This is a genomic window from Kitasatospora sp. NPDC101176, assembly GCF_044768035.1.
Lineage (GTDB): Bacteria > Actinomycetota > Actinomycetes > Streptomycetales > Streptomycetaceae > Kitasatospora.
The window spans coordinates 1-55,705 of the sequence record NZ_JBIWPA010000032.1 but is presented as its reverse complement, the minus strand read 5'-3'; the positions used below and the strand labels follow the sequence as shown (position 1 = coordinate 55,705).

The following is a 55,705-nucleotide window of genomic DNA, read 5'->3' as shown; positions in this document are numbered from 1 at the left end:
GGGTCGAAGATACGGGTCGACTACAGCACCGAACGCCCCGTGCTGGCCGTCAAGTTGCAGGAACTGTTCGGCTGGAAGGCGGCCCCGGCTCTCGCCGGCGGCCGCGTACCGCTCACCGTGCAGCTGCTCTCCCCCGCCGGCCGCCCGGCAGCGGTCACCGGCGATCTGGAGGGCTTCTGGCGCAACGGCTACCAAGCCGTCAGAGCGGACCTCAGGGGCCGCTACCCCCGCCACCCCTGGCCCGAGGACCCGACCACCGCGGAACCCACCAAGCGCACCAACCCGAGGAAGTGACGGCAGAGGTCGGACGTTCTACGCCGGGAAGTCGCCCTCGCGGACGGCCTCGATGAAGGCTTCCCACGCCACGGCCGGGAAGACCAGTGCCGGCCCGTGGGGGTCCTTGGAGTCACGCACGGGGACGAGGCCGGGGAATCCGGGGGCCACCTCGATGCAGTCGCCTCCGTTGGGAGCGCTGTAGCTGCTCTTCCGCCAGACGGCTCTGGCGAGCTCGTTTCGCCTCATCCTCGTACCCTTCCAGCGCATCGCGGATCAGCGCAAGCGAGTTGCTCGCCGGGAGCACCTCGCTGCGAAGCCGATCATAGGCACGCCGGTGCGCAGCGACGACTTCTGGATCATTGCTCGGATGCCCTCGGTCCAAGCTCTCCGAGTAGACGTAGTTCTGCCCGTCGGGCATCTCCAGCAGAACCATCGACGTAGGGATGATGGTCCTGCGATCCGCGAACGGTGCGATCTCAATGATCACGTTCGTCAACTCCGCAATGGCCAGCAGGTGGACCATCTGCCGATGCATCACCTCAGGTCCGCCTAGAACCGTGCGAATCGTGCTTTCGTCGAGAACGGCGAGCAACAGAGGGCCGTCCTGCACAAGGAACCGCTGCTGCCGGGCCAACCGTGCAGTCGTTCGCTCCTCGACCAACGCTGCCGAGCCTCCGGCGGCGAACAGTGCCCGCGCGTACTCGCGGCACTGAAGCAAGCCATGCATGTATCCACACTGGTAGACGCGAGCGCTGAGCGCCTCGGAGTCCATGTCTGCGTGGGCCTGAAACCAATCCGGATGTTCAACCCCAGCATTCCAGTCCACCTTCCCCCAAAGCCGCTTCAGCGCACCCCCGGTGTCGAGCAGTTCATCTGCCTTCTCCACCAGATCCGGCGGCATACGGCGCTGGCCGGTCTCGTGCCGGGTGATGTTCGTCCGGCTGCAGTGCAGGAGCTTGCCCAGTTCCTCCTGCGTGAAGCCGGCCACCTCCCGGTAGAACCGCAGCTCCTCGCCGAACAACTCCGCCGAACTGGCCGTCAACTCCCGCTTGAACCGCCGATGCGCCACAGCCGGCCCCCTCACGCACCATGTGCCCCTGGCACCGGATTTCGGCCATCACCGTACCCCCGAAGCCTCGATGATTGGCACCAGAAAGCAATCATCTGCATGCACAGCGTGATTGCGCACTACTCCCGTGCGCCCCATCCGCCCCCGAGGTACACCACTGTGCTCGCCACCCGCCGCCTCAACCACCGCTTCGACGCCCTCCTCACCGACCCCCGCCCCGGCTCCGAGGCCGACACCGGCGAACTCCTCGAAGCCCGCGGCGTCTTCGACGTCCCCGCCACCCTCACCGAGACCGACCGCGCCGTCATCGACCTCTTCCTCATCGCGATCGACGCCGTGGGCGGCATCCGCCACGGCCACCGCCACGGCCTCGACCGCTGGTTCACCACCGGCGACCTCACCGCCGCCCACCTCTCCCTCGCGGCCACCCGCTCCCTCACCCGCACCGGCCACCCGGCCCGCTACTGGACCGGCCCCGGCGCGCACCGCCTCGGCGACGGAAGCGTCACCCTGGGCTCGCCGCGCAGGAAGTCGGTCCACCCGACTTCCTACGCGGTCCGGGTTTCGGCCCGCGGAGCGTCACCGCGGCAGAGCTGCAGAGCTTCAGCGGGCGGAGGTGGTGCCGGATCTCAGGCGGTCAGCACGGTGGTGCTGCTCCAGTCCGGGTTCAGAGCGCCTTCGGCCGGTTCGGCGACGATGCCCTCGGTGTCGAGCCGGCCCGTGGAGATCACACCGTCGCCCCCACGGTAGAACAGCAACTCCCGGCCCACCGGCGCGATGATCGTCCAAGGCCGCCCGGCGCCGCTACGCCCGCCCGCCCGCCCCGAGCAGCTCAGCAGCCGCCCGCGTTCGCCGAGCCCGATCCTCCGGAGATCCACGGCGAGGAGGACGCCGGCGAGGGCTTGGGCCGCACGCTGCGCTCGGTGATCAGTCCCACCTCGACGCCGGCGGGGCCGAGCAGCCCGGTCAGGGCCTCCTGCAGGCGCGCCGCGTCGGTGCCGGCGGGCGCCTTCCACTCCACCTGCCCACCGGTGAAGTCCAGCCGGCCGAGGAGCGTCTCCTCGGCCGGCGCGCGATCGCCCTCGTAGGGCTCGGTGATGCTGCGCTCCAGCCGAACGGCGGGCAGCTCGGTCAGCGGCCGCCAGTCGCCGGGGCGCCCGGCCCGAACCAGCCGGTAGCGCTCCGCCGCCTCGGGCGGGGCGAACTCGATCCGGTGGACGGCGCTCACCTCCATCCAGGCCAGCGCCGGGACGGCAAGCAGGTACTCGACCCCCGCGATCACTCCGACCACCGTGGCGACGGTGCCTCCGGCCGCGTCGAGGAGCCACAGGAAGAACGCCGCCAGGAAGGTCGGCACGATGAGGGCCACCGGCACCATCAGCGCGTTCCTGGCGGCCGTCAGGCAGTGCAGCAGCACAGTGCGCCGGGTGCCGCCGCCCTCGCGCAGGACGATGTCGGTCGAGGCGGGGCCGGTGCGCAGGACGCCATCCAGAGCCATACCAGAAGCGTAGGGCTGCCGACCAGGACCGACCAGAGCCCCGGCGCGGCCAATGCGCGCGACGATCAACACGTCTGACGTTTCATCAGCTCCAGGGGGCCGGCCCCGGCCGTGGTGGGGATGACCTCCGGCCCGTTCGAGACCGCCCGGGAGCGCGGCATCCCACCCGAGCGGTACATCGTCCGACCGATCAGGCTGCACGGGAAGTCGGCCCCGCCGACTTCCCGTGCAGCCCGGGTACCGCCAGGCCGGTGGGTCCGGCCGCTACGCGTCCGCCGCGGGAGAGGCCCACCAGGTCGAGGGCGACGCGACGGCGTAGCCCAGCGACTCGTACAGCGGGCGGCCCAGCTTCGACGCGGTGAGCGTGAGCGGCAGGTCCGCCAGGTGGGCGAGGGCGCCGAGCATGACGGCCCGCCCCACGCCGCGCGACCGGAACGCCGACGCGGTGGCGACCCAGTAGTGGCTGCCGACACCGTCGTCCACGACGCTGACGCAGGCTCCCGCGGCCTCGCCGTCGATCGAGGCGACGAACACGTCCACGCCCGGCTGCCCGATCAGGTCCATCGGGAACAGCTCGCCCGGGCGGTGGGGCTCGAACCCGGTCAGCTCGAAGCCCTCGATCACGACCCGCTCGGCCGCCTGGAGGTCCTCGGGCCGCCGCACCCGGAGGACGTCCAGCGCCGGTGCGCCGACGGGCCCGGGCAGGCGCAGCATGACCGGCATCTGCCAGTTGCGCATGCCCAGGTGGTTCAGGTCGGTCGCGCTGTACGGATCCTCGGCGTACACCTGGCCCGTGGCCCGGCGGGCCAGCTCGCTCAGCTCGGCCAGTTCGCCCGGGGCGAGGTCGGGCTCCTGGATCAGGATCCGCAGGCCGGCGCGCTCGTCGCCGTCGACCGCGAGGAATCCGCGGCGCCGGATCACCTCGTGCCCCCGGGCTCGGCCGGTCGCGGCCCAGAAGGCGGCGGAGTTGCGGGCCTGACGCATCGGCGCCTCGGCCAGGGAGACGGTCTGGTCGGTCGAAGGGGATCCCGTTGTCATTGCGCCTACGCTAGTACGAGATTGACCCGCCGCACGGTCCAATTCCCCACGGACCCGACGGGCCACCGGCACGGACGGCGACGGGCCCGGGCACCGGTGGTGCCCGGGCCCGTCTCCTTGCGCGGAGCGCGTCAGTACGCGGCCCGTCGCCATGCGCGGCGCGCGTCAGTGCGCGGCGGCCTCCCAGTTGGCGCCGACGCCGACCGAGACGTCCAGCGGGGCGCGCAGCGGGTAGGCGCCGGCCATCTGCTCGCGGACGATCGCCTCGACCTGCTCGCGCTCGCCCGGTGCGAGCTCCAGGACGATTTCGTCGTGCACCTGGAGCAGCATCCGGGAGGTGAGTCCGGCCGCGCGCAGGGCCTCGTCGACCCGGAGCATGGCGATCTTGACGATGTCGGCGGCCGAGCCCTGGATGGGGGCGTTGAGGGCCATCCGCTCGGCCATCTCGCGGCGCTGGCGGTTGTCGCTGTTGAGGTCCGGCAGGTAGCGGCGCCGGCCCAGGAGGGTCTCGGTGTAGCCGGTGGCGCGGGCCTCGTCGACGACCCGGCGCAGGTAGTCGCGGACGCCGCCGAAGCGCTCGAAGTAGGTGTCCATGAGGCCCTGGGCCTCGGCGGGCTTGATGCTGAGCTGCTGGGAGAGGCCGTAGGCGGAGAGGCCGTAGGCGAGGCCGTAGGACATCGCCTTGATCTTGCGGCGCATCTCGGCGTCCACCGCGTCGCCAGGGACCTCGAAGACCTGGGAGGCGACGGTGGTGTGCAGGTCCTCGCCGGTGGCGAAGGCCTCGATCAGGGCCTCGTCCTCGGAGAGGTGCGCCATGATCCGCAGCTCGATCTGCGAGTAGTCCGCGGTGAGCAGCGACTCGTAGCCCGCGCCGACCACGAAGGCGCGGCGGATGGCGCGGCCCTCCTCGGTGCGGACGGGGATGTTCTGCAGGTTCGGGTCCTGCGAGGAGAGCCTGCCGGTGGCGGCGACCATCTGGTTGAAGGTGGTGTGGATGCGGCCCTTGGGCGAGACGGTCTTGAGCAGGCCCTCGACGGTGGTGCGCAGCTTGGCCTGGTCGCGGTGGCGCAGCAGGATGACCGGGAGTTCGTTGTCGGTCTGGGTGGCGAGCCAGGTGAGCGCGTCGGCGTCGGTGGTGTAGCCGGTCTTGATCTTCTTGGTCTTGGGGAGGGCGAGCTCGCCGAAGAGGATCTCCTGGAGCTGCTTGGGCGAGCCGAGGTTGAACTCGTGCCCGGCGGCGGCGTGCGCCTCCTCGACCACGCGCTGGATCTCGGCGGCGAACTGGGCCTCCAGCCCGGTGAGCCACTCGCGGTCGGCCGCGATGCCGTAGCGCTCCATGCGGGCGAGCAGGGCGGCGATGGGCAGTTCCATGTCGCGCAGCAGGCCGGTGGCGCCGACCTCGCCGAGGCGGGTGTCGAAGAGCGCGGCGAGGTCGAGGACGGCGCGGGCCTGGAGCATCAGCGCCTGGGCGCCCGCGGTCGGGTCCTCCTCGGGGGCGTCGAAGGCGAGTTGACCGCTCTCGGTGGCGGGCGCCGGGGTGAGCGAGCGGGCCAGGTACTCCTCGGCGAGCACCTCCAGGGTGAAGGTGCGGCGGCCGGGCTTCTCCAGGTAGGCGGCGAGCGCGGTGTCGGCGACGACGCCCTCGATGGTCCAGCCGCGCTCGGCGAAGGCGCGCATGACCTGCTTGGCGATGTGCAGGGCCTTGGGGGCGGCCGGGTCGGCGAGCCAGCCGGCGAGGGCCCGCTCGTCCTCCTCGGCGAGCAGGGCCGGGTCGAACCAGGCGGCCGTCTCGCCCGCGGCGAGGGCGATCTCGGTGACCTCGCCGGTGCCGAGCGCCCACTGGTAGACGGCGGCCAGGGCGACCGGGGTCTTGCCGTCGGCGGCGTGCTCGCGCAGCCAGGCGGCCAGGGTGCCCGGGTCGGTGAGCAGTTCGCCGTCGACCTCGACGCCGGGGGCGAGCTCGGCCGCGGCCTCCTCGGCGCCGGTGGTCGGGTCGATGCCGAAGACGCGGTCGCGGAAGTTGGCGTTGCGGAACTCGAGGGACTCCATGAGGGTGCCGACGGCGTCCCGGTCGAACGCCGAGCGGGCCAGGTCGGCGACGCCGAGCGGGAGTTCGACGTCGCGGACCAGCTCGGTGAGGACGCGGTTGCGCTTGACCGAGTCGAGGTTGTCGCGCAGCTTCTCGCCGATCTTGCCCTTCACCTCGTCGGCGCGGGAGACCAGTTCGTCGAAGGACCCGAACTGGTTGACCCACTTGGCGGCGGTCTTCTCGCCGACGCCGGGGATGCCGGGCAGGTTGTCGGACGGGTCGCCGCGCAGGGCCGCGAGGTCGGGGTACTGGCGCGGGGTGACCCCGTACTTCTCGGCGACCTTCTCCGGGGTGTAGCGGGTGAGTTCGGAGACGCCCTTGGTCGGGTAGAGCACGGTGACGTGCTCGGTGACCAGCTGGAGGGAGTCGCGGTCCCCGGTGACGATGTCGACGTCGTAGCCGGCCGCCTCGGCGGCGGTGGCCAGGGTGGCGATGATGTCGTCGGCCTCGAAGCCCTCGGCGGTGATCCGGGGGACGTTCATGGCGTCGAGGAGTTCGCCGATCAGGCCGACCTGGCTGCGGAACTCGTCGGGGGTCTTGGCGCGGTTGGCCTTGTAGTCGGGGAACTCGACGGAGCGGAAGGTCTGCCGGGAGAGGTCGAAGGCGACGGCGAGGTGGGTGGGCTGCTCGTCGCGGACGGTGTTGGCGAGCATCGACGCGAAGCCGTAGACCGCGTTGGTGGGCTGGCCGGTGGAGGTGTTGAAGTTCTCCACGGGCAGGGCGTAGAAGGCCCGGTAGGCCATCGAGTGCCCGTCGAGCAGCATCAGCCGGGGCCGCGGGCCGGCCCCGCCGCCACCCGTCGCGCCCTTGTCCGTACTCTGCGTAGCCACGTCAACGTCCGTTCCTGCCGATTCCACTACCGGCCACCGATCCTATGGCCCGGCACCGACAAAAGGGGCGCCGCGCCGACCGGGCCGGGGCCACCGCGCCGACCGGGCCGGAGCAGCGGCACCGCACGGGCGCCGGAGCCGCCACGCCAGCCCGGCGTCGCCGCTACCCCCGAGTAGGACGGTCGTACGATCACAGGCAGCACGACGACGCGACCCCCCGAACGGCAGGAGCTCCCCCATGACCGAAGCGGCCCCCGACGCGGCACCCGTCCTGAAGGTCCCGCAGGACGTGCTGGACCACTTCGCCAAGCTCGGCGTCGATCCGGGCACCTTCTCCGGCGGCCACCTCGGCGAGAAGCTCGGCATCCGGATCGTGGAGGCCTCCGGCGACCGGGTCGTCGGCACCATGCCCGTGGAGGGCAACCAGCAGCCGTACGGCCTGCTGCACGGCGGGGCGTCCGCCGCCCTGGCCGAGACGCTGGGCTCGATCGGCGCGATGCTGCACGCCGGCCCCGGCCGGTACGCGGTCGGCGTGGACCTCAACGCCACCCACCACCGCTCGGCCACCTCCGGGCTGGTCACCGGGGTCGCGACGGCCGTGTTCAAGGGGCGCACCGCCGCCACCTACGAGATCGCGATCACCGACGACACCGGCAAGCGGATCACCAGCTGCCGGCTGACCTGCATGCTGCGCGACCTCTGACCCCGGATCGGCCCCGCCCCGTCGGGCCGACCGTCCGTCACATCCCTTGGCCGCCCCCTTGTTTGACCGTCCGCCCGGCTGGGCAGGCGTTGGTCCAGACAAGGGGGCGGCGGCATGCCCGGGGGCAGTCGGCGGGCTCCGCGCAGATATACCATTTTTGTAACGCTGCGTAATAAGTTTGAAATCCAAGCACCGGCCGGTTCCGCGGCTCGCGAATACCACGGAACCCCTTCACCGCGCCCCTGATGTCCGGATTCCGGACGTGCACGGTCGGAACACGCACATCGGACATCCATGTCCGATTATCGACGCAGCCAGCCGTGACCCCCATTTCTGGGCCTTACATGGCCCGATCAGCCCTTACCTCCCCGATATCACTGGGTCGGCCGGGCCGAAACGACCACATGCTGAGACAACTGCTACGTGTGCTCATAACAAGAGAATCACAGCCTCGCCGCACCACTGCCCGAGCCGCCCAACGGCATCTAGAGTCACGGCCAGTCACCGCGCCACCGGATTGGGCCAGGCCCTCCGCGCACCCCGGCTCCCGCCACTCAGGCGCGGCGCCTCCTGAACCGAAGGGGACCCCCGTGCGTCATCGTGCAGCAGTTGTCGTGAGCATTGCCGTCATCGGCGCCCTCAGCCTGAGCGCCTGCGGCTCCCGCGACGAGAAGAAGTCCGGCGACGGGGGCGCCACCGGCGGCGGCTCCACCACCGTCACCATCGGTGTCGACGCGCCGCTCACCGGCGACCTCTCCGCCCTCGGCCTCGGCATCCGCAACTCCGTGGACCTCGCCGTCAAGAAGGCCAACGAGTCCAACGAGGTCCCCGGGGTCAAATTCCAGATCAAGGCCCTCGACGACACCGCCAAGCCCGCCCCCGGCCAGCAGAACGCCACCCAGCTCGTCGCCGACAGCAGCGTGCTCGGCGTCGTCGGCCCGCTCAACTCCAGCGTCGCCCAGTCGATGCAGCAGATCTTCAACGACGCCAACCTCGCCGAGGTCTCCCCCGCCAACACCGGCGTCGCCCTCAGCCAGGGCGAGAAGTGGGCCACCGGCGACAAGAAGCGCCCCTTCAAGTCCTACTTCCGCACCTCCACCACCGACGCCGTCCAGGGCCCGTTCGCCGCCCAGTACCTCTTCCAGGACGCCAAGAAGACCAAGGTCTTCCTCATCGACGACCAGAAGACCTACGGCGCCGGCCTCGCCGCCACCTTCAAGGGCGAGTTCACCAAGCAGGGCGGCACCATCGTCGGCGAGGAGCACGTCAACCCCGACGACCGCGACTTCTCCGCCATCGTCACCAAGGTCAAGAGCTCCGGCGCCGAGGCCGTCTACTACGGCGGCGAGTACCCCGCGGCCGGCCCGCTCTCCCTCCAGCTCAAGGAGGCCGGCGTCAACATCCCCCTGATGGGTGGCGACGGCATCCAGAGCGGCGACTTCATCAAGCTCAACCCCAAGAGCCAGGGCGACTTCGCCACCGCCGTCGGCCTGCCCGTCGAGCAGCTCCCCACCGCCGCCAAGTTCATCTCTGACTACAAGGCCGGCGGCTACAAGGACGCCTACGAGACCTACGGCGGCTACTCCTACGACAGCGCCTGGGCCATCATCCAGGCCGTGAAGAACGTCGTCAGCGCCAACAACGGCAAGCTCCCCGCCAACCCGCGCGCCGCCGTCGTCGACGCCGTCCAGAAGGTCTCCTTCAACGGCGTCACCGGCACCGTCTCCTTCGACGAGTTCGGCGACACCACCAACAAGCAGCTCACCGTCTACACCGTCAAGGACGGCAAGTGGGCCGTGGAGAAGTCCGGCACCTTCAAGGGCTGACCCGCCCCGGGCCGGCCCCCCGAGGGCCGGCCCCCGGCCACCCGGACACACACCAGCACCACAGCGCGCGGGGGCGCCACGAGTGCCCCCGCGCGCCCCCACATCCACCACCCACGCGGACACCCCCGAACGCACAACGGAGGCCCAGCGGTGCACGACCTACCGCAGCAGCTGGCCAACGGCCTGATCCTCGGAGCCCTCTACGGGCTCGTCGCGATCGGCTACACGATGGTCTACGGCATCGTCCAGCTCATCAACTTCGCCCACGGCGAGATCGTCATGGTCGGCGGCTTCGGCGCCCTGACCGCCTACCTCGCCCTCCCCGGCGGCACCACCCTCTGGCTGGCCCTACCGCTGATGCTGATCGCCGGCATCCTGGTCTCCACCCTCACCGCCGTCGCCGCCGAGCGCTTCGCCTACCGGCCCCTGCGCAACGCCCCCCGACTCGCCCCCCTCATCACCGCCATCGGGCTCTCCATCTTCCTGCAGCAGCTCGTCTTCTCCTTCTACCCCGACGCCAAGAAGGCCCGGGTCTTCCCCAAGATCCCCGGCGACCCCTTCAGCCTCGGTTCCATCACCGTGCAGCGCAGCGACCTCTTCCTGATCATCGCCGCCCCGCTGTGCATGCTCGCCCTCGGCTGGTTCGTCACCCGCACCCGCTCCGGCCGCGCCATGCAGGCCACCAGCCAGGACCCCGACACCGCCAAGCTCATGGGCATCGACACCGACCGCATCATCGTCATGGCCTTCGCCATCGGCGCCGCGTTCGCCGCCGTCGCCGCCATCGCCTACGGCCTGCGCAGCGGCCAGGTCGACTTCCGCATGGGCTTCCTGCTCGGCCTCAAGGCCTTCACCGCCGCCGTCCTCGGCGGCATCGGCAACATCTACGGAGCCATGCTCGGCGGCGTCGCCCTCGGCCTCGCCGAGAGCCTCGCCACCGGCTACATCCAGCACCTCCCCGGCATGCACCTCTTCGGCGGCGGTGCCTGGAAGGACGTCTGGGCCTTCGTACTCCTCATCCTCGTGCTCCTCGTCCGGCCCCAGGGCCTGCTCGGCGAGCGCGTCGCGGACAGGGCGTGACCACCATGACCACCACCAGCACCGAAACCACCCCGGTCATCCCCCTCCCGGCCCGTGCCGCCACCGCGCTCACCGGCCTCGGCGCCCTCGCCACCGCGGCCTCCGCCGCCCTCTCCTGGACCTGGACCCCGGACTTCCCCGGCGACCTCACCTACACCGGCTCCCCCGCCGGCCTCCAGTGGCTCGCCCTCACCGCAGGACTGCTCACCCTCGCCCTGCTCCTCGCCACCCAGGGCGTCCCCGGCCTGCGCTGGGCCGCCCCCAGCGGCAGCAACAACGCCGTCCTCTACGCGGCCACCGGCGCCCTCGCCATCAGCGCCTTCTCCGTCACCGCGATCTCCGTCGAACTCGGTGGCCTCGCCAACCTCGAACCCGGCGGCTGGGTCCTCGCCGCCGGCGGCATCCTCTCCCTCGTCGGCGCCCTCGGCCTCCCCCTGGACCGCCGCACCCACGTGCCGCTGCGCGTCCTGGACAAGCGCCTCTTCCTGCTCGTCCCCGCCGCCCCCGTCGGCTGGTTCGCCGCCCACGCCATCCCCGGCGACAAGCCCGTCGCCCCGGTGATGACCGCCCTCGCCGGCGCCCTCGCCATCGCCACCGGCGCCGTCCTGCTCCTCCAGCTCGGACACCTCGCCAACAGCCGGCTGCGCCTGGGCACCGTCGAGCGCCCGCTCCCCGCGGCCCGCCAACTCCCCTCCTGGGTCGAGATCCTGGTCATCGTCGCCGCCTTCGGCATCGGGCTCTTCGCGATCACCTTCGGCATCGACACCGAGTACGGCGAGCTCTTCACCGGCTACCTGCTGCTCGCCGGCCTGGTCGTCGCCGCCCTCGCCAAGGCCGGCCTGATCGCCCGGCTGCGCGCCCTCACCGTGAAGTACCGGCCGGTCACCACCGGCGCCGCCTTCGCCGCCGCGGCCAGCTTCCCGTTCACCCAGACCAGCGACCAGTACACCTCGGTCGCCACCAACATCCTGATCTTCGCCACCGTCGCCCTCGGCCTCAACATCGTCGTCGGCCTCGCCGGTCTGCTCGACCTCGGGTACGTCGCCTTCCTCGGCGTCGGCGCCTACGCCGCCGCCCTGGTCTCCGGCTCCCCCGCCTCGCCCATCCACGTCCAGTTCCCGTTCTGGGCCGCGATGCTCACCGGCGCCGCCGTCTCCATGGTCTTCGGCGTCCTCATCGGCGCCCCGACCCTGCGGCTGCGCGGCGACTACCTCGCCATCGTCACCCTCGGGTTCGGCGAGATCTTCCGCATCACCATGCTCAACCTGAACGGCACCACCGGCCCCAAGATCACCAACGGCTCCAACGGCATCCCCCGCATCCCGGACCTGGAGATCTTCGGCTTCGACCTCGGCAAGCCCCACACCGTCGCCGGCATCGAACTCGGCCGCTTCTCCAACTACTACCTGCTGATGCTCCTCGTCACCGCCCTGGTCGTGCTCGTCTTCGCCCGGGTCGGCAACTCCCGCATCGGCCGCGCCTGGGTCGCCATCCGCGAGGACGAGACCGCCGCCGAGGCCATGGGCATCAACGGCTTCCGCCTCAAGCTCCTCGCCTTCGCCCTCGGCGCCTGCCTCGCCGGCCTCGCCGGCACCGTCCAGGCCCACGTCAGCTACACCGTCACCCCGGACCAGTACACCTTCGCCGAGGCGCTGCCGCCGAACTCCGCCTTCCTGCTCGCCGCCGTCATCCTCGGCGGCATGGGCACCATCAGCGGACCCCTCGCCGGCGCCACCCTCCTCTTCCTCATCCCCAAGAAGCTGGAGTTCCTCTCCGACTACCAGCTGCTCGCCTTCGGCGCCGCCCTCATCGTCCTCATGCGCGTCCGCCCCGAGGGCCTCATCCCCAACCGCCGCAGCCGACTGGAGTTCCACGAGGCCGCCATCCCCGCCCAGTCCACCGGCGACGACGTCGCACTCACCAAGGCAGGGGCGTGACCACCCAGATGACCACCACCGCCGCACCCCTGCTCGAAGTCACCGGCGTCACCATGCGCTTCGGCGGCCTCACCGCCGTCAACGACGTCAGCCTCACCGTCCGCGAGGGCGAGATCATCGGCCTCATCGGCCCCAACGGCGCCGGCAAGACCACCTTCTTCAACTGCCTCACCGGCCTCTACGTCCCCACCGAGGGCGCCGTCCGCTACCGCGACACCCTCCTGCCGCCCAAGCCCCACCTCGTCACCCAGGCCGGCATCGCCCGCACCTTCCAGAACATCCGGCTCTTCGCCAACATGACCGTCCTGGAGAACGTGCTCGTCGGCCGCCACAGCCGCACCAAGGAGGGCATCTTCTCGGCCATCCTGCGCGGCCCCGCCTACCACCGGGCCGAAGCCGAGAGCCGCGAGAAGGCCATGGAGCTCCTCGCCTTCACCGGCCTCGCGGACAAGGCCGACCACCTCGCCCGCAACCTCCCCTACGGCGAGCAGCGCAAGCTCGAGATCGCCCGCGCCCTCGCCTCCGACCCCGGCCTCCTGCTGCTCGACGAACCCACCGCCGGCATGAACCCCCAGGAGACCCGCGCCGCCGAGGAACTCGTCTTCGCCATCCGCGACCGCGGCATCTCCATCCTCGTCATCGAGCACGACATGCGCTTCATCTTCAACCTCTGCGACCGCACCGCCGTGCTCGTCCAGGGCCAGAAGATCGTCGAGGGTGACCGCGAGACCGTCCAGAACGACGAACGCGTCATCACCGCCTACCTCGGCGCCCCGCTCGAAGGCACCACCGCAGCACCGGAGGACACCCCGTGACCGCGCTCCTCGAGGTCGAAGACCTCCGCGTCTCCTACGGCAAGATCGAAGCCGTCAAGGGCATCAGCTTCACCGTGAACCAGGGCGAGGTCACCACCCTCATCGGCACCAACGGCGCCGGCAAGACCACCACCCTGCGCACCCTCTCCGGCCTCCTCAAGCCCACCGCCGGACGCATCACCTTCGACGGCCAGGACCTCTCCACCGTCCCCGCCCACAAGATCGTCTCCCTCGGGCTCGCCCACTCCCCCGAGGGGCGGCACATCTTCCCCCGCATGACCATCGAGGAGAACCTCCTCCTCGGGGCCTTCCTGCGGACCGACACCGCCGGCATCGCCGCCGACGTCGAACGGGCCTACACCCTCTTCCCCATCCTCGGCGAACGCCGCCGCCAGGCCGCCGGCACGCTCTCCGGCGGCGAGCAGCAGATGCTCGCCATGGGCCGCGCGCTGATGTCCCAGCCCAAGCTGCTCATGCTCGACGAGCCCTCCATGGGCCTGTCGCCGCTGATGATGCAGAAGATCATGGCCACCATCGTCGAGCTCAAGGGCGACGGGACGACCATCCTGCTCGTCGAGCAGAACGCCCAGGCCGCGCTCTCCCTCTCCGACCGCGGCTACGTCATGGAGACCGGCCGCATCGTCCTCTCCGGCACCGGGGCGGACCTCCTCCACGACGAGTCCGTCCGCAAGGCCTACCTCGGCGAGGACTGAACCCCGACACGACGGAAGGGCCCGGCGGATCACGATCCGCCGGGCCCTTCCCGTTGTCCGCGCCCACTCGGAGGCGTCCTACTCGGACGCGTCCTCCTCCGCCTTCTTGCGGTCCTGGGCCTCGCCCTCCTCGATGACCGCCTCGGCCACCGCGGCCATCGTCATCCGGCGGTCCATCGACGTCTTCTGGATCCAGCGGAACGCGGCCGGCTCGGTCAGCCCGAACTTCGTCTGCAGCACACCCTTCGCCCGGTCCACCAGCTTCCGGGTCTCCAGCCGCTGGGTGAGATCGCCGATCTCCTTCTCCAGCGCCCGCATCTCCGTGTACCGCGACACCGCCATCTCGATCGCCGGCACCAGGTCGGCCTTGGAGAACGGCTTCACGATGTACGCCATCGCACCCGCGTCCCGGGCCCGGTCCACCAGCTCCCGCTGCGAGAACGCCGTCAGCATCAGGACCGGTGCCAGGTGCTTCTCGTGGATCTGCTCGGCGGCGGAGAGCCCGTCCAGCACCGGCATCTTCACGTCGAAGATCGCGAGGTCCGGCTGCAGCTCCTCGACGAGCCGCACCGCCGTCGCCCCGTCCCCGGCCTCGCCGACGACGGTGTACCCCTCCTCCTCGAGCATCTCCTTGAGGTCGAGGCGGATCAGCGCCTCGTCCTCGGCGATCACGATCCGGGTGATCTGGGGCGTATCGGTCTCAAGCGGCTGTGCCTGCTCGTCGGCGGTGCTCACGGGGCTCCTAGTTCCGGCGGGGTACTGCATGCACGAGGGTACCTAGACACGGTATGTTTGAGGTCAGCAGGGTCGGGGGGCAACCTTCGAATCTGTGGATGCCCCGGTAGCCCAGCGGCCAGAGGCACGGCGCTCAAACCGCCGACAGCGTGGGTTCGAATCCCACCCGGGGTACTTTTCCTTCGATTTCAAAGCCATTTGGGGCAACCCAACAGTTGGCGATCTTCATTCGTTCGGGTGGAAACCATTCCATTCACCTCCGCGTTCGGCGCATGGTGTTGAAGATCACCCGTATGGCCGTTCGATCCACCCGCCAGGAAGCCGTCCTCCTGCTCCGCCAGGGCGTCCGCAATTCCGAGGTGTCCCGCCGCCTCGGAGTGCCCCAGGGCACGGTCGGCGCCTGGAAGCACCACGACCTCGCCGGACGCGGCAAGCTTCCCGGCCGCAAACGCTCCACCTGCCCGCACTGCTACGGCGACGAGTTGAACCGCTCCTCGTACGCCTACCTCCTGGGCCTCTATCTCGGCGACGGACACATCCTGCTGCCCAACGAGTACCGCAAGACCCAGAGCCTCCAGGTCACGTGCGACGAGAAGTGGCCGGGGATCATCGACTCCGTCGAGCAGGCCATGCGTCAGGTGCTCCCCCACAACACGCCCTGCCGCGTTCGCCGAACCGGCTGCCGCGACGTGAAGGTCTACTCGAACCACGTCGTCTGCCTGTTCCCCCAGCACGGCCCCGGCAGGAAGCACGAGCGCACCATAGCCCTGGAGCCGTGGCAGCAGGAGATCGTGGATGCGCACCCCTGGGAGTTCCTCCGCGGCCTCGTCCACTCCGACGGCTGCCGGATCACCAACTGGACCACCCGGACGGTGGCCGGGGTCCGGAAGCGCTACGAATACCCGCGGTACTTCTTCACCAACACCTCGACCGACATCATCGGCCTCTTCACCGCCACCCTCGACGCCGTCGGCGTCCAGTGGAAGCACGCCTCCCGCTCCAACGGCGCCGCCAACATCTCCGTCGCCCGCAAGGCCTCCGTGGCCCTCATGGACGCCCACATCGGCCCCAAGCACTGACGGCGGCACGGGGGTGCCGCGCCGCCGTCGGTGGCCGGTGCCGGTCAGTTGTCCAGGGCCCCGACGTGGTGGACGCGGACGAGGTTGGTGGAGCCGGCGAGGCCGGGTGGGGAGCCGGCGGTGATGACGACGATGTCGCCCTTCTGGCATCGCCCCAGCGAGAGCAGTGCGGCGTCGACCTGTTCGACCATCTGGTCGGTCGTCGGGGCGAAGGGGCCGAGGAAGGTCTCGACGCCCCAGGTGAGGGCGAGTTGGCTGCGGACGGCGGGTTCGTAGGTGAAGGCGAGGACGGGGATGGGCGAGCGGTAGCGGGTGAGGCGGCGGGCGGTGTCGCCGGACTGGGTGAACGCGATGAGGTACTTGGCGTGCAGGAAGTCGCCGATCTCGGCGGCGGCCCGGGCGACGGCGCCGCCCTGGGTGCGGGGCTTGTTGCCGGCGGTGAGCGGGGGGAGGCCCTCGGCGAGGACGTCGTTCTCGGCGGCCTCGATGATGCGGCCCATGGTCCGGACGGTCTCGACGGGGTACTTGCCGACGGAGGTCTCGCCGGAGAGCATCACCGCGTCGGTGCCGTCGAGGACGGCGTTGGCGACGTCGGAGGCCTCGGCGCGGGTGGGGCGGGAGGCGTTGATCATCGAGTCGAGCATCTGGGTGGCGACGATGACCGGCTTGGCGTTGCGCCTGGCGAGCTTGACGGCGCGCTTCTGGACGAGCGGGACCTGTTCGAGGGGCATCTCCACGCCCAGGTCGCCGCGGGCCACCATGATGCCGTCGAAGGCGTCGACGATGGATTCGAGGTTCTCCACGGCCTGCGGCTTCTCGATCTTGGCGATGACGGGGACGTGACGCCCCTCCTCGGCCATGATCCGGTGGACGTCCTCGATGTCGCGTCCGCTGCGGACGAAGGACAGCGCGACGAGGTCCGCGCCGGTGCGCAGCGCCCACCGCAGGTCGGCGACGTCCTTGTCGCTGAGCGCGGGGACGGAGACGGCGACGCCGGGGAGGTTGAGGCCCTTGTGGTCGGAGACGAGGCCGCCTTCGAGGACGAGGCAGCGGACGCGGGGTCCGTCGACCTCGGCGACTTCGAGGGTGACACGGCCGTCGTCGACGAGGATGAGTTCGCCGGGGGTGACGTCCTCGGCGAGGCCGGGGTAGGTGGTGCCGCAGATGTCCTTGTCCCCGACGACGCCGTTGTCGGTGGAGATCGTGAACTCGTCGCCGCGTTCGAGAAGTACGGGGCCGTGGGCGAAGGTGTCGAGCCGGATCTTCGGGCCTTGAAGGTCGACGAGGACGCCGACGCTGCGGCCGGTCTCGTCGGCGGCTTTGCGGACGCGGCGGTAGCGCTCCTCGTGTTCGACGTGGGAGCCGTGGCTGAGGTTGAGGCGGGCGATGTCCATTCCGGCGTCGACCAGGGTTTTGATCTGGTCGTACGAGTCGGTGGCCGGCCCGAGGGTGCAGACGATTTTTGCTCGGCGCATAGTGCTGAGACTAGGCATTACCGGCGCGTAACCACGAGGCGGGTCCGAACCGCGGGATGACCTTTGCGGTAAGGAGAGTTGAACAATCTGACACGCCCTCGGACCGGTGTGCGAGGAGCCGTCGGGGGCGCTCCGGCCGCGGGGCGTGCCGATGCGATTCCGTGAAGGGGTGTTCACTCCCGGTTCACCGTCGCTTCGGCCGCCGCTCCCCGCCCGGCGGGACGCTCGTCACCCCCGGGTGTCCACCCGGTCGGCGGGACGGACGAGGGGAGCGTTCGGTATGAGACGTGCGGTGGGGGTGCTGGCGGCGCTGGTCCTGCTGGGCGGGGTGACGTACGCGCTGGTTCCGGGGGACGATCCGGGCGGCGGGGATCCGGTCACCGTGTCCGGTCTGATCGGCTCGGAGAAGCGCGACTTCTTCCAGGACCAGCGGGTGGTCGACGAGTTGGCCAGGCAGGGTCTGAAGGTGAATGCCGAGAGCATCGGGTCCTGGTTGATGGACGGTGACGCGAAGGACTTCGCGTTCCCGGCGAGCCAGCCGCCGGCGGACAAGCTCCGCCAGGAGTGGGGGATCAAGGAGGTGCCGGTCCAGCCGTTCTACTCGCCGCTGGTGATCCTCGCGCACCGCCCGGTGGCGGACGTGCTGAAGCAGAACGACCTGGCGACGCTGGACCAGGCGACGGGACTGTGGACGTTCCGGATGGACGCCTACGTGGCCGCACTGAAGGCGGGCCGCACCTGGTCGGACCTGAAGGGCTCGGCGGAGCACGCCGAGCTGCGCGGTCCGGTGTTCCTGACCACGACGGACCCGGAGTCCTCCTCGTCGGGGGCGCTGCACATCGCCCTGTTGTCGTACCTGGCGAACAACCGCCAGGTGGTGTTCGACCAGTCGGGCATCGACGCGACGAAGGACCTGCTGCGGACGGCCACGGCCGTCCAGGGCGGGCAGAAGAGCAGCAGCGACGAGCCGTTCAAGGCCTTCCTGGCGGGGGTGGGGAGCCCGCTGGTGCTGGCCTACGAGTCCCAGGCGGCCGCGATGGTGCTCAAGGGCGAGCAGACCGGGGACATGGTGGTGCTGTACCCGGACACCACGATCTACACCGACCACACGATCGTCGGCCGCACCGCGGCGGGCCGGAAGCTGGCCGCGCAGTTGCACGACAACGCCGAGCTGCGCCGCCTGGAGGCGCAGTACGGGTTCCGTCCGCAGGACGATCCGGATGCCTTCGCGGCGCTGGTGAAGGGCAGGAGCCCGGCGCTGGCGCCGAACCTGGCGGCGGCGAAGGTGAATCAGCCGCCGGTGCCGGTGCCCGATGTCCTGACCAGGCTGATCAAGGCTGCCAAGGGGAAGGCCCAGTGAACTTCGGTATGCACAGGCGCAGTTGGTTGGCGGCCGCGGTGGCGGCCCTGTTGGCGGCCACCGCCTGCACGTCCTCGGGCGGGGAGCGTGCGCCTGCTCCGAAGCCGTCCGATCCGCCGGCGGCGACGGCGCAGCCGGGGGTGCTGCGGGTGCTGGCCGGCAGCGAGCTGCAGGATCTGGCGCCGGTGCTGGAGGAGGCGCGGAAGGCGACCGGGGTGACGGTCCAGTTCTCCTGGACGGGTTCGCTGGACGGTGCGGACGCGGTGTCCTCGGGCCGGGCGGACGGCAAGTACGACGCGGTGTGGTTCCCGTCGAACCAGTACCTGCGGCTGGACGACGCCGGGAAGTCGAAGGTGCTGTCGGAGACGCCGGTGATGGTGTCGCCGGTGGCGGTGGGGGTGCGGTCGTCGGTCCTGGACGAGCTCGGTTGGGGGGACGGCTCGAAGGTCTCCTGGGCGCAGGTGGGGGACGCGGCGGCGGCGGGCCGGCTGTCGTACGGGATGTCGGACCCGACCCGGTCGAACTCGGGTTTCTCGACGCTGGTGGCGGTGGCGGCGGCGTTCTCCGGCGCCGGGTCGGCGCTGAGCGAGGCGGACGTGCAGAAGGCCACGCCGCAGCTGAAGCGGTTCTTCGCCGGGCAGAAGCTGACGTCGGGGTCCTCGGGGTGGTTGGCGCAGGCCTACTCCCGGGCGGAGCCGGGGAAGGTGGGGGCGCTGGTGAACTACGAGTCGGTGCTGTTGTCGATGAACCGGTCGCTGCCGAAGGAGCAGCAGCTGACGGTGGTCCGGCCGGTGGACGGGGTGGTGTCGGCGGACTACCCGCTGTCGTTGCTGTCCTCGTCGGCGCAGCGGGAGCGCGACTCGTTCCAGCGGCTGACGGCGTACCTGCTGAAGGAGGACGTGCAGAAGCGGATCTCCGAGGTGACGCTGCGCCGTCCGGTGGCGCCGGGGGTGGCGCCGGCCGCGGGTCTGCCGACGGACCGGCGGCGGGAGCTGCCGTTCCCGGGGAGCCGGGCGGTGGCGGACGGGCTGTTGGCCTCGTACCAGAACGAGCTGCGGCGGCCGTCGCGGACGGTGTACGTGCTGGACACCTCGGGTTCGATGGAGGGTCCGCGGATCGCGTCGCTGAAGGCGGCGCTGAGCCGGTTGACGGGGGCGGACGACACGCGGGGGGTGCGCCGGTTCCGGGACCGCGAGGAGGTGACGCTGCTGTCGTTCGCGTCGACCGTGAAGTGGGCGCGGACGCACGCGGTGCCGGCGTCGGGGAGCCAGCCCGGTCCGCAGGCGGAGCTGGCGGCGATCGACGCCGACGTGCAGTCGTTGTCGGCGTCGGGGGGTACGGCGCTGTACGCCTCGTTGGAGGAGGCGTACCGGGTGATCGCGCGGCAGCAGGCGGCGGCGGGGGACGACCGGTTCACGTCGATCGTGCTGATGACGGACGGGGAGAGCAACGAGGGGGCGACGGCGGACGACTTCCAGCGCTTCCACGCGGGGCTGTCGCCGGCGCAGCGGGCGGTCCCGGTGTTCCCGATCAGGTTCGGGGAGGCGGCGGTGGGCCAGTTGCAGGGGATCGCGGACGTGAGCGGCGGGAAGCTGTTCGACGGGTCGGGTTCGCTGGACGGGGTGTTCGAGGAGATCCGTGGCTACCAGTGACGGGTTCCTCCGCCGGGCGCTGGCGTACCTGGAGTCGACCCGGAACCTGGTCGGCTGCGGGGCGGGCGCGGTGGGGCTGGGGCTGCACTTCGCGGGGCTGGGCGGGGTGTGGTGGCCGGGGGTGGTGGCGGGGCTGTACGGGGCGGGTGCGCTGTTGACGCCGGGGGCGCGGCGGGTGGTGGTGCCGCCGGTGCCTCCGGTGCCGAAGGTGCCGCCGATGCCGACGGGCTCGGCACCGCGGCCGCGGCCGGCACCCGCGGAGCCGGCGGAGGGTTCCGGGGCGGTGTCGGCCTCCGGCGCCGGATCGGCCCCGGCTCCGGTCTCGGCCCCGGTGCCGGATCCGGAGCTGGTGGCGTTGGCGGCGTACCTGGACACGGTGGCGCTGCCGGCCTCGGCGGGGGTGGACCGGCTGCTGGAGGCGCTGCGGTTGGCGGGGCCGGGGCCGGTGGCGGACGGGATCGTCCGGTTCCGGCTGCCGGTGGCGGTGGCGGGCTACCTGCGGGCGCTGGCCTGGCGGCCATGGGCGGGGGCGGACGGGCCGGATCCGGAGGCGGAGCTGGGCCGCGAGGTGCGGCGGCTCTCCGCCGAGCTGGGCTGACGAGCTGGGCTGAGGGGGCGTCGGGGGGGCGTCGGGGGACGCGGGGGCGTTCCGGTGACGGCCCTTACCACCTCACCCCTCGCCCACCGCCGTCACGAACGAGTCGCCAAGATCTCACCTGTTGGAAACGTCGGAGGGCTATCCATCGCCGGGGCCCGCACGGCACACTTCTACGCGCGTCCCTCTACGCGCGTCAATGCACTCGCGGACGCCATCCGCACATCCTCAGCACGCCAGTTGACGGTCCATCCGGCCGTCAGTTCCCACCCGGGAGAGTCGTCCATGCCCCTGAACCGCCGTGACTTCGTCACCCGGTCCGCCGCCACCGCCGCCGGCGCCGCCCTGGTCGGTGGAGCCTCCCTCGCCGCCGCCCCCGCCGCCGCGGCCGCCGAGCCGGACACGGCGGCCGCCAAGGGCAAGCGCAAGAGCCGCAAGCAGGCCTTCACCGTCATGGGCACCACCGACCTGCACGGCCGGGTGCTCAACTGGGACTACTTCACCGACGCCGTCTACGCCGACAAGGCGCACAACGAGGTCGGCCTCGCCAAGATCTCCACCCTGGCCAACCAGGTCCGCGAGGAGAAGGGCTGGGACCGCTGCCTGCTGATCGACTCCGGTGACATCATCCAGGGCACCCAGCTGACGTACTACTACGCCCGGATCGAGCCGATCGCCACCGACGGCGACAACGTGCCCGACCACCCGATGGCCGTCGCCATGAACCTCATGGGCTACGACGCCGCCGCGCTCGGCAACCACGAGTTCAACTACGGCATCCCCACCGTGAAGGCCTTCGAGGACCAGCTGGAGTTCCCGCTGCTGGGCGCCAACGCGCTGCACGCGAAGAACGAGAAGCCGGCCTTCAAGCCCTACGTCATCAAGGAGCTGCACCTGGGCGAGGGCCGGTCGCTGAAGGTCGGCATCCTCGGCCTCACCAACCCGGGCATCGCGATCTGGGACAAGGCCAACGTCTCCGGCCAGATGGTCTTCCCGGGCATCGTCGAGACCGCGGCCAAGTACGTGCCGCGGATGAAGGCGGCCGGCGCGGACGTGATCGTCGTCTCGGCGCACTCCGGCATCGACGAGGCGACCACCTACGGCGACCAGCTGCCCTGGCCCGAGGACGCCTCCGGCGAGATGGCGGAGACGGTCGCCGACATCGACGCGGTGCTGGTGGGCCACACCCACAAGGAGGTGGCGCAGCGGCTGATCGTCAACAAGAAGACCGGCAGGACCGTGGTCCTCTCCGAGCCGCTGTGCTGGGGCCAGCGGCTGAGCTGCTTCGACTTCGAGGTCGAGTTCGCGGACGGCGCGTGGAAGGTCCTCTCGGTCTCCTCGCGGGTGCTGAACTCCAACACCGTGCCGGAGGACCCGGAGATCGTCAACGCGCTCACCGAGCAGCACAAGAAGGTCGTGGCGTACGTCAACCAGCAGATCGGCACCTGCAGGACGGAGCTGTCGATCGCCGAGTCGCGGTTCCGGGCGACCCCGATCATCGACCTGATCGGCCGGGTGCAGGCGGACGCGGTGAAGGCGGCGCTGGCGGGCGGCCAGTACGCCGGCCTGCCGGTGCTGGCGCAGGCGGCGCCGTTCAACCGGACCGCGGTGATCCCGGCGGGCCAGGTCAAGCTGCGCGACGCGGCCGGCCTGTACATCTACGAGAACACCCTGGAGGCGCGCGTCCTGACGGGTGCGCAGCTGAAGGACTACCTGGAGTTCTCGGCGAAGTACTACAACCAGCTCGCCCCGGGCGCTCCGGTCGACAAGGACGCGCTGACCGGCGCGGAGGCCACGCCGGACTACAACTACGACTCGGTCTACGGGCTGAGCTACGACATCGACGTCGCGCAGCCGAAGGGCCAGCGGATCGTCAACCTGTCGTTCCAGGGCAAGCCGATCGACCCGGCCGCCGAGTTCGTCCTGGCGGTCAACAACTACCGCGCCAACGGCGGCGGCAACTTCCCGCACGTGGCGAAGGCGAAGCTGGTCTGGTCGAACTCCGACGAGATCCGCAACACGATGATCGCCTGGGTGAAGGCCAAGGGCGTCATCGACCCGGCGGACTTCTTCACGAACTCCTGGCGCCTGGTCCGCGCCGGCCAGCCGGTGTTCTAGTCGCACGTTCCACGAAGGCCGTCGTCGCGGGACTCGCTCGTCCCGCGCCGGCGGCCTTCGTGTCCGTTCACGGTGGAAGAATGGCGCCATGAGCGAGTCGCAGATCCCAGAGCGCCACGCCCGGTTGCTGGCGTACGCGCAGAGCCTGACGCCTCCGGCCGGGTGGAAGATCGAGATCTCCGGCGACGAGATCATCATGATGGCCGGCCCGTCGGTGATCCACCAGCGCAACCTCCTGCTCGTGCGCAAGCAGTTCGAGGCGCACGAACCGGCCGACATGATGCCGAGCGAGAACACCGACCTCGCGTCACCGAACGTCGGCAAGCTGCGCAACCCCGACCTGACCTACATCCCCCTCTCCGTCCTCGAATCGGGCGGGACGAAGGTGCCTGCCGAGCAGACCGCGATCGCGGTGGAGATCGTCTCGCCCTCGAACCCGGAGAACGACCTGGTCGGCAAGGTCCGCGACTACCCGTTGATGGACATCCCGCTGTACCTGGTGATCGACCCGCGCGTCGGCGAGATCATGCTCTACTCGGATCCCTCCGGTGGCGTCTACCACCAGCAGTGGACCGGGAAGTTCGGCGACCTGGTGCCGATCCCGGAGCCGTTCGGTTTCGAGCTGGCGACCGATGCCTTGCTCCGGTATCCCGACTGACCGCTGCCCCGATGGCGCCGGAGCGAACATCCGGCGAGACGATGGGACATCTTCCGGAGACTGGAGGATATTCATCGGCTCGTTCGATCTTCCTATCGTTGGGGACATCGAGAACGGCCCCACGGGGGGCCGGTGGTGACCGGTAGGGAGAGTTCGATGCGTGCGGTGGTGCAGAAGGCGTTCGGCGGTCCGGAGGTCCTGGAGGTCGCCGAGGTGGAGCGGCCGACGCCGCGGTCCGGCGAGGTGCTGGTGCGGGTGCGCGCCAGCGGGGTGAACCCGGTGGACGTGGCGGTGCGTTCGGGTCTGCTGCCGATGCTGGGCGAGCCGCCGTTCGGGGTGGGCTGGGACGTCTCCGGGGTGGTCGAGGAGGCCGGGGCCGGCGCCCGGTTCCGGGTCGGCGACGAGGTGTTCGGGATGCCGTTCTTCCCCCGGGCCGCGACCGGCTACGCCGAGTACGTGGCGGTGCCGTCGCGCCAGGTGGCCCGCAAGCCGGCGGGCCTGGACCACGTGTCGGCGGCGGCGCTGCCGCTGGCGGCGCTGACGGCCTGGCAGGGCCTGGTGGACGCGGCCGGGGTCGGCCCGGGCACGCGGGTGCTGATCCACCGGGCGGCCGGCGGTGTCGGCCACTTCGCCGTGCAGATCGCCAAGGCCCGCGGGGCGTACGTGATCGCGCTGGCGAGCGAGCCCAAGCACGGCTTCCTCCGGGAGCTGGGCGCGGACGAGGTGATCGACTACCGGACCGCCGACTACACCGCGCTGGTCTCGGACGTCGACGTGGTCTTCGACTCCTCCTCCGAGAACGTCCGCGCCCTTGAGGTGCTGAAGCCCGGCGGGGTGCTGGTGAGCATCATGGAGCACTGGAACACCGAGCTCGCCGCGGCGATCGAGGCCGCCGGGCGGCGCTTCGCGGGCGTCTCGGTGGAGCCGGACTACGCCTCGTTGGAGGCGATCGCCGCCCTCGTCGAGGGGGGCCGGATCCGCCCGCACGTGGCCGCGACCTTCCCGCTGGAGGAGGCCGGCCGGGCGCACGAGCTGGTGGCGTCGGGTACGGTCCAGGGCAAGGTCGTGCTGACCGTTGAGTGAGATCGCAGGGGGCGGGCGTTGGACATCCTGACCGAGGCACTGGGCTCGATGCGGACGGCGCACCCCGCCTCCGTCCGCACCGAGGGCCGCGCGCCGTGGGCCCTGCGACTGCCGCCGGTGGCCGGCGCCGGGTTCCACGTGGTGCTGTACGGGACGTGCTGGCTGCTCCCCCTGGGCCCGGACGGCGGCGCGCCGGTGGCGCTCAGCCCGGGCGACGTGGTATTCCTGCGGGACGGCCGCGGCCACGTCCTCGCCGACCACCCGGACACCCCGCCGATGCGCGCCGAGTCCGCCCCGGCGGACGACAGCGCGCCGATCGGCACGGTGACCCTGGGCGGCGACGGTGCCCGCACCAGCCTGCTGTGCGGCAACTACCACCTGGACCAGGGCCGCCCGCACCCCATGGTCCGCCAGCTGCCCGCGCTGATCCACCTGCCGACCCGGCACGGCCGGCACCCCGAACTCGCCGCCGCCGTCCAGCTGTTGGGTGCGGAACTGGAGAACCCGCGGATCGGCTCGGCGGGGATCGTCCCGGCCCTGATCGACTCGCTGCTGCTCTACATCCTGCGGGCCTGGTTCGAGGACCAGCCGGCGGCGTCGGCGGCGGGCTGGGCGGCCGCGCTCGGGGACTCCGGGGTGGCCCCGGCGCTGGCGGCGATCCACGAGGCGCCGGCCTCGCCGTGGACGGTGGAGTCGCTGGCGGACCGGTCGGGGCTGTCCCGGGCGGCGTTCGCCCGCCGGTTCACCTCGATGGTGGGCGAGCCGCCGATGGCCTACCTGACCCGCTGGCGGATGACCACGGCGGCCCGGCTGCTGCGCGAGTCGGAGGCGCCGCTGACGGCGGTGGCGGCGCAGACGGGGTACGGCTCGGAGTACGCCTTCGCGAAGGCGTTCAAGCGGGAGTTCGGCCAGGCGCCCGGCGGCTTCCGCCGGGAGGCCCGCGCCGCCTGACCCCCGCCCGCACCCCGGGCCGCTGCGGGCCCGGACCCGACCCACCCCGGGCCACTGCCGGACCGGACGCTCCGGACCCGGCCCCTCCGGACGCGACCGCCCCCGGCCCGCGCGCCGCGGCGAAGCCGTCAGAACGGGAACACGGCCCGCTCGCGCTGGACGGAGATCCACTTCACGGTCGTGAACGCGTCCACCGTCGACTCCCCGTTGAGCCGCCCGACCCCGGAGTTCTTCTCCCCGCCGAACGGCACCGCGGGCTCGTCGGCGATGGTGCCCCCGTTGACGTGGACCATGCCGGCCTCGATCCGGTGCGCGATCCGCACGCCGCGCTCGACGTCGGCGGTGTGCACGGCGCCGCTGAGCCCGAAGGGGGTGTCGTTGGCGATCCGGACGGCCTCGTCCTCGCCGTCGAAGGGCAGCACGAGGACGACGGGGCCGAAGAGTTCGCGCCGGAGGATCGGATCGTCCGCGGCGAGGCCGGTGAGCACCACGGGCTCCATCAGGCTTCCGGTGGTGGTGCCGCGCAGCAGGGCGGTGGCGCCCGCCGCGACGGACTGGTCGACCTGGGCGGTGAGGGCGTCGGCCTGGACGGGGTTGATCAGCGGGCCGATCTGGGTGGCCGGGTCCTTGGGGTCGCCGACGGTCAGCGCGGCGACCCTGGCGACGAACCTCTCGGTGAACTCGGCCTCGACGACGCGGTCGACCAGGATCCGGTTGGCGGCCATGCAGACCTGTCCCTGGTGGGCGAAGCGGCTGAACACGGCGGCGGACACGGCGAGGTCGAGGTCGGCGTCGTCGAGCACGATCAGCGCGCTGTTGCCGCCGAGTTCGAGCACGGTCCGCTTGAAGTGCGCGGCGGCGACGGTGGCGACGTGCCGGCCGATCCGGTCGGAGCCGGTGAAGGAGATGACCTTGGGCACCGGGTGCTCGAGGAACGCGTCGCCGATCTCGGCGATGTCGGTGACCACGACGTTGAGCAGGCCGGGCGGCAGACCGGCGTCCTCGAAGAGCTTGGCGATCAGGGTGCCGCCGACCACCGGGGTCTCCTGGTGCGGCTTGAGCACGACGCCGTTGCCGAGGGCCAGGGCGGGCGCCAGCGCCTTGATCGCCAGGAACAGCGGGAAGTTGAACGGGCTGATCACGCCGACCACGCCGACCGGCAGCCGGTGGAGGCGGTTCTCCCGGCCCGGCGCGGTCGAGGGCAGCAGACGCCCCTCCAGGCCGAGCGAGAGCTGCAGGCAGTCCCGGAGCACGTCCTTGACGAGGGAGAGCTCGAAGCCGGCCTTGAGGGCGGTGCCGCCGAGTTCGGTCATGATGGCGAGGGTGATCGCGTCCTCGCGCTCCTCCAGCAGCCGCAGCACCCGCTCGAAGACGAGCCGGCGGGTGTAGGGGTTGGTCGCGGCCCACTGCTGCTGGGCCCGGGCGGCGGCGCGGTAGGCCCGGTCGACCTCTCCGACGGTGGCGACGGTGATGGTGGCGAGCTTGTCACCGGTGTAGGGGTCGACGTCGACGATGTCCCAGGAGCCGGTACCGCTGCGCCACTCGCCGTCGATGTACTGCAGCGCCAACTCGGAGAAGTACGACATCTGATGCCCCTCGTGCCGGTCCGGGGTGTCCCGGGGGACGAGCCGTTCCGGCCCGACCTGATGAGGCATCATCGTACGTGCGCGTCAGAGCTCTTGGCGTACGGAGTGCAGGAGTTCGCGGGTCAGTTCCGGGCTGAGGCTGTCGGCGGCCAGGCCGTCCATGGCGTGCCGGTACTCGCTGACCTCGGCGGGTTTGTCCAGGTAGAGCGCGGTGGTGAACTGCTCCAGGTAGACGACGTCGGCGAGTTCGGGCTCGGCGAAGCCGAGCACGGTGAAGGCGCCGCCCTCGGCGCTCAGCCCGGCGCAGCCGAGCGGCAGCACCTGCAGCCGGACGTTGGGGAGTTCGCCGAGTTCCAGCAGCCGGTCGATCTGGTTGCGCATCAGATCGGGCCCGCCCCAGGGGCGGCGCAGCGCGGCCTCGTCGAGGACGGCGAGCAGGCGGGGCGCGTGGTCGCCGGTGAGCAGTTCCTGGCGCCTGAGCCGGACCTCGACCCGGCGTTCGATCTCGGCGGGCTCGGTGACGTGGCCGCCGGCGGCGATGACGGCCCGGGCGTAGTCGGGGGTCTGCAGCAGCCCGTGGACGAACTGGACCTCGTAGCTGCGGATCTCGGCGACGGCCTCCTCCAGGCCGACGTAGTTCTGGAACCAGGGCGGCAGGACGTCGCCGTACTCGTGCCACCAGGAGGTGGCGTTGGCGTCGCGGACCAGGCCGAGGACGGTGGCGCGCTCCTGTTCGGCGTCGACGCCGTAGAGGGTGAGCAGGTCGGCGACGTCGCGTTCCTTGAAGCCGACCCGGCCGAGCTCCATCCGGCTGATCTTGGACTCGGAGGCGCGGATCGAGTAGCCGGCCTCCTCGCGACTGACGCCCCTGGCCTCGCGGAGCTTCCGCAGCTGGGAGCCGAGCATCAGCCGCCGTACCGTGGCGCCTCCGCCTGCCTGAGTCGTGCTCATCGCCTCAACCTCCGCGCTCGCGCAGCCCCCCGGCCGTCGGCGGCAGTCTGCCACCTGGCACCGACGAGCAACAGCCCGTCCGGGGACGCCGTCCGGGGCGGCGTCGGGCTGCGCCAACGGTAGTCCTGGTGGCTGGGAAATGCCTGGAAACGCCGGTGCCGCTTGACACCGGCGGAGCCGCTCGCGACGCCTCGCGGGGGGCGCCCGCGGCGGGGCCCTGCGTCCGCTGCGCGCCGGGCGCGGAACGGTGGGAACCGGCACCCGGGAACGCTGCCGGGTACGGGGACGCCACCCACCGGAACGCGCAGACCCCGCCGGGCGCGCAGCGCCGCGCACCGGCGTGCGGGAACGCGACGGCGCCCGCCCTCCAACTGGTCGGGGAAGAGGGCGGGCGCCAGGAGACCGCGTTGGCCCGGCGACGCTGGCGGGGGCAGCGGGTTGAGCTCCCGGCGATGCGGCGCCGGGCGTTCGGGGGTCGGTCGGGACCGGGTGGGGACCGGTCGGGACCGGATGGCCGGTCGGGCCGTCAGACCACCAGGGGGCGGTCGGTGGGCCGGATCGGGGCTGGCAGCGGGGTCTTGCCTCCGAGGTGCTTGTCCACGGCGGCGGCGGCCGAGCGGCCTTCCGCGATGGCCCAGACGATCAGCGACTGGCCACGGCCGGCGTCTCCGCAGACGTACACGCCATCGACATTGGTGGCGAACCGGCCGTCGCGGCCAATGTTACCGCGCGCGTCGAGGTCCACTCCCAGCTGCTCGACCAGGCCGTTGCGCACGTCCGTCCCGGTGAAGCCCATGGCCAGGGTGACGAGCTGGGCCGGGATGGACCGCTCGGTGCCGGGGACGGGCTCGAACCTGCCGTCCTTGAACTCGACCTCGACGAGGTGGAGCTCCTGGACGTTGCCGTCCTCGTCGCCGGTGAAGCGGGTGGTGTTGACGGAGTAGATCCGCTCGCCGCCCTCCTCGTGCGCGGAGGTGACCTTGTAGGTCATCGGCATGGTCGGCCAGGGCTGGTGGCCGGGGCGCTCCTCGCCGGGGCGGGGCATGATCTCCAGCTGGGTGACGGAGGCCGCGCCCTGGCGGTGGGCGGTGCCGACGCAGTCGGCGCCGGTGTCGCCGCCGCCGATGACGACGACGTGCTTGCCCTTGGCGCTGATCGGCGACTCGACGAAGTCGCCCTCCTGCACCTTGTTGGCCAGCGGCAGGTACTCCATGGCCTGGTGGACGCCCTTGAGCTCGCGCCCGGGGACGGGCAGGTCGCGGGCGGTGGTGGCGCCGGCGGCGACGACGACGGCGTCGAAGCGCTCGCGCAGCTGCTGGCCGGTGATGTCCTCGCCGACGTGGACGCCGGTGCGGAAGCGGGTGCCCTCCGCGCGCATCTGCTCGATGCGGCGGTTGATGTGGCGCTTCTCCATCTTGAACTCGGGGATGCCGTAGCGCAGCAGTCCGCCGATGCGGTCGGCGCGCTCGTACACCACCACGGTGTGCCCGGCCCGGGTGAGCTGCTGGGCGGCGGCCAGGCCTGCCGGGCCGGAGCCGACGACGGCCACGGTCTTGCCGGAGAGGCGCTCGGGGACCTGCGGGGTGACGCCGCCCCGGTCCCAGGCCTTGTCGATGATGGTGACCTCGACGTTCTTGATGGTCACCGCGTCCTGGTTGATGCCGAGCACGCAGGCCGACTCGCAGGGCGCCGGGCAGAGGCGGCCGGTGAACTCCGGGAAGTTGTTCGTCGCGTGGAGGCGCTCGATCGCGCCGACGAAGTCGTCCCGGTAGGCGAGGTCGTTCCACTCGGGGATGAGGTTCCCGAGCGGGCAGCCGTTGTGGCAGAACGGGATGCCGCAGTCCATGCAGCGGCCGGCCTGCTTGGTGATGATCGGCAGGAGGCTGCGCTCGACGTAGACCTCGTTCCAGTCCCGCAGACGGACGTCCACGGGACGGCGCTCGGCCAGCTGCTTGGGCGTGGTCAGGAAGCCCTTGGGGTCAGCCATTAGCCGCCTCCATCATCTTGCGAGTGGTCTCGGCCTCGGAGAGGCCATCGCGCTCAGCGGCGTCCTTGGCGGCGAGCACTGCCTTGTAGTCGGTCGGCATGATCTTGGAGAAGCGGGACACCCCGCCGCCCCAGTCGGCCAGGAGTTCGGCGGCGACGGTGGAGCCGGTCTCCTCGTAGTGCTGCTGCACGGTCTCGCGCAGCCATTCGCGGTCGGCGGCGCCGGGGGCCTCGATGCCCACGAGCCCGTCGTTGACGTTCGCGGGGCGCAGGTCCAGCACGTAGGCGATGCCGCCGGACATGCCGGCCGCGAGGTTGCGCCCGGTCTCGCCGAGGATGACGACCCGGCCGCCGGTCATGTACTCCAGGCCGTGGTCGCCGACGCCCTCGACGACCAGGGTGGCGCCGGAGTTGCGGACGGCGAAGCGCTCGCCGGCCTTGCCGCGCAGGTGGATCCGCCCGGCGGTGGCGCCGTAGCCGATGGTGTTGCCGGCGATGACGTGGTTCTGGGCGTCGTTGCCGATGGCCGCGGCGTCGCGGGCGGGGCGGACGACCACGACGCCGCCGGAGAGGCCCTTGCCGACGTAGTCGTTGGCGTCGCCCTCCAGGCGCAGGGTCACGCCGCGCGGCACGAAGGCGCCGAAGGACTGGCCGGCGGAGCCGGTGAAGGTCACGTCGATGGTGCCCTCGGGCAGGCCCTCGCCGCGGTAGCGCTTGGTCACCTCGTGGCCGAGCATGGTGCCGACCGTGCGGTTGACGTTGCGGATCGGCAGCTGGATGCGGACGGCGTCGCCGCGCTCCAGGGCGTCCTCGGCCAGCGTGATCAGCTGGTTGTCCAGGGCCTTGTCCAGGGCGTGGTCCTGGGTGGTGGTGCAGTGGCGCGCCGCGCCGTCCGGGAGCGTGGGGACGTGGAAGAGCGGGGCCAGGTCGAGCCCGGCGGCCTTCCAGTGGTCGATCGCGCCCTGGGCGTTGATGTGCTCGGCGTGGCCGACGGCCTCCTCGATCGAGCGGAAGCCCAGCGAGGCCAGGATCTCCCGGACCTCCTCGGCGATGAACTCGAAGAAGTTGACCACGAACTCGGGCTTGCCGGAGAAGCGCTCGCGCAGCACCGGGTTCTGGGTGGCGACGCCGACCGGGCAGGTGTCCAGGTGGCAGACGCGCATCATGATGCAGCCCGAGACGACCAGCGGGGCGGTGGCGAAGCCGAACTCCTCCGCGCCGAGCAGCGCGGCGATGACGACGTCGCGGCCGGTCTTGAGCTGGCCGTCGGTCTGCACGACGATGCGGTCGCGCAGGCCGTTGAGCAGCAGGGTCTGCTGGGTCTCGGCGAGGCCGAGCTCCCAGGGGCCGCCGGCGTGCTTGAGCGAGGTGAGCGGGGAGGCGCCGGTTCCGCCGTCGTGGCCGGAGACGAGGACGACGTCCGCGTGCGCCTTGGAGACGCCCGCGGCGACCGTTCCGACGCCGACCTCGGAGACCAGCTTGACGTGGATGCGGGCCGCCGGGTTGGCGTTCTTGAGGTCGTGGATCAGCTGCGCCAGGTCCTCGATCGAGTAGATGTCGTGGTGCGGCGGCGGCGAGATCAGACCGACACCCGGGGTGGAGTGCCGGGTCTTGGCGACCCACGGGTAGACCTTGTGGCCGGGCAGCTGGCCGCCCTCGCCGGGCTTGGCGCCCTGGGCCATCTTGATCTGGATGTCGTCGGCGTTGACGAGGTACTCGGAGGTGACGCCGAAGCGGCCGGAGGCGACCTGCTTGATCGCCGAGCGGCGCTCGGGGTCGTACAGGCGGTCCGGGTCCTCGCCGCCCTCGCCGGTGTTGGACTTGCCGCCGAGGCGGTTCATCGCGATGGCGAGGGTCTCGTGGGCCTCGCGGGAGATGGAGCCGTAGGACATCGCGCCGGTGGAGAAGCGCTTGACGATCGCGGAGACCGGCTCGACCTCCTCCACGGGGACGGGGGTCCGGCCGAGGGCGTCCAGCTCGAACAGGCCGCGCAGCGTCATCAGGCGGGTGGACTGCTCGTTCACCCGGTCCGTGTACTGCTTGAAGATGTCGTAGCGGCGGTTGCGGGTGGAGTGCTGCAGCCGGAAGACGGTGTCCGGGTCGAACAGGTGCGGCTCGCCCTCGCGGCGCCACTGGTACTCGCCGCCGATCTCCAGCGCGCGGTGCGCGGCGGGGATGCCGGAGGCCGGGTAGGCCTTGGCGTGGCGGGCGGCGGTCTCCTTGGCGATCTCGTCCAGGCCGATGCCGCCGAGCTTGGTGGTGGTGCCGGCGAAGTAGCCGGCCACCAGGTCCTGGGAGAGGCCGATGGCCTCGAAGACCTGGGCGCCGCGGTAGGAGGCGACGGTGGAGATGCCCATCTTGGACATGACCTTGAGCACGCCCTTGCCGAGCGCCTTGATCAGGTTCTTGATGGCCTTCTCGGGCTCGACGCCCTGGATGAACACGCCCTGGGCGACGAGGTCCTCGACGGACTCCATGGCCAGGTACGGGTTGACCGCGCCGGCGCCGTAGCCGATCAGCAGCGCGACGTGGTGCACCTCGCGGACGTCACCGGCCTCGACCAGCAGCGACACCTGGGTGCGCTGCTTGGTGCGGATGAGGTGGTGGTGGATCGCGGAGGTGAGCAGCAGCGAGGGGATCGGGGCGTGCTCGGCGTCGGAGTGCCGGTCGGAGAGCACGATGATCCGGGCGCCGTCGGCGATCGCGGCGTCGGCCTCGGCGGCGATCGCGGTCAGCCGGGCGGCCAGGCCCGCGCCGCCGGCACCGACCTTGTACAGGCCGGAGAGCGTGACGGCCTTGAGGCCGGGCTGGTCGCCGTCGGCGTTGATGTGGACGAGCTTGGCCAGCTCGTCGTTGTCGATCACCGGGAAGGTGATGCCGACGGAGCGGCAGGAGGCGGCCTCGGCGGCCAGCAGGTTGCCCTCGGGGCCGAGGTTGCTGAGCAGCGAGGTGACGAGCTCCTCGCGGATGGCGTCCAGCGGCGGGTTGGTGACCTGTGCGAAGAGCTGGACGAAGTAGTCGAAGAGCAGACGGGGCTTCTCGCTGAGCGCGGCGATCGGCGAGTCGGTGCCCATCGATCCGAGCGCCTCGGCGCCGGTCTTGGCCATCGGCGCGAGGATGACGCGCAGCTCCTCCTCGGTGTACCCGAAGGTCTGCTGGCGGCGGGTGACCGAGGCGTGGGTGTGGGCGATGTGCTCGCGCTCGGGCAGCTTGGCGAGCTGGATCTGCCCGGCGGCGACCCAGTCCGCGTAGGGGTGCTCGGCGGCGAGGGCGGACTTGATCTCCTCGTCCTCGACGATGCGGCCCTCGGCGGTGTCGACGAGGAACATCCGGCCGGGCTGCAGGCGGCCCTTCTTGGCGACCTTCTCCTGCTCGATGTCGAGCACGCCGACCTCGGAGGAGAGGACGACCAGGCCGTCCTCGGTGATCCAGTAGCGGGCCGGGCGCAGGCCGTTGCGGTCGAGCACGGCGCCGACCTGGGTGCCGTCGGTGAAGGTGACGCAGGCCGGGCCGTCCCAGGGCTCCATCAGGTTGGAGTGGTACTGGTAGAACGCGCGGCGGGCCGGGTCCATGGTGGCGTGGTTCTCCCACGCCTCCGGGATCATCATCAGCACCGAGTGCGGGAGCGAGCGGCCGCCGAGGTGGAGCAGCTCCAGGACCTCGTCGAAGGAGGCCGAGTCGGAGTGGTCCGGGGTGCAGACCGGGAAGATCCGCTCCAGGCCCTGCCCCTTGTTGTTGGCGGGGATCAGGTCGGTGGCGAGCTGGGACTCGCGGGCGCTCATCCAGTTGCGGTTGCCCTTGACCGTGTTGATCTCGCCGTTGTGGGCGACGAAGCGGTACGGGTGGGCGAGCGGCCAGCTCGGGAAGGTGTTGGTGGAGAAGCGCGAGTGCACCAGGCCGATGGCGGAGGCGTAGGAGCGGTCCGACAGGTCGGGGAAGAAGGGCTCCAGCTGGCCGGTGGTCAGCATGCCCTTGTAGACGATGGTGCGCGCGGACAGCGACGGGAAGTAGACCCCGGCCTCGCGCTCGGCGCGCTTGCGGACGACGAAGGCGGTGCGGTCCAGCTCGATGCCGGCCTGGCCGTCCTTGCCGAGGAAGAGCTGCCGGAAGCGGGGCATGACCGAACGGGCGGTGGCGCCGAGCAGGTCGGGGGTGACCGGGACGTCGCGCCAGCCGAGGACGGTGAAGCCCTCCTCGGCGGCGATGCCCTCGATCTGCGCGACGGCGGCGGCGGCCTCGTCGTCCTGGTCGGGCAGGAAGGCGATGCCGACGGCGTAGGCGCCGGCGGCGGGGAGGTCGAAGTCGACCTTGCCGCGCAGGAAGGCGTCCGGGACCTGGGTGAGGATGCCCGCGCCGTCGCCGGAGTCGGGCTCGGCGCCGGTGGCGCCGCGGTGCTCCAGGTTGCGCAGGACGGTCAGCGCCTGCTCGACGATGGTGTGGTCGGCGATGCCGGTCAGCGTGGCGACGAAACCGACGCCGCAGGCGTCGTGCTCGTTTCGCGGGTCGTACAGGCCCTGAGCGGTAGGTCGCGCATCCGGAACGAGCGCGTACGGCCGGCGGGAGGCGCCGGCCTGGGGCTCGTTGGCGGAGTGCATGGATGCAGACAGCATCGGCTCTCCCGTCGTCGTCTTTCGGCGGTGTGGTGCAAGGAGGGACGACGCTGGCCCTGATGCGATTTCGTGCAAGTTACATGATGCCCAAGATCCCGGGAAGTGGAATATCCGGTCCACATGGCGGACGGATCCGCAGGTCAAGGGGGCAATGGGGGGACGTGCCACGGTGCACGTCCCGACGATTGTGCCCGGCGGTCGGCCGCCTGAAACAGGGGCGAAACCCGATCGCCACACAGGACGATCATGGCGTCCTGCGATTCCATCCCGAGGCTCTGCCCGCGGATGCGAATCCACGGTTCCTGAGCTCGGATGATGAGACTAGGCCAGGCGGTACCGGGGATCCATGTGTGGAACGTCACGCATTGACCAGCATAGTCATGCACTCCGCTGTGGCATCGCACAGCGCTCCCCCACCACCTCCGGCCCGCCCTCCGGCCCGCCCTCCGGCCCGGCTGTCCGGTCGGCGGGCCCGCCCGGTCAGCCGACGTGGCCGCCGATCAGCCACCCCAGCAGGTACGTCACCCCGGCCGCCGCCCCGCCCAGCACCAGCTGCCGCAGCCCGCTGAACCACCAGCTGCGCGCCGTCACCCGGGCCACCACCGCGCCGCACAGGAACAGCCCCGCCGCCGACAGCAGCAGCGCGGGCACCAGCGAGGTCGCCCCCAGCAGGTACGGCAGCAGCGGCAGCAGCGCACCCACCGCGAAGCAGACGAACGAGGACCCGGCGGCCACCCACGGCGACGGCAGGTCGTTGGGGTCGACGCCCAGCTCCTCCCGGGCGTGGACCTCCAGGGCCTGGTCCGGATTGGCCGACAGCTGCCGGGCGACCTCGTGGGCCAGCTCCGGCTCCACCCCGCGGGAGACGTACAGCTGCGCCAGCTCGGCCAGCTCGCCGTGCGGGTTGCGGCTCAGCTCCAGCCGCTCGACCTCGATCTCCGCCTGGACCAGCTCGGCCTGCGAGGCGACCGAGGTGTACTCCCCCGCCGCCATCGAGCAGGCACCGGCCGCCAGCCCGGCGAGCCCGGTCAGCACGACCGTGCCGTTGGACGCCGCGCCGCCGACCACACCGGTCATCAGGGCGAAGTTGGAGACCAGGCCGTCCATCGCGCCGAACACGGCGGGCCGCAGCCAGCCGCCGTTCACGTCCCGGTGGTGGTCCGCCGCGGGTATGCGGGGGTGCTGCCCGGCCTCGGGCTCCAGGGTGGTCGCGCTCACGGTCGTTCCCCTCCGTTCAATTCGTCTGCCTTGAACGTAGCCGCCCTGACCTGGGCACTTCCAGCAAAGTAAGGCTGTCCGAACACCGCGACGGCCGCCCACCGCGAGCATCGCGGGGGCGGCCGGTCCGGGGTGAAGTCCCAGGTCAGGTCAGGTTCTTGGCGTCCTTGCCGGTGGCGTCGGCGGCTCCGGCGGCCGGTTCCCCGGCCTCCTCGCCGTCCACGGACCGGGACGGTTTCCTCCCGGCGGCACCCTCCGGCGCCCGGTCGGCCGGCTCCTCGTCCGCCCCGGTGCGGGCCTTGCCGGCCACGGCCGCGGCCTCGGCGGCCTCCGGCTCCGACTCGTGCGCGGCGGGGTCGATGGTGGCCGGGTCCTCCCGGCCGGGCCGCTTCTTCCCGACGATCACCAGGTACGCCACGGCGCCCAGGAACACCAGGATCGAGGTCCAGTCGTTCAGCCGCAGGCCGAAGTAGACGTGCGCCTCGTCGATCCGCAGCCACTCCGTCCAGAACCGGCCCACCGTGTACGCGGCCACGTACAGCGCGAACGCCCGGCCGTGGCCCAGGGTGAAGCGGCGGTCCGCCCAGATCACCAGCAGCGCGACGGCGACGCACCAGATCGACTCGTAGAGGAAGGTCGGGTGGTAGACGCCCTTGACGACCTCACCGCCGGGCAGCGTCTTGTCGATCTCCAGGCCCCACGGCAGCGTGGTCGGGCGGCCGTACAGCTCCTGGTTGAAGTAGTTGCCCCAGCGGCCCAGCGCCTGCGCGAGCGCGATGCCCGGCGCGATGGCGTCGGCGTAGGCGGGCAGCGGCACGCCCCGGCGGCGGGCGCCGATCCAGGCGCCGACCGCGCCCAGCGCGATCGCGCCCCAGATCCCGAGGCCGCCCTCCCAGATCTTGAAGGCGTTCCAGGGGTTCCTGCCCTCGTCGAAGTACAGCTGGTGGTCGGTGATCACGTGGTAGAGCCGGCCGCCGACCAGGCCGAAGGGCACGGCCCAGACGGCGATGTCGCCGACCGTGTGCTTGGCACCGCCCCGGGCGACCCAGCGCTTGCTGCCGAGCCAGACGGCCACGACGACACCGAGGATGATGCAGAAGGCGTAGGCGCGCAGCGGGACGGGTCCGAGGTACAGGACGCCCCGCGACGGGCTGGGAATGTAGGCGATATCCATGGCGGTTCCGACGCTACAGGGTCCGCGGCCCCCGCCGGACACCCCCGGGGTCACAGAAACCGAACAACGGGCCGCGCGACGCCGCCGCCGCCCCCTCCGGACGGGGAGGGAGCGGCGGCGGCGCCCGGCGGGGTGGAGCCCGTCCGGTGGATCCGGTGCGCCCGGGCGGGAGCGGCCGGACCGGCTCCGGAACTCAGCCGGCGTTGGGGGACGGGTTGTTGGCCTCCGACGCGGTGCTGGTCGGCGCCGGCGTCTGCCCGTTGGAGCCGGGGGTGCCGAGCTGCTTGCCCTGGTTGGCGGCGTCGACCCACTTCATCAGGTTGGCCGGGGTGATCTCCTCGGAGCCGTTCTTGGGGTAGATCGGCTGGCCGTTGAGCAGCACGGTCGGGGTCGACTTGTAGCTGGACTTGTCGAAGTCCTGCTGCACCGAGGAGACCCACCCGCCGAACTTGTTGTCGTTGACGCAGGCCTGGAAGGCGGGGGTGTCGAGGCCGTTGACCTGCTTGGCGAGGTTGAGCAGGACGGCCTTGTCCCCGAAGGCGTCGCTGGTCTCGTCCGGCTGGTTGCGGTAGAGCACGTCGTGGTAGTCCCGGAAGTGCCCGGCGTCCTGGGCGCAGGCCAGCGCGTTGGCCGCGGTCTTGGAGCCCTTGCCGGGGACGGCCCGGTCGATGAACGACACGATGTGGTAGTTGGTGGAGATCTTGCCGGCGTCCTCGAGCTGGTCGACGGTCGGCGAGAACTCGCGCTCGAAGATGCCGCAGGCCGGGCAGCGCGGGTCCTCGTAGACGGTGAGGACGGACGGGGCGTTGGCCGAGCCGACCGGGATGACCAGGTTCTTGTCGCCGATGGTCCCGGCGGGGGCGGCCGTCGGGGTCTCCGGCTTGGAGCGCTGGTTCTGCACCACGACGCCGGTGACCACGGCGGCGGCGATCACCGCGAGCACCACGCCGCCCACGATCAGCTTCTTCTTCCGCCGGGACGCGGCCTCCTCGGCCGCCCGCTGCGCCTGCATCCGCTCGCGGGCGGTGCGCTTGCCTTCTCGGTTCTTCTCGCTCATTGCCTTGACATCCACAGTCGGAGGGCCTTCGTGGGGTGGGGTGGTCGGGGTGCGGCGGGCCGGCCGGTCAGCTCGCGAGCCAGCCGTCCGCCGAGAACTTGGTGCGGGGCCGCCACAGCAGCCACCCGGCGAGCAGCAGGAAGCCGGTGTCGCGCAGGATCTCCTGCAGGTACTCGGTCTGCGAGGCGTCGACGTGCCCGCCGCCGCCGAAGCAGCCGCAGTCGATCGAGATGCCGCGCGCCCAGGCGGAGGCGATCCCGGCGATGAAGGCGAGCAGCAGCACCGCGGAGACGCCGGCGACGATCCGCACGCCGAGGCCGATCACCAGCAGCAGGGCGAGCGCCAGCTCCAGGAAGGGCAGGGCGTAGCCGACCGGTTTGACCAGGCCTTCGGGCAGGATCTCGTAGGCGCGGACGGCCTGGGCGGCCTCCGCCGGGTCGGCGATCTTGGCGAGGCCCGCCCAGCCCCAGACCACCGCGAGGCCGAGCCTGGCGGCGGTGCCCAGCCACAGGCTCCAGGCCGGATCCGACGGCCGCACCGCCGGTGCGGGCGCCGAGTCGCCGGGCTGCGTTGCCGGGCCGGCCATCAGGGAACCCCCCTTGGGAAACTCGTTCACTTCCTGACGAACCGTAAGGGACGAGGGGTGGTTCCTCCATATTCAGGAATTAAGCCGGACGAGTGACGGCTGATGACGGTGTGTCCGTATTCGACGAACACCCGTTCCCCCTCCGGCGGCGCCCGGCGCGCCTCAGAGCCGGTGGCAGCCGGGCGGGCGGCCCGGGCCGGTCGGGTCGGCCCGGCCCGCGTGGTGCGGGCGGGCGGCCCGTTCGGCGGCGTCCCACCGGGCCGCCTCGGCGCAGGCGTGCGCGTCCCGCACGGCCCGTTCGGCGCCGCGCTTGGCCAGCGCCTGCCCCACCTCGGTGTGCGCCCCGACGGCGGCGCCGAGGGCCAGCGCGGCGGCCGCCGCGCGCAGCAGAACGGCCCGATGGAGACCCGGCACCGGCTCACCCCTTCGTTCGCTCGGCGACCTCGTGCACGTCGCCCGTGCACTCGTCCCTCCACTCAACGCCGGTCAACCCCGCCTGATGCGTGTCCCCGGCGCTGTTCACCCGTTCGGGGCCGCACCGCTGCGCCGCACGCCCGCCACCCGTCCCCCGGGCGGTCCGGGTGCGGGCCACGAAGGGCGACGGCCCGCCACCCCCCTGCGCGAGGGGGGTGGCGGGCCGTCGGGTGGTACGGGTGCGGGTCAGCGCCGGCGGACGCCCGCCGCCAGGTCGCCGGCGACGGCGCGCACCGCGTCCAGCGCGGCCGCCTCGTCGTCCCCGGCCTCCAGGATCCGCTTCACGAACGCGGAGCCCACGATCACGCCGTCCGCGAAGCCCGCCACCTCGGCGGCCTGCTCCGCGGTGGAGACCCCGAGGCCCACGCAGACCGGGAGGTCGGTGGTGGCCCGGGTGCGGGCGACCAGGTCCTCGGCGAGCGAGCCGACCTGGGTGCGGGTGCCGGTCACGCCCATCACGGCGGCGGCGTAGACGAAGCCGCTGCCGGCCGCGGTGACCTCGGCCAGGCGGTGGTCCTTGCTGCTCGGGGCGACCACGAACACGGTGTCCAGGCCGTGCTCCTCCGCCGCCTTGCGCCACTCCTCGGACTCCTCGACCGGCAGGTCGGGCAGGATGCAGCCGACGCCGCCCGCGGCGGCGAGGTCGGCGGCGAAGCGCGCGGTGCCGTAGCGCTCGACCGGGTTCCAGTACGTCATCACCAGCACCGCCGCCTCGGGGTGCGCGGTGGCGACCTCCTGGACGGTGCGCAGCACGTCCTTGATCCGCACGCCGCCGCGCAGCGCGATGTCGTCGGCGGTCTGGATGACGGCGCCGTCCAGGACCGGGTCGGAGTGCGGCAGGCCGACCTCGACGACGTCGCAGCCGCCCTCGATCAGGGCGTTGACCGCCCGGATGCCGCCGTCGACGGTCGGGAAGCCGGCCGGCAGGTAGCCGATCAGCGCGGCGCGGTTCTCCGCCTTGGCGGCGGCCAGGATGCCGCTGAGCTTCGATGCCATGGTCACTTACCCCCGTGGGCCGAGTCGTGGGCCGAGTCGTGGGCCGCGTCGCCGGCCGGCTCGTCGTACAGGCCGAAGTACTCGGCCGCGGTGTGCATGTCCTTGTCGCCGCGCCCGGAGAGCGAGACCAGGATGGTGGCCTCGGGCCCGAGTTCACGGCCCAGTTCGAGGGCCCCGGCGAGCGCGTGGGCGCTCTCGATGGCCGGGATGATGCCCTCGGTGCGGGACAGCAGCCGCAGCGCCTGCATGGCGGCGTCGTCGGTGACGGGGCGGTACTCGGCCCGGCCGGAGTCCTTCAGCCAGGCGTGCTCCGGGCCGACGCCCGGGTAGTCGAGGCCGGCCGAGATGGAGTGCGACTCGATGGTCTGGCCGTCCTCGTCCTGCAGGACGTAGGTGCGCGAGCCGTGCAGCACGCCGGGGTCGCCCTTGGTGAGGGTGGCGGCGTGCCGGGGGGTCTCGGCGCCCTCGCCGGCGGCCTCGCAGCCGATCAGGCGCACGCCGGCGTCGGGGATGAACTCGTGGAAGATGCCCATCGCGTTGGAGCCGCCGCCGACGCAGGCGACGACGGCGTCGGGCAGCCGCCCGGTGCGGTCGAGGACCTGCTGGCGCGCCTCGACGCCGATGACCCGGTGGAAGTCGCGGACCATCATCGGGAAGGGGTGCGGGCCGGCGACGGTGCCGAACAGGTAGTGGGTGGAGTCCACGTTGGCGACCCAGTCGCGGAACGCCTCGTTGATGGCGTCCTTGAGGGTGCGGCTGCCGGAGGTGACGGACACCACCTCGGCGCCCAGCATCCGCATCCGGGCGACGTTCAGCGCCTGGCGCTGGGTGTCGACCTCGCCCATGTAGATGGTGCAGTCGAAGCCGAACAGCGCGCAGGCGGTGGCGGTGGCCACGCCGTGCTGGCCGGCGCCGGTCTCGGCGATGATCCGGGTCTTGCCCATCCGCCGGGTGAGGAGGGCCTGGCCCAGCACGTTGTTGATCTTGTGCGAGCCGGTGTGGTTGAGGTCCTCGCGCTTGAGCAGGACGCGCGCGCCGCCCGCCTCGGCGGAGAAGCGGTGCACGTCGGTCAGCGGGCTCGGCCGGCCGGTGTAGTCCTTGAGCAGGGCGTCCAGCTCGGCGGTGAAGGCCGGGTCGGACTTGGCCTTCTCGTACTCCTCGGCGACCTGCTCGACGGCGGCGACCAGCGCCTCCGGGATGAAACGGCCGCCGTAGGCGCCGAAGTAGCCCCGGGCGTCCGGCACCTGGGCGCCGGGGAGGTAGTCCTTCGCGGACTTGTCGGACATGGTGGAAGTCCTTAGGGGGAGATGACGACAGTGACGTCTTCTGGCCGGGACCGGCCGAACGTCAGCCGCCATCGGCGGCCCGGCACCTGCCCGGGCTCGCAGCCGATCACGTACCGCACCCGCCGCCCCAGCACCCGGCGTGCGGGCGCGCGGCAGCCGCGCGGGCGGCAACCGGGGGCGAGGCGGGTGGCGATCTTCATGTCGGCCGGTCAGTCCTTGTGCCGGACGGCGGGGTGGGCCCCGGCGGCGACCAGGTCGGCGACCGCGGCGCGCGGGTCCTTGCCGGTCACCAGGGACTCGCCCACGAGCACCGCGTCGGCGCCCAGGTTGGCGTAGGAGATCACGTCCAGCGGGCCGCGCACGCCGGACTCGGCGACCTTGACGACGCTGTCCGGGATGGCGTGGACCACGTTGCCGAAGGTGTTGCGGTCCACCTCGAGGGTCTTGAGGTTGCGGGCGTTGACGCCGATGATCCGCGCCCCGGCGTCCACCGCGCGCTTGATCTCCTCCTCGTCGTGCACCTCGACCAGCGGGGTGAGGCCGATCGACTCGGCGCGCTCGATCAGCGACACCAGGGCCGGCTGCTCGAGGGCGGCGACGATCAGCAGCGCGAGGTCGGCGCCGTGCGCCCGGGCCTCCCACAGCTGGTACGCGGTGACGATGAAGTCCTTGCGCAGCAGCGGGGTGTCCACCGCGGCGCGGACGGCGTCCAGGTCGGCCAGCGACCCGCCGAAGCGGCGCTGCTCGGTCAGCACGCTGATCGCGGCGGCTCCGCCGGCCGCGTAGTCGCCCGCCAGTGCGGCCGGGTCGGCGATCGCGGCCAGCGCGCCCTTGGACGGGCTGGAGCGCTTCACCTCGCAGATCACCCGGACCCCGTCGCCCTTCAGGGCGGCGACGCCGTCCTTGGCCTCGGGGGCCTTGGCGGCGCGCTCCTTGAGCTCGTCCAGGGAGACCCGGGCCTGGCGTTCGGCGAGGTCCTCGCGGACCCCCTCGATGATCGTGTCGAGCACACTCATGCGCCCACCTCGCTTCGCTCGGCAGGCGCTGCGCGCAACACGCACCTGTCAATGGTTCGCTCTCCCCCAGCCTGCGGCTGGAGGTACCCCCATCGCTCGCTCACGCGAAGTGCCCCCATCATTTCTGCTAGTTCGCTAGCGACGAGCCGACCGGGACGGACCCGGTGGCTCTTCGATGGTATCGGCACCGGGGGGCGCGGGGCGCATCCGCCCGGGGCGCGTCTCGCGGACCGGACGCCCCCTGGAGCGGCTCTCAACTGCGGTTTCACCGGACGTCCACCGGTCCTCGAAGCCCCCGGTGGATCGAGTGGACCGATCACCGGCCCACCATGTGGACCGGTGCCCGCCCGCTCAGACCAGCGGCGGGGCCAGTCCCGCGCCGACCGGCAGGTTGCGCACCACGGTGAACACCAGGACCAGCAGCGCGATCAGCACCCAGCGCCGGCCGCCGACCACGAGCCGGGGGCGCGGGCCGCCGGTCAGCGCGGCCCAGCCCCAGCGCAGCCAGAGCAGCGCCAGCACGCCGAGGAGCAGCACGGCCACCGCGTTGTCGTGCAGGGCTCCGGTCAGGTCGCCGTGGGTCAGCGCGTGCACGCAGCGCAGCCCCCCGCAGCCGGGGCACCACCAGCCGGTGGCGGTCAGGAACGGGCAGTCGGGGTAGTGCCCGGGGGAGTTCGGGTCCACCACGGCGACGAAGGCGGTGGGGACGGCCACCGCCGCCAGCGCGGCCAGCGGCGGGCCCAGCCGGCGCAGGACGGGCGGCGGGGCGGAGGCGGTGGGGGCGGCGTTCACGCCCCGATTGTGCCCGTGTCGGGCCCGGACGGAACGGAACGGCGGGCGCGCCGCGCCCGCCGTTCCGTCGTCCGCGGAAGGTCCGTCGTCAGGCGGTGGCGGCGGCGAGGGCGGCGCGGGCCGCGTGGGCCTCGGCCTGCTCCTCGCGCGAGGCGTAGACGTTGGTGCTGGGCTGCTTGCCCATGCCCGCCATCGACATGGCCTTGCCGACCACGCCACCGGCCAGGACGACCGCCAGGCCGGCCCAGACCAGCAGCACCGACGGGAGGATCATCGCGACCCCCGCGATCCCGGAGCCGATGAAGGAGATGGTCACGCCGGTCCAGGCGGCGGGGGTGTGACCGTGTGCTGCTGCTGCCATCTGATGGTGCTCCTAGCCTCTCGGGGCCCGGCCGGGCCTGCGGGGCCGCCGGCGGGTTGACGACCTCCATTGTGCCGGGCCACACACCGGCTCCCCAAAGCGGGTGCCGGGTCTATCGCGTCACACGCGTGCCGGTCAGCCGGACGTCGGGTCCTCGCCGCGGTCCAGGGCCTTCCACAGGTCCGCCGGGGTCTCGCTCCGCGCCGGGGCCTTGCGGGTCGGCGCCTCGTACCGGCTGCCCATCGCCGGCCAGCCGCGGCCGTAGCGGAGGGTGAGCAGCCCGGCGACAGCCAGCAGCAGTCCGCCGACCAGGGCCACCCACGGCCAGCCGGTGTGGCCGACCCCGGTGGCCGCCGAGCCGGTCAGGGCCAGCTTGCGGGCCGCCTCGGCGTCCAGCGCGGCGGTGTCGCCGGCGCCCGCGGCGGAGGCGGCGGCCGCGCCGAGACCCGCCAGCAGGGTCAGCGCGCCCACCGCGAGCCGGCCTGCGCCGCGCACCGCGAACACCGCCACGGCCGCCGCGAGGCCCACCAGGGCCAGCCCGCCGGGCAGTTCGGAGATCGTGCCGCCGGTGACGGACACCGCCAGGGTGCCGGCCCGGCCCTCCGCCCAGACCCGGCCGACGGCGGTCAGCACCAGGACGGCGCTCAGCACGGTCAGCAGCAGCATCACGCCGAGCGTCCGGCGGGCCGCGGAGGGGGCCGGGGCGGCGGGGGCGGGGGTCTGGTCAGGAGCGGTCACCCGTCCACTATCCCCCGCCCGACGCGTCACACCGAACCCGGGGTGGGCGGCCCGGTCGGGAACTCGTCGGTGCGCAGCACGACCGTGCGCCCGCCGAGCGGCAGGAACAGGTCGTTGCCGAACGGCACCCGCTCGGCCTCCCGGTAGGCGCCGTCGGCGGACGGCGCGGTGTGCACGGTGCAGACCGCGGCCGCCGTGTCGACCACCACGTACAGCGGGATCCCGCCGAGCGCGTACGCCCGTGCCGTCCCGGCCGGGTGCGGCCCGGCCGCCTCCAGCACCGCCTCGACACCGGCGCCCGGGTGGCGGCCGCGGTCGTCGGGCCGGGCGTCCGGGGCGACGACGGCCAGGTCGGCGGTGAGGCCGCCACCGGGCGCCCCCGGGGCGTCGACCACCACCCCGCGCAGCACCCGGCCGCGGCCCGCCAGCTGTTCGCCGATCTGGGCGGCGGCACTGTGCAGGGCCGCGCGCCCCGGCCCGCCCTGCGGCTCCTCGGTCATCCCGGCCGCCTCTCTCGACGCCCCTCGACGGTTGCGGCGTCCTACGACATCTCCGGCGTCCGCAGCGTATTGGCGGTGGCGACGGCCCGCAGCACGGCGGCCGCCTTGTTGCGGCACTCGGTGTCCTCCCCGTGCGGGTCGGAGTCGGCGACGACACCCGCCCCGGCCTGCACGTAGGCGGTGCCGTCGCGCAGCACGGCGGTGCGGATGGCGATCGCGGTGTCGGAGTCCCCGGCGAAGTCCAGGTAGCCGACGCAGCCGCCGTAGAGGCCGCGGCGGGTGGGCTCCAGCTCCTCGATGATCCGCATCGCCCGCGGCTTGGGCGCACCGGAGAGGGTGCCGGCGGGGAAGCAGGCGGTCAGCACGTCGAAGGCGGTCCGCCCGGGTGCGACCGTGCCGGTGACGGTGGAGACGATGTGCATCACGTGGCTGTAGCGCTCGATCTGCATGAAGTCGACCACCTCCACGCTGCCCGGCTCGCAGACCCGCCCCAGGTCGTTGCGGCCGAGGTCGACCAGCATCAGGTGCTCGGCCCGCTCCTTGGGGTCGGCGAGCAGCTCGGCGGCCAGCGCCGCGTCCTCGTGCGGGGTGGCGCCGCGGTGCCGGGTGCCGGCGATCGGGTGCAGCATCGCCTCGCCCTCGGTGACCTTGACCAGCGCCTCCGGGCTGGAGCCGACCACGTCGAAGCCGCCCTCGGCACCGCCGTCCGGCCCGGGGAAGCGGAACAGGTACATGTACGGGCTGGGGTTGGTGGTGCGCAGGACGCGGTAGACGTCCAGCGCGGAGGCCGGGCAGGGGGCCTCGAAGCGCTGCGAGGGGACGACCTGGAAGGCCTCGCCGGCCCGGATCCGCTCCTTGACCTCCTCGACGGCCGCCCGGTACGGCGCGCCGCCGAACGGGGAGCGGGCCTCGCCGGGGCCGGAGGGGGTGAAGGTGGCCAGGCCCGGGTCGACCGGCTTGAGCAGGTCGGCCTCCATGGCGTCGAGCCGGGCCACCGCGTCCGCGTGGGCCTCGTCCACGCCGCTGGCCAGGTCGTTGTGGTTGACGGCGTTGGCGATCAGCAGCACCGTGCCGTCGGCGTGGTCGAGCACGGCGAGGTCGGTGGCGAGCAGCATGGTCAGCTCGGGCAGCTTCAGGTCGTCCGGGTTGAGGTCGGGCAGCTTCTCCAGCCGGCGGACCACGTCGTAGCCGAGGTAGCCGACCAGGCCGCCGGTGAGCGGCGGCAGGCCGTCGTCGGTGTGCCGCGGGGTGTGCAGCGCCTCCAGGGCGGCGCGCAGCACCTGCAGCGGGTCCCCCGTGGTGGGGATGCCGACCGGCGGGGTGCCCAGCCAGCGGGCGTCGCCGTCCGGGCCGGCGGTGAGCACGGCGGCGCTGCGCACGCCGACGAAGGAGTAGCGCGACCAGCTGCGCCCCTGCTCGGCGGACTCCAGCAGGAAGGTGCCGGGTCGCTCGGCGGCGAGGCTGCGGTACAGGCCGATCGGGGTGAGACCGTCCGCGAGGAGCCTGCGGGTGACCGGGATGACCCGGGTGTCGACGGCGAGCTTGCGGAAGGCTTCGAGTTCCATGGCGGGCGGCACCTTCTGGAGTTCCGGTCGGGGTCGGGGGGAGGCGGGGTTCGGTCGGGGAACGCGGGGTTCAGTCGGGGGACGCGGGGCTCAGGAGAGCGGGAGCACGTCGGCGTCGAAGCAGGTGCGGTCCCCGGTGTGGCAGGCCGCGCCGGTCTGGTCGACCCTGACCAGCAGCGTGTCGCCGTCGCAGTCCAGCGCCACCGACTTGACCGCCTGGACGTGGCCGGAGGTGTCGCCCTTCACCCAGTACTCGCTGCGGCTGCGGCTCCAGTAGGTGCAGCGGCCGGTGGTGAGCGTGCGGTGCAGCGCCTCGTCGTCCATCCAGCCGAGCATCAGCACCTCGCCGGTGTCGTACTGCTGCGCGATGGCCGGGAGCAGGCCGTCCTCGGTCCGCTTGAGGCGGGCGGCGATCTCGGGGGCCAGGGCGGTGGTGCCGGGGGCGGCGGGTGTGGTGGACATGGGGCCATTGTTGCAGTCCGGGCCCGGCCCCCGGCACGTACCTGACCGGCCCCGACACCCGCCGGACACGCTCTACGACGCCTCGCGTTCGCAGCCGGACGGCCAGATCCGGTGGACGAACAGCCCGGCGGCCTCGGCCAGTCCGGCGATCCGGGCGGGTTCGCTGCCGGGTTCGCCGTCCCAGACCGCGATCAGCTCGTCGATCATGCCGACCAGGGCGCGCCCGGTGTCGTCGCCGAGTCCGCCGCGCTCCACGGCGGCCAGCCGGTGGACGGCGTTGGCCTCGTTCAACAGGCGCAGCCGGGTGGCCCGGTGCCCGTCGTCGGCACGGCCGACCGCGGGGGCGCTCGTGGGGACGATCACCTCCAGTTTGCCGCCGTGCTCCAGGACGGAGCGGGCGAACCAGCTCTCCGGCCCCTCCTCGACGCAACTGACGCCGACCAGTTCGTACGGGCCGAAGGTGGTGACCAGCTGCCAGAGGTCGCCGCGGACCAGCATCTCCGTGATGCCGCCCGACAGACCCTGGTGACCGGTGATTCCGACGCGCATTCCCAGCTCCCGGGACTCGTGTCGTGCCGCCGGGAGCCTATCCGACGGCGCGCGGACGCTCGGTACCGGGACGATTTCGGCCAACCTCCTGCCGGGCGGGCCCCCGGTGGGCCATCCTCGTGGCCATGACCTCCGAGCAGCAGCCGCCCGCAGCCGCCGAATCCCGCCCGTCCCGGGGCCTGGTCCTCACCGTCGCGGCGGTCCTGGCCGTGCTGCTCGCGGTGGTGGCCACCGTCCTGCTCTGGCCGGAGGAGCGGAAGCCCGCCGCCGCACCGCCCCCGCCCGCCCCCACGGCCACCCCGACCCCCACGCCGACGCCCACCCCGACACCGACCCCCGCCCCGACGAAGACCCCGCCCTACGCCTTCTTCCCGGTCGGCGCCTGCTTCGACCACCCGCAGCTGAGCCCGGTGATCACCAAGGCCGAGGAACGCCCCTGCACCGGCGAGCACGACGGCCAGGTCATCGCCGACCTCAAACTGGCCGACGGACTGGCCGGCGAGATCCCGATCGCGCTCGCCATGCGGGAGGGCTGCAAGGAGGCCGAGGCCGCCGCCAAGGCCCGCCAGAACGACGGAAAGACGTACTACGGGCGCCAGTTCGGCCCCGCCGGCACCAACTACCAGCAGGGCTGGCGGGACTACACCTGCACCCTGACCCTCAGCAACAAGCAGGGCGGGCCCAAGCTCACCGGCGCCCTGCGCTGACCTGTCCACGCCGTAGGCTGGCGGCATGTCGAACCACGCCCTCGCCGAGCGCCACCGTCTCGCCGAACTCCTGGCCGCCGCCGGGCCTGACGCCCCCACCCTCTGCGCCGGGTGGACCACCCGGGACCTCGCCGCCCACCTGGTGATCCGCGAGCGCCGGGCCGACGCGGCGGCCGGCATCCGGATCGGCGCGCTCGCCGACTGGACCCGGCGGGTGCAGGACGACTACGCCGGGCGCCCGTACGAGGAGTTGGTGCGCACGTTCCGCGCCGGCCCGCCGCTGCTCTCCCTGTTCGCCCTGCCCGGCGCGGACGAGGCCGCCAACACCGTCGAGTACTTCGTGCACGCCGAGGACGTCGCGCGCGCGGGCGAGGAGTGGACCGCCCGCCCGGTGCCGCCCGGCCGCGCCGACGCGCTCTGGCGCCGCCTGCCGATGATCGCCCGCTTCGAGGCCGGCCGCCGCTCCCCCGTCCGCCTCGTCCTGGAGCGCCCCGACGGCCGCTCCCTCACCGTCGGCCCCGCCGGCGCCCCCACCGTCCGCCTCACCGGCGAACCGGGCGAGCTGGTCCTCTTCGTCTACGGCCGCGGCGCCCGCACCACCCTCACCGCCGACGGCGCCCCCGACGCCGTCGAAGCCCTCCGCCACATCCTCCCGCTCCCGTAGCCCGGCAGGAGCCGAGAGCCCAGGGAGAAGTCACAGGATTGGGTGATTGCGTCGGCCCCCTCCCCAGAGGAGGCCGACGCCCCGAGCCCCGACCAAGCGGCGCCCGACCGCGAATGTGCCGACTCAACAGGCGGTTACCGCCGGGTGGCAACCGCCTGCTTGCACGGCTCTGGCCGCCAGGAGGGCACGCCGCGCCCGCGTCGCGCCCCCGGCCGTCACGGAAGCTCCGCACCCGATGCCCGGAGCCCCCTTCCCCGGCCCCGCGCAGGACCGGCAGATGCCTGATTTCGGCACCGGGTCACGGCACTCGACACACTCCGCGTACCGGGCCGCTGAAGGACGTCCTGGGGCGCAGGGGGACGGCATCTTGTGCTGCAGCCGGTAGCGGAGCACCGCCGCGGCGGAGTACACGGGAGCAGGCAGACCCGGCAACAAGGCCTGGGCCAGGTCGGTCGGCGAACTGCCTCGATCCAGCCATTGGAGGACCAAGGGCGCCAACTCCCGCGCCTCGGCCTCTCCAAGCCGAAGCCGGGGTTCGGGCCTGATCACCCGCAACAAGGTGGCCGTTGCCTCAAGGACCGCCTCATCAGGCACGGCCGTCGACTCCCGGGATCTCCCCGGAACACCCCCTCCCGGTTCAGGGTCGCTTCCATCGGCCGGCCCCGCGGGGAGGGAGGTTTCTTGCTCCCGGTCTTTTGGAGAGCCGCCAGCAGGACCGGGGCCCGATCGACCGGGCGCCGGAGGGGCGACACCCGGCGAGAAGCACTGCGGGGTGTCGTAGACGTGGGCCTCGCTACGGATCGTCCCGTCGAGCCGGCGGATCTTCTCGACCCGGTAGAACCCGGCCTCGGTCAGTTCCCTCAGGGCCCGGCGGACGGCGCCACGCCCCTGCAGACTGGAGTCCGCCATGTGTCGGCCGTCCTCCCGCCAGCCGTCAGGACGCGAGAGGAGATCCGCGAGGAGACCGCGGGCGGTGTAGCTCAACTGCCGGTACTGCAGCACGGCGTTGGGAAGAACGGTGAAGTGCCCTACGTGTTCTGTACGATGGATACGCATCGGGAGGTTGTGCTCCTGGTGCCGGACCCCGGGGTGTTGGTAGCACCGCCGGGGTCGCCTTTTCTCTTGCGGTTCGGAACGTAACACGCCGACCACCGGAACGACTTCCCTTTGCAATAAGGGTGCTTATCTCATAACTCATCGAGGCTATAAGCGCTGCCCGTCGGCCTCGCGGCGCCCGCGCCGCGAGGCCGACCGACGACAGGTCAGACGACCCGCTCGATCTCCTCGAAGATGTCGGCGTCCGTCTCCTTCTGCCATTCCGGCAGGGCGGCCCAGTCGGCGACATAGCTCGGCTTCGGGTCCGGGATGTGCTTGTGGATCTGGGCGATCCAGCACAGGGCGACGAAGCGGCCCTTCTGCTCCCTGCTGAGCCTCGCGGTCATGCCGCCGCTCACCGTGACGAAGTCGCGGACCTGACCGAACACCGCGGCAGCCGACTCGCGCTCCCAGTCCGGAGTCTCGTCCCAGGGCGTGATGTATCCCGGCTTCGGCTCACCCGGAAAGTTCCTCCTGACCCCGGCGATCCATGCCTCACGGAAGATCCGGCCGTCCTCGTTCTCCATGCTCAGTCCTCTCGTCGTCTGTTCAGGATGGAATCGCGGGCAGACTCGCAATCTGGCTGCTCAGCATAGAGATGCGCTGGTCAGCCTTTAGTGGTTCGAGGTGGCCTCGAAGCTCACGCAACTTGCTGCTGACGTACCCTGATCCGCTCCTCCTGGCGAGCGCCAAGGCTTCACCGGCATAGCACAGTAGGTGATCACGGTCGCTTCGCTGAACTCCGAGTATGGCGAGGTCGGTGAGAACGCTCCCCCGTCGCCGCGGGGACAGCGTCGGCTTCAACGCCTCCGTGAGGGCCTTCTCCGCGAGATCCGGCCTGCATAGCCGGATGTAGCAGGTACCTCGCTCCTCAGCAAGCCGGGAACCGTCGAAGCGTAGCCAGCCACCGTTGTGGATCTGCCCCGAGAGTGCGTGGACCTGCCCCGCGACGTCCAAAGCCCGGTTACATGAGTCGAGGTCACCCAGGCCGGCATACGCCTCGGCTAGGACGGCCGCCACCCAATAGCGTGTCGAGAGTTCTCGGTCTCCTCTTTTGGCCAGCTCAAAAGCAGCGTTGAGCATGGTGACTGCCTTTGCGAACTTCCGCTCGTAAAGGCAGATGAAGGCATGCCGAGTCAGAGCACAGGCCCAAAGATCATGAGCCCTCGCCTCGCGCGCAGCGCTGGCGGCCAGGGCGTAGCAGTGAGCAGCATCGGTGTGGCGATTCCCGTCGAAGAAGATCTCACCGGCAAGCTGGAAGAGGTCTGCAGAGAGGATGCAGAGCTGCTGGCGCTCAGCTTCGGTCTTGGCCCGCTCGAAAGCCTCGATGAGCACTGCAAGTTGTTCTCGAACCATCGGATAGACCGCTGACTTGGCACCAGCGAACGAGAAGCTCCGCCACAGGTGCGCGGTCACCTGTCCGTGGAGACCCAGATCAGTGGCGGACGAAGCCGCTACCCGTTCCACAGCGTGGCCCCGATCAAGGGGCGGCAACGCAACCAGTGTCCCGGTGACGCTCAGCGCCTGGAGGAACTCACGGCGGTTCATTTCGTCAACGTCACCCGCATCCAGATAGGTCCAGGAGGCCGCAGCGGTGGCTGAGGTGACGGCCCCTGCCTGCGGAAGGGCCGCTAAGGGATCGCTGCGGCTCGGCCGCGGCCCGAATACGGCTCCGAGCTCCGAGGTGGTGACCTCCAGGAGCCGGGCGAGCCTGGGCCGGATGTGCGGCTGCGGCTCGGTCTCGCCGCGCTCCCAACGGGCGACCGTCGAACGGTCGACACCGAGTGCCTCGGCAAGCCTCTCCTGACTGTAGCCCAGGGCCTTTCGCCGTTGTGCCAGCCGTGGCCTCGTGGCTGCCATGCGGTTGCCCTTCGCTCTGCTGATGCATCGGTCCAGGTCAGAGCTCCTGGTGCATCGAGTATGCACCAGAGGCGCACCCGGATTGCTCTGGTTCGCGCCAACTGCTTCTTTTTTCCTGGGTGGTGCGGCAAACAGGCCGCGACGAAGACGCGTGAAGGCGCATAGGCGCCGATACGTCGACTTGGAGTACAACGGCTATGAGTCCGCTAAACACCCCAATGGTGCCGATGTCGGGTGAGTGGGACGCCGAGGCAGATCTCGCGTCGGTTCCCGCGACGCGCCGGAATGTCGCCCGCCTCGTTCGCTCATGGGAAGTCCCCATAGCGGACGACGCCGTGCGCGACGTGGAACTGTGCGCGGCCGAACTGCTCGCCAACGCTCTTGAACATGCAGCCGGGCCCTGCCGAGTGACGGTCCGGTGGACCGGTGTGCGTCTGCGGGTCGAGGTGATGGATGCGGGCCCGGGCCTGCCACAGAGGAGCGCGCCCGACGACATGGCCACCGCCGGCCGTGGCCTCCTCCTGGTGGAATCGCTGGCTCACTCCTGGGGCTGGTACCCGGTGGAGACGGGCAAGGTCGTGTGGTTCGAGGTGGCACCCGACCGGATCGTGACGGGAGACGCGCGGCTCGCCGTACTCGTCTCCGCGGTTCAGGTCCGGGCGCAGCAGCAGGCCCGGGCCGGCGAGAGCCGGCTGAGGACGGAGACCGTTCGGTGACCGAGCCTTCCACGCCCACTCGGTACGTAGTCCGCTTGATCGACTCCCGGAGTCCGCACTTCGTCCTGCTGTACTGCTGGGGGATCTATGACCGGGCCCGACACGAGTACGTGCGCGTTCCAGGCACCTCGGACCGGATCAGGCGCTTCTACACCGTGTCGGCCGCCGAGGCTCACCTGCGAGTCCTACGTGCCGCTGCGGAGTCTCAGATGGTCTGAGGGTGTCGACCGTTCAACCGGACCGGCTGATCTCCCTGCCGAAGCAGCCCCAGGAACCCATTGGCGAAGGAGCCGTACCATGCACGACCTGATCGCGAGCCCGTTTCTGAACAGCTTCGTCGTGTTGCGACCAGGCCGCCTGGAGGGCATCGCGCTGCCCGAACGGCGCTTCCGGGAACTGGCGCAGTCCCACGGATCCGGGCTCGCCGTTCCACTCTGGCTCACGGACGCCGCCCGCAGCCGGTGGGGGATCGACGTCGCCCCTCGGCCGGTCAGTCATGCCGTGCACATCCGCGACGCCCCGGTGTACGGCCATAGCCGGGCGAGCTGGGAGATCAATCTCGGCTGTGACCTGGACTGCGAACACTGCTACCTCGGGGAGAAGCGGTTTGCCGGCCTGGACGCCGAAGGCAAGCAGCGGCTGCTCCTGATCCTGCGGGACGCAGGGGTGTTGTGGCTGCAGATCACGGGAGGCGAGGCGCTGATCAACCCCCACTTCGCGGCCTCCTGCCGGCTCGCGCACGACCTCGGAATGATGGTCGAGGTTTTGACGAACGGCACGCGGCTGACGAGCCCCACCATCCTGGAATCGCTCACCACCAGCAGGCCGTACCGGGTCACGGTGTCGCTCTACGGAGCGACCGCGGAGACGTACGACTCGTTCACCCGCCGCCGGGGCGCCTTCAGAAGGGTCACCCGCGGGCTGGCCGCTGGGGTCGAGGCCGGCCTTCCCCTACGGCTGGCGTTGATCGTCACCGCGCAGAACGCACACGAGAACGACCGAATGCGCGGTATGGCCGACGAACTGGGCATTCCATACAAGGAGTACACCCACATGTCGCCGACGATCTACGGCGGCGCGGAGTCGCTTGCGTCCCAGTCACCCGCCCACCTGAAGGCCCTCGAACGCTTCACGGGCTGCAACGCGGGACACACCTTCCTGCACGTCGATCCGCACGGACGGGCATCGATGTGCAAGGTCGGCCGGGACGAGCAGATCGACCTCATGGCCGAAGGCGTCGAAGGTCTCGTCCGGCTCGGCGCAATCGCCGACCGCCTCATGCTTCGCACCGGTGGCTGTTCCGGCTGTCGTCTCTCCGGACTCTGTTCGGTCTGCCGACCGCTGGCCAAGCGCTATCAGGAGGCGAAGGCACCACTGAACACCTACTGCCAACACGAACAGAAGGGAGACTCGGGATGACCGCTGTCATGGTCGAGCTGACCGCCACCCGACGTGAGGACGACGAGGCGCTGGCATTCATCGACGACATGGAGGACTTCGGTGCTGACGTCCTCCCCGGGTGCAGCGACGACAACCCGTACCGGTAGGGCGCGAGCTCCGGAGGCCGACGGCTGTGGTGCCGTCGGCCTCCGGGCCGACTCTGGGAGCCTGGGTACCGTGACCACCATCCGCATGCACTGGGCAGATCTACCCGAAGCCGTACACCGGGCCGTCGCCGCCCGCCTCGGAACGCCCATCCTTGCTTCGGAGACGGTCTCGGCAGGTTTCAACTCCGAGATCGCCGCCACGCTCACCACCGCCGACAGCACCGTCTTCGTCAAGGGGATGCGGCTGAGTCACCCACGCATGTGGACCCAACGGCGTGAGACGGAGATCAACCCGTACGTGGTGGGCCTCGCCCCCTCGCTGCTGTGGCACCTGGACGTCGACGGCTGGAGCCTCGTCGCGTTCGAGCACGTCGAGGCCCGCCACGCCGACTACCGCCAGGCCGGGGAGCTGGAGTTGCTGGTCGGGGCTCTCAGCCGGCTCGGCCGCACCCCGTGCCCGCCGATCGAGCTGCGCCGCGCCGAGCAGCGGTGGGCCGCCTACGTGGACGACCCCGGGATGCCGGCCCGGTTCGCCGGGGGTTCCCTGCTGCACACCGACCTGAACAACGAGAACGTCCTGGTTCGAGGCGGCCGCGCTCTCCTGGTCGACTGGGCGTGGGCCACACGGGGGGCGCCCTGGATCGACCCAGCCCTCTGGGTGATCTGGTTGATCGCCGCAGGCGGCCACAGCCCAGCCGCGGCAGAGACCTGGGCGGCAAGGGTTCCGACGTGGAAGAACGGCGATCCGACCGTGGTGGACGCCTTCGCACGGGCTCAGGCGCGCATGTGGACCGACATCGCCGGAGATGACCCGGACCCGTGGACCGCTGGGCTGAACCGGGCCGCCCAGCGGTGGGCACGGTTCCGGAGTGCTCGGTGACGGTTCGGACCTGAGCACCCACACGATCAAGCTCCCGGTCTGGCATCGTGAGCAGGATCTGAAGGTGGCCGAGCAATACGTCCGCGCGGCCGTCGAGATCAGCGACCATCACGAGGAGCTGCAGTGACCGTCACCTCCCCCGCGTTCGTGGCCGGCCTGGCGGCCGACGCCGAAGCCGCCGGGATCACCGGCTTCGTCGCCGCCGCCGTGATCGACCGCGACGGTCGCATCCTGCTCGTCCGTCGCAACCCGGACGACTACATGGGCGGCCTGTGGGAGATCCCGTCCGGCACGATCGAGACCGGGGAAACCATCCTGGACGCCCTCCGCCGGGAGACCGCCGAGGAGACCGGCCTGACCGTCGACCAGGTCACCGGCTACATCGGTCACTTCGACTACGCCGAAGCCCCGGCGGCATGACACGCCAATTCACCTTCACCGTCACGGTGGAGAAGTACGAACCCGTCGTCCTCACCGAACACGACGCACACCAGTGGGCCCTTCCGGGTGAGCTGCCCGCGGCGAGTGACGCGGTTCGCAAGCTGATCGCACCCTGAGCTACGGAACGAGCCAATCGGGCCGGAACGCGTGCACGAGGTCCTGGCAACCGCCGAAGTGGCGCCCCCCCGCCGGCCGGGGGGGGGCCCCCCCGGGGGGGGCCCCCCAACCCCCAGTGGGGGGGCGCACCACCCGCGACCACCACCCCCCCCCCCCTAAACTGGGGGGGCGACAGACCCACCGCGGGCCCC

Annotated in this window: 54 protein-coding genes and 1 tRNA gene (1 of these 55 cut by a window edge); 26 read left to right on the top strand and 29 right to left on the bottom strand. The window is 71.7% G+C overall.

Features of this window, described 5'->3' with window-relative positions:
• On the top strand, positions 1–294 hold the 3' end of the coding sequence (gene hrpB, locus ACIRS1_RS31500) for an ATP-dependent helicase HrpB (protein WP_402845573.1). It extends 2,235 nt beyond the left edge of the window; 294 of the gene's 2,529 nt are visible here — the last part of the coding sequence; its start codon lies off the left edge, out of view; the stop codon is at positions 292–294.
• 18 nt (positions 295–312) lie between these two features.
• On the opposite strand, the gene ACIRS1_RS31495 is transcribed toward hrpB, so the two are convergent.
• Positions 313–444 carry a DUF397 domain-containing protein gene (locus ACIRS1_RS31495; protein ID WP_402845571.1) on the bottom strand — a complete coding sequence of 44 codons (132 nt, stop codon included), beginning with the start codon at positions 442–444 and terminating at the stop codon, positions 313–315.
• Entirely contained in the window at positions 407–1,345 is a 939-nt protein-coding gene (locus ACIRS1_RS31490) for a helix-turn-helix domain-containing protein (RefSeq protein WP_402845569.1), read from the bottom strand. Before ACIRS1_RS31490 ends, ACIRS1_RS31495 begins: the two co-directional genes overlap by 38 nt.
• 159 nt (positions 1,346–1,504) lie before the next feature.
• On the opposite strand from ACIRS1_RS31490, the gene ACIRS1_RS31485 reads away from it, so the two are divergent.
• Positions 1,505–2,095, top strand: a complete 591-nt coding sequence (locus ACIRS1_RS31485) for a hypothetical protein (protein ID WP_402845568.1) — start codon at positions 1,505–1,507, stop codon at positions 2,093–2,095.
• A gap of 82 nt (positions 2,096–2,177) precedes the next feature.
• On the opposite strand, the gene ACIRS1_RS31480 is transcribed toward ACIRS1_RS31485, so the two are convergent.
• The 3 genes from ACIRS1_RS31480 to polA all read right to left on the bottom strand — a co-directional run bounded on the left by ACIRS1_RS31480 (position 2,178) and on the right by polA (position 6,734).
• A complete protein-coding gene (locus tag ACIRS1_RS31480; RefSeq protein WP_402845566.1) occupies positions 2,178–2,843 on the bottom strand; it encodes a hypothetical protein in 666 nt (221 codons plus the stop codon).
• Positions 2,844–3,107: 264 nt separating this feature from the next.
• Positions 3,108–3,881, bottom strand: a complete 774-nt coding sequence (locus tag ACIRS1_RS31475) for a GNAT family N-acetyltransferase (protein ID WP_402845564.1) — start codon at positions 3,879–3,881, stop codon at positions 3,108–3,110.
• A gap of 165 nt (positions 3,882–4,046) precedes the next feature.
• Positions 4,047–6,734, bottom strand: a complete 2,688-nt coding sequence (gene polA, locus ACIRS1_RS31470; RefSeq protein ID WP_402845620.1) for a DNA polymerase I — start codon at positions 6,732–6,734, stop codon at positions 4,047–4,049.
• A gap of 304 nt (positions 6,735–7,038) precedes the next feature.
• Here polA and ACIRS1_RS31465 point away from each other — a divergent pair, with 304 nt between their 5' ends.
• The 6 genes from ACIRS1_RS31465 to ACIRS1_RS31440 all read left to right on the top strand — a co-directional run bounded on the left by ACIRS1_RS31465 (position 7,039) and on the right by ACIRS1_RS31440 (position 13,874).
• Positions 7,039–7,503: a hotdog fold thioesterase gene (locus ACIRS1_RS31465; protein ID WP_360212424.1), complete on the top strand. Its 465-nt coding sequence runs from the start codon at positions 7,039–7,041 to the stop codon at positions 7,501–7,503.
• Between the two features lie 590 nt (positions 7,504–8,093).
• A complete protein-coding gene (locus tag ACIRS1_RS31460) occupies positions 8,094–9,329 on the top strand; it encodes a branched-chain amino acid ABC transporter substrate-binding protein (protein WP_360212426.1) in 1,236 nt (411 codons plus the stop codon).
• A 150-nt stretch (positions 9,330–9,479) separates the two neighbouring features.
• Positions 9,480–10,409, top strand: a complete 930-nt coding sequence (locus tag ACIRS1_RS31455; RefSeq protein ID WP_360212427.1) for a branched-chain amino acid ABC transporter permease — start codon at positions 9,480–9,482, stop codon at positions 10,407–10,409.
• Positions 10,410–10,414: 5 nt separating this feature from the next.
• Positions 10,415–12,346, top strand: coding sequence for a branched-chain amino acid ABC transporter permease (locus ACIRS1_RS31450; RefSeq protein WP_402845619.1), 1,932 nt, complete (start codon positions 10,415–10,417; stop codon positions 12,344–12,346).
• An 8-nt stretch (positions 12,347–12,354) separates the two neighbouring features.
• Positions 12,355–13,161 carry an ABC transporter ATP-binding protein gene (locus ACIRS1_RS31445; RefSeq protein ID WP_360212496.1) on the top strand — a complete coding sequence of 269 codons (807 nt, stop codon included), beginning with the start codon at positions 12,355–12,357 and terminating at the stop codon, positions 13,159–13,161.
• On the top strand, positions 13,158–13,874 hold the full coding sequence (locus ACIRS1_RS31440) for an ABC transporter ATP-binding protein (protein ID WP_360212429.1): 717 nt from the start codon (positions 13,158–13,160) through the stop codon (positions 13,872–13,874). Before ACIRS1_RS31445 ends, ACIRS1_RS31440 begins: the two co-directional genes overlap by 4 nt.
• A 78-nt stretch (positions 13,875–13,952) precedes the next feature.
• Here ACIRS1_RS31440 and ACIRS1_RS31435 read toward each other — a convergent pair whose 3' ends face one another.
• The gene (locus ACIRS1_RS31435; protein ID WP_360212431.1) at positions 13,953–14,609 is read right to left on the bottom strand and encodes a response regulator; all 657 of its coding nucleotides are present in this window, start codon (positions 14,607–14,609) and stop codon (positions 13,953–13,955) included.
• A gap of 100 nt (positions 14,610–14,709) precedes the next feature.
• Here ACIRS1_RS31435 and ACIRS1_RS31430 point away from each other — a divergent pair.
• Positions 14,710–14,783: transfer RNA gene (locus tag ACIRS1_RS31430), tRNA-Leu, on the top strand.
• A gap of 119 nt (positions 14,784–14,902) precedes the next feature.
• Positions 14,903–15,688, top strand: coding sequence for a helix-turn-helix domain-containing protein (locus ACIRS1_RS31425; RefSeq protein ID WP_402845561.1), 786 nt, complete (start codon positions 14,903–14,905; stop codon positions 15,686–15,688).
• 44 nt (positions 15,689–15,732) lie between these two features.
• Here ACIRS1_RS31425 and pyk read toward each other — a convergent pair whose 3' ends face one another.
• Positions 15,733–17,163, bottom strand: a complete 1,431-nt coding sequence (gene pyk, locus ACIRS1_RS31420) for a pyruvate kinase (RefSeq protein ID WP_360212435.1) — start codon at positions 17,161–17,163, stop codon at positions 15,733–15,735.
• A gap of 280 nt (positions 17,164–17,443) precedes the next feature.
• Between pyk and ACIRS1_RS31415 the strand changes: the two genes are divergently transcribed.
• The 7 genes from ACIRS1_RS31415 (at position 17,444) to ACIRS1_RS31385 (ending at position 25,580) form a co-directional block, all read left to right on the top strand.
• Positions 17,444–18,523 carry a hypothetical protein gene (locus ACIRS1_RS31415; protein WP_360212437.1) on the top strand — a complete coding sequence of 360 codons (1,080 nt, stop codon included), beginning with the start codon at positions 17,444–17,446 and terminating at the stop codon, positions 18,521–18,523.
• A gap of 8 nt (positions 18,524–18,531) precedes the next feature.
• Positions 18,532–20,175 carry a VWA domain-containing protein gene (locus ACIRS1_RS31410; RefSeq protein WP_402845559.1) on the top strand — a complete coding sequence of 548 codons (1,644 nt, stop codon included), beginning with the start codon at positions 18,532–18,534 and terminating at the stop codon, positions 20,173–20,175.
• Positions 20,162–20,773 carry a hypothetical protein gene (locus ACIRS1_RS31405; RefSeq protein WP_402845557.1) on the top strand — a complete coding sequence of 204 codons (612 nt, stop codon included), beginning with the start codon at positions 20,162–20,164 and terminating at the stop codon, positions 20,771–20,773. The genes ACIRS1_RS31410 and ACIRS1_RS31405 overlap by 14 nt, the downstream gene beginning before the upstream one ends.
• Positions 20,774–21,055: 282 nt before the next feature.
• The gene (locus tag ACIRS1_RS31400; RefSeq protein ID WP_402845555.1) at positions 21,056–22,888 is read left to right on the top strand and encodes a bifunctional metallophosphatase/5'-nucleotidase; all 1,833 of its coding nucleotides are present in this window, start codon (positions 21,056–21,058) and stop codon (positions 22,886–22,888) included.
• 88 nt (positions 22,889–22,976) lie between these two features.
• Complete coding sequence (locus ACIRS1_RS31395; RefSeq protein WP_402845554.1) at positions 22,977–23,546, top strand: Uma2 family endonuclease; 570 nt, start codon at positions 22,977–22,979, stop codon at positions 23,544–23,546.
• 156 nt (positions 23,547–23,702) lie between these two features.
• Positions 23,703–24,629, top strand: coding sequence for an NADP-dependent oxidoreductase (locus ACIRS1_RS31390; RefSeq protein ID WP_402845552.1), 927 nt, complete (start codon positions 23,703–23,705; stop codon positions 24,627–24,629).
• A gap of 18 nt (positions 24,630–24,647) precedes the next feature.
• Positions 24,648–25,580 carry an AraC family transcriptional regulator gene (locus ACIRS1_RS31385; RefSeq protein ID WP_387898543.1) on the top strand — a complete coding sequence of 311 codons (933 nt, stop codon included), beginning with the start codon at positions 24,648–24,650 and terminating at the stop codon, positions 25,578–25,580.
• A gap of 128 nt (positions 25,581–25,708) precedes the next feature.
• On the opposite strand, the gene ACIRS1_RS31380 is transcribed toward ACIRS1_RS31385, so the two are convergent.
• The 20 genes from ACIRS1_RS31380 to ACIRS1_RS31285 form a co-directional block, all read right to left on the bottom strand.
• Positions 25,709–27,166, bottom strand: coding sequence for an aldehyde dehydrogenase family protein (locus ACIRS1_RS31380; protein ID WP_402845550.1), 1,458 nt, complete (start codon positions 27,164–27,166; stop codon positions 25,709–25,711).
• A gap of 84 nt (positions 27,167–27,250) precedes the next feature.
• Entirely contained in the window at positions 27,251–28,117 is an 867-nt protein-coding gene (locus ACIRS1_RS31375) for a helix-turn-helix domain-containing protein (protein WP_402845548.1), read from the bottom strand.
• 526 nt (positions 28,118–28,643) lie between these two features.
• Positions 28,644–30,104, bottom strand: coding sequence for a glutamate synthase subunit beta (locus tag ACIRS1_RS31370; RefSeq protein WP_360212454.1), 1,461 nt, complete (start codon positions 30,102–30,104; stop codon positions 28,644–28,646).
• A complete protein-coding gene (gltB, locus tag ACIRS1_RS31365; protein ID WP_402845618.1) occupies positions 30,097–34,698 on the bottom strand; it encodes a glutamate synthase large subunit in 4,602 nt (1,533 codons plus the stop codon). The genes ACIRS1_RS31370 and gltB overlap by 8 nt, the downstream gene beginning before the upstream one ends.
• A gap of 495 nt (positions 34,699–35,193) precedes the next feature.
• Positions 35,194–35,916, bottom strand: a complete 723-nt coding sequence (locus tag ACIRS1_RS31360) for a VIT1/CCC1 transporter family protein (protein WP_360212499.1) — start codon at positions 35,914–35,916, stop codon at positions 35,194–35,196.
• Positions 35,917–36,076: 160 nt separating this feature from the next.
• Positions 36,077–37,105 (bottom strand): prolipoprotein diacylglyceryl transferase, encoded by a 1,029-nt coding sequence (gene lgt / locus ACIRS1_RS31355; protein ID WP_402845546.1) that lies wholly within the window; start codon positions 37,103–37,105, stop codon positions 36,077–36,079.
• A 193-nt stretch (positions 37,106–37,298) separates the two neighbouring features.
• Positions 37,299–38,162 carry a DsbA family protein gene (locus ACIRS1_RS31350; RefSeq protein WP_402845544.1) on the bottom strand — a complete coding sequence of 288 codons (864 nt, stop codon included), beginning with the start codon at positions 38,160–38,162 and terminating at the stop codon, positions 37,299–37,301.
• A gap of 67 nt (positions 38,163–38,229) precedes the next feature.
• Entirely contained in the window at positions 38,230–38,748 is a 519-nt protein-coding gene (locus ACIRS1_RS31345) for a MauE/DoxX family redox-associated membrane protein (protein WP_402845542.1), read from the bottom strand.
• Between the two features lie 162 nt (positions 38,749–38,910).
• Positions 38,911–39,162 carry a hypothetical protein gene (locus tag ACIRS1_RS31340; protein WP_402845540.1) on the bottom strand — a complete coding sequence of 84 codons (252 nt, stop codon included), beginning with the start codon at positions 39,160–39,162 and terminating at the stop codon, positions 38,911–38,913.
• A gap of 246 nt (positions 39,163–39,408) precedes the next feature.
• A complete protein-coding gene (trpA, locus tag ACIRS1_RS31335) occupies positions 39,409–40,218 on the bottom strand; it encodes a tryptophan synthase subunit alpha (protein WP_360212463.1) in 810 nt (269 codons plus the stop codon).
• A 2-nt stretch (positions 40,219–40,220) separates the two neighbouring features.
• Entirely contained in the window at positions 40,221–41,504 is a 1,284-nt protein-coding gene (gene trpB, locus ACIRS1_RS31330; protein ID WP_396317934.1) for a tryptophan synthase subunit beta, read from the bottom strand.
• Between the two features lie 11 nt (positions 41,505–41,515).
• Positions 41,516–41,704 (bottom strand): tryptophan biosynthesis modulator TrpM, encoded by a 189-nt coding sequence (gene trpM, locus ACIRS1_RS31325; RefSeq protein ID WP_387898528.1) that lies wholly within the window; start codon positions 41,702–41,704, stop codon positions 41,516–41,518.
• 9 nt (positions 41,705–41,713) lie between these two features.
• Positions 41,714–42,520 carry an indole-3-glycerol phosphate synthase TrpC gene (gene trpC / locus ACIRS1_RS31320; protein WP_360212466.1) on the bottom strand — a complete coding sequence of 269 codons (807 nt, stop codon included), beginning with the start codon at positions 42,518–42,520 and terminating at the stop codon, positions 41,714–41,716.
• 351 nt (positions 42,521–42,871) lie between these two features.
• The gene (locus ACIRS1_RS31315) at positions 42,872–43,312 is read right to left on the bottom strand and encodes a DUF2752 domain-containing protein (protein ID WP_360212468.1); all 441 of its coding nucleotides are present in this window, start codon (positions 43,310–43,312) and stop codon (positions 42,872–42,874) included.
• An 88-nt stretch (positions 43,313–43,400) separates the two neighbouring features.
• Positions 43,401–43,673, bottom strand: a complete 273-nt coding sequence (locus tag ACIRS1_RS31310) for an HGxxPAAW family protein (protein ID WP_360212470.1) — start codon at positions 43,671–43,673, stop codon at positions 43,401–43,403.
• A 135-nt stretch (positions 43,674–43,808) separates the two neighbouring features.
• Positions 43,809–44,411 carry a TIGR02234 family membrane protein gene (locus ACIRS1_RS31305; protein WP_402845536.1) on the bottom strand — a complete coding sequence of 201 codons (603 nt, stop codon included), beginning with the start codon at positions 44,409–44,411 and terminating at the stop codon, positions 43,809–43,811.
• Between the two features lie 26 nt (positions 44,412–44,437).
• Positions 44,438–44,911: a hypothetical protein gene (locus ACIRS1_RS31300; protein WP_402845535.1), complete on the bottom strand. Its 474-nt coding sequence runs from the start codon at positions 44,909–44,911 to the stop codon at positions 44,438–44,440.
• Positions 44,912–44,952: 41 nt separating this feature from the next.
• Positions 44,953–46,476 (bottom strand): anthranilate synthase component I, encoded by a 1,524-nt coding sequence (locus ACIRS1_RS31295; protein WP_360212476.1) that lies wholly within the window; start codon positions 46,474–46,476, stop codon positions 44,953–44,955.
• A gap of 90 nt (positions 46,477–46,566) precedes the next feature.
• The gene (hisI, locus tag ACIRS1_RS31290; RefSeq protein ID WP_360212478.1) at positions 46,567–46,938 is read right to left on the bottom strand and encodes a phosphoribosyl-AMP cyclohydrolase; all 372 of its coding nucleotides are present in this window, start codon (positions 46,936–46,938) and stop codon (positions 46,567–46,569) included.
• Positions 46,939–47,010: 72 nt separating this feature from the next.
• Complete coding sequence (locus ACIRS1_RS31285; protein WP_402845533.1) at positions 47,011–47,487, bottom strand: hypothetical protein; 477 nt, start codon at positions 47,485–47,487, stop codon at positions 47,011–47,013.
• A gap of 125 nt (positions 47,488–47,612) precedes the next feature.
• On the opposite strand from ACIRS1_RS31285, the gene ACIRS1_RS31280 reads away from it, so the two are divergent.
• Together ACIRS1_RS31280 and ACIRS1_RS31275 are read left to right on the top strand one after the other, a co-directional pair.
• Complete coding sequence (locus ACIRS1_RS31280) at positions 47,613–48,194, top strand: hypothetical protein (RefSeq protein ID WP_402845531.1); 582 nt, start codon at positions 47,613–47,615, stop codon at positions 48,192–48,194.
• Positions 48,195–48,219: 25 nt separating this feature from the next.
• Entirely contained in the window at positions 48,220–48,858 is a 639-nt protein-coding gene (locus ACIRS1_RS31275) for a TIGR03085 family metal-binding protein (protein ID WP_360212484.1), read from the top strand.
• Positions 48,859–50,120: 1,262 nt separating this feature from the next.
• Here the strand turns inward: ACIRS1_RS31275 and ACIRS1_RS31270 are convergent.
• Both ACIRS1_RS31270 and ACIRS1_RS31265 read right to left on the bottom strand, forming a co-directional pair.
• Positions 50,121–50,480 (bottom strand): hypothetical protein, encoded by a 360-nt coding sequence (locus ACIRS1_RS31270; RefSeq protein WP_402845529.1) that lies wholly within the window; start codon positions 50,478–50,480, stop codon positions 50,121–50,123.
• A 22-nt stretch (positions 50,481–50,502) separates the two neighbouring features.
• Entirely contained in the window at positions 50,503–51,813 is a 1,311-nt protein-coding gene (locus ACIRS1_RS31265) for a helix-turn-helix transcriptional regulator (RefSeq protein WP_402845528.1), read from the bottom strand.
• Positions 51,814–52,040: 227 nt separating this feature from the next.
• Between ACIRS1_RS31265 and ACIRS1_RS31260 the strand changes: the two genes are divergently transcribed.
• The 7 genes from ACIRS1_RS31260 (at position 52,041) to ACIRS1_RS31230 (ending at position 55,513) form a co-directional block, all read left to right on the top strand.
• Complete coding sequence (locus ACIRS1_RS31260; RefSeq protein ID WP_402845526.1) at positions 52,041–52,529, top strand: ATP-binding protein; 489 nt, start codon at positions 52,041–52,043, stop codon at positions 52,527–52,529.
• Between the two features lie 297 nt (positions 52,530–52,826).
• The gene (locus ACIRS1_RS31255) at positions 52,827–53,948 is read left to right on the top strand and encodes a radical SAM protein (RefSeq protein ID WP_402845524.1); all 1,122 of its coding nucleotides are present in this window, start codon (positions 52,827–52,829) and stop codon (positions 53,946–53,948) included.
• Positions 53,945–54,076 carry a hypothetical protein gene (locus ACIRS1_RS31250; RefSeq protein WP_402845523.1) on the top strand — a complete coding sequence of 44 codons (132 nt, stop codon included), beginning with the start codon at positions 53,945–53,947 and terminating at the stop codon, positions 54,074–54,076. The genes ACIRS1_RS31255 and ACIRS1_RS31250 overlap by 4 nt, the downstream gene beginning before the upstream one ends.
• Positions 54,077–54,146: 70 nt before the next feature.
• Positions 54,147–54,956 (top strand): aminoglycoside phosphotransferase, encoded by an 810-nt coding sequence (locus ACIRS1_RS31245; protein WP_402845521.1) that lies wholly within the window; start codon positions 54,147–54,149, stop codon positions 54,954–54,956.
• Positions 54,946–55,083 carry a hypothetical protein gene (locus ACIRS1_RS31240; protein WP_402845519.1) on the top strand — a complete coding sequence of 46 codons (138 nt, stop codon included), beginning with the start codon at positions 54,946–54,948 and terminating at the stop codon, positions 55,081–55,083. Before ACIRS1_RS31245 ends, ACIRS1_RS31240 begins: the two co-directional genes overlap by 11 nt.
• Complete coding sequence (locus ACIRS1_RS31235; RefSeq protein ID WP_402845517.1) at positions 55,080–55,376, top strand: NUDIX domain-containing protein; 297 nt, start codon at positions 55,080–55,082, stop codon at positions 55,374–55,376. The genes ACIRS1_RS31240 and ACIRS1_RS31235 overlap by 4 nt, the downstream gene beginning before the upstream one ends.
• Positions 55,373–55,513, top strand: coding sequence for a hypothetical protein (locus tag ACIRS1_RS31230; RefSeq protein WP_402845515.1), 141 nt, complete (start codon positions 55,373–55,375; stop codon positions 55,511–55,513). The genes ACIRS1_RS31235 and ACIRS1_RS31230 overlap by 4 nt, the downstream gene beginning before the upstream one ends.
• Positions 55,514–55,705: the final 192 nt, after the last annotated feature.

What these genes read in the sequence shown, in the direction of transcription:
- ACIRS1_RS31480 (WP_402845566.1), bottom strand. Translation starts at nt 2,843, where the DNA reads ATGGCTCTGGATGGCGTCCTGCGCACCGGCCCCGCCTCGACCGACATC.
- ACIRS1_RS31475 (WP_402845564.1), bottom strand. Translation starts at nt 3,881, where the DNA reads ATGACAACGGGATCCCCTTCGACCGACCAGACCGTCTCCCTGGCCGAG.
- polA (WP_402845620.1), bottom strand. Translation starts at nt 6,734, where the DNA reads ATGCTGCTCGACGGGCACTCGATGGCCTACCGGGCCTTCTACGCCCTG.
- ACIRS1_RS31465 (WP_360212424.1), top strand. Translation starts at nt 7,039, where the DNA reads ATGACCGAAGCGGCCCCCGACGCGGCACCCGTCCTGAAGGTCCCGCAG.
- ACIRS1_RS31450 (WP_402845619.1), top strand. Translation starts at nt 10,415, where the DNA reads ATGACCACCACCAGCACCGAAACCACCCCGGTCATCCCCCTCCCGGCC.
- ACIRS1_RS31445 (WP_360212496.1), top strand. Translation starts at nt 12,355, where the DNA reads ATGACCACCACCGCCGCACCCCTGCTCGAAGTCACCGGCGTCACCATG.
- ACIRS1_RS31425 (WP_402845561.1), top strand. Translation starts at nt 14,903, where the DNA reads ATGGCCGTTCGATCCACCCGCCAGGAAGCCGTCCTCCTGCTCCGCCAG.
- pyk (WP_360212435.1), bottom strand. Translation starts at nt 17,163, where the DNA reads ATGCGCCGAGCAAAAATCGTCTGCACCCTCGGGCCGGCCACCGACTCG.
- ACIRS1_RS31415 (WP_360212437.1), top strand. Translation starts at nt 17,444, where the DNA reads ATGAGACGTGCGGTGGGGGTGCTGGCGGCGCTGGTCCTGCTGGGCGGG.
- ACIRS1_RS31410 (WP_402845559.1), top strand. Translation starts at nt 18,532, where the DNA reads ATGCACAGGCGCAGTTGGTTGGCGGCCGCGGTGGCGGCCCTGTTGGCG.
- ACIRS1_RS31400 (WP_402845555.1), top strand. Translation starts at nt 21,056, where the DNA reads ATGCCCCTGAACCGCCGTGACTTCGTCACCCGGTCCGCCGCCACCGCC.
- ACIRS1_RS31395 (WP_402845554.1), top strand. Translation starts at nt 22,977, where the DNA reads ATGAGCGAGTCGCAGATCCCAGAGCGCCACGCCCGGTTGCTGGCGTAC.
- ACIRS1_RS31390 (WP_402845552.1), top strand. Translation starts at nt 23,703, where the DNA reads ATGCGTGCGGTGGTGCAGAAGGCGTTCGGCGGTCCGGAGGTCCTGGAG.
- ACIRS1_RS31380 (WP_402845550.1), bottom strand. Translation starts at nt 27,166, where the DNA reads ATGTCGTACTTCTCCGAGTTGGCGCTGCAGTACATCGACGGCGAGTGG.
- ACIRS1_RS31375 (WP_402845548.1), bottom strand. Translation starts at nt 28,117, where the DNA reads ATGAGCACGACTCAGGCAGGCGGAGGCGCCACGGTACGGCGGCTGATG.
- ACIRS1_RS31370 (WP_360212454.1), bottom strand. Translation starts at nt 30,104, where the DNA reads ATGGCTGACCCCAAGGGCTTCCTGACCACGCCCAAGCAGCTGGCCGAG.
- gltB (WP_402845618.1), bottom strand. Translation starts at nt 34,698, where the DNA reads ATGCACTCCGCCAACGAGCCCCAGGCCGGCGCCTCCCGCCGGCCGTAC.
- lgt (WP_402845546.1), bottom strand. Translation starts at nt 37,105, where the DNA reads ATGGATATCGCCTACATTCCCAGCCCGTCGCGGGGCGTCCTGTACCTC.
- ACIRS1_RS31350 (WP_402845544.1), bottom strand. Translation starts at nt 38,162, where the DNA reads ATGAGCGAGAAGAACCGAGAAGGCAAGCGCACCGCCCGCGAGCGGATG.
- ACIRS1_RS31345 (WP_402845542.1), bottom strand. Translation starts at nt 38,748, where the DNA reads ATGGCCGGCCCGGCAACGCAGCCCGGCGACTCGGCGCCCGCACCGGCG.
- trpA (WP_360212463.1), bottom strand. Translation starts at nt 40,218, where the DNA reads ATGGCATCGAAGCTCAGCGGCATCCTGGCCGCCGCCAAGGCGGAGAAC.
- trpB (WP_396317934.1), bottom strand. Translation starts at nt 41,504, where the DNA reads ATGTCCGACAAGTCCGCGAAGGACTACCTCCCCGGCGCCCAGGTGCCG.
- trpM (WP_387898528.1), bottom strand. Translation starts at nt 41,704, where the DNA reads ATGAAGATCGCCACCCGCCTCGCCCCCGGTTGCCGCCCGCGCGGCTGC.
- trpC (WP_360212466.1), bottom strand. Translation starts at nt 42,520, where the DNA reads ATGAGTGTGCTCGACACGATCATCGAGGGGGTCCGCGAGGACCTCGCC.
- ACIRS1_RS31310 (WP_360212470.1), bottom strand. Translation starts at nt 43,673, where the DNA reads ATGGCAGCAGCAGCACACGGTCACACCCCCGCCGCCTGGACCGGCGTG.
- ACIRS1_RS31300 (WP_402845535.1), bottom strand. Translation starts at nt 44,911, where the DNA reads ATGACCGAGGAGCCGCAGGGCGGGCCGGGGCGCGCGGCCCTGCACAGT.
- ACIRS1_RS31295 (WP_360212476.1), bottom strand. Translation starts at nt 46,476, where the DNA reads ATGGAACTCGAAGCCTTCCGCAAGCTCGCCGTCGACACCCGGGTCATC.
- hisI (WP_360212478.1), bottom strand. Translation starts at nt 46,938, where the DNA reads ATGTCCACCACACCCGCCGCCCCCGGCACCACCGCCCTGGCCCCCGAG.
- ACIRS1_RS31285 (WP_402845533.1), bottom strand. Translation starts at nt 47,487, where the DNA reads ATGCGCGTCGGAATCACCGGTCACCAGGGTCTGTCGGGCGGCATCACG.
- ACIRS1_RS31280 (WP_402845531.1), top strand. Translation starts at nt 47,613, where the DNA reads ATGACCTCCGAGCAGCAGCCGCCCGCAGCCGCCGAATCCCGCCCGTCC.
- ACIRS1_RS31275 (WP_360212484.1), top strand. Translation starts at nt 48,220, where the DNA reads ATGTCGAACCACGCCCTCGCCGAGCGCCACCGTCTCGCCGAACTCCTG.
- ACIRS1_RS31270 (WP_402845529.1), bottom strand. Translation starts at nt 50,480, where the DNA reads ATGGAGAACGAGGACGGCCGGATCTTCCGTGAGGCATGGATCGCCGGG.
- ACIRS1_RS31265 (WP_402845528.1), bottom strand. Translation starts at nt 51,813, where the DNA reads ATGGCAGCCACGAGGCCACGGCTGGCACAACGGCGAAAGGCCCTGGGC.
- ACIRS1_RS31260 (WP_402845526.1), top strand. Translation starts at nt 52,041, where the DNA reads ATGTCGGGTGAGTGGGACGCCGAGGCAGATCTCGCGTCGGTTCCCGCG.
- ACIRS1_RS31255 (WP_402845524.1), top strand. Translation starts at nt 52,827, where the DNA reads ATGCACGACCTGATCGCGAGCCCGTTTCTGAACAGCTTCGTCGTGTTG.
- ACIRS1_RS31250 (WP_402845523.1), top strand. Translation starts at nt 53,945, where the DNA reads ATGACCGCTGTCATGGTCGAGCTGACCGCCACCCGACGTGAGGACGAC.
- ACIRS1_RS31230 (WP_402845515.1), top strand. Translation starts at nt 55,373, where the DNA reads ATGACACGCCAATTCACCTTCACCGTCACGGTGGAGAAGTACGAACCC.